Origin of the sequence: Variovorax sp. OK605, from assembly GCF_900115445.1 — a bacterium.
Lineage (GTDB): Bacteria > Pseudomonadota > Gammaproteobacteria > Burkholderiales > Burkholderiaceae_C > Variovorax.
The window spans coordinates 1-56,802 of sequence record NZ_FOWL01000027.1 but is presented as its reverse complement, the minus strand read 5'-3'; the positions used below and the strand labels follow the sequence as shown (position 1 = coordinate 56,802).

At 69.5% G+C, this 56,802-nt stretch carries 51 protein-coding genes (1 of these 51 only partly in view); 37 read left to right on the top strand and 14 right to left on the bottom strand.

Translation table 11 applies throughout. The features are described from left to right. From BM013_RS38205 to BM013_RS38185, 5 genes are all read right to left on the bottom strand, one after another. Positions 1-291 carry the 5' portion of a RidA family protein gene (locus tag BM013_RS38205; protein WP_093135502.1) on the bottom strand. 168 nt of this gene lie to the left of the window's left edge, so the window shows 291 of its 459 coding nt (coding positions 1-291); its start codon is at positions 289-291; the stop codon falls past the left edge of the window. Next, positions 288-1,289, bottom strand: a complete 1,002-nt coding sequence (locus BM013_RS38200; protein ID WP_093135501.1) for a transglutaminase family protein — start codon at positions 1,287-1,289, stop codon at positions 288-290. Before BM013_RS38200 ends, BM013_RS38205 begins: the two co-directional genes overlap by 4 nt. Before the next feature lie 43 nt (positions 1,290-1,332). Beyond that, entirely contained in the window at positions 1,333-2,142 is an 810-nt protein-coding gene (locus BM013_RS38195) for a basic amino acid ABC transporter substrate-binding protein (protein ID WP_093135498.1), read from the bottom strand. Positions 2,143-2,177: 35 nt separating this feature from the next. Continuing rightward, positions 2,178-4,937, bottom strand: a complete 2,760-nt coding sequence (locus tag BM013_RS38190; RefSeq protein WP_093135495.1) for a circularly permuted type 2 ATP-grasp protein — start codon at positions 4,935-4,937, stop codon at positions 2,178-2,180. Positions 4,938-5,000: 63 nt separating this feature from the next. Further along, on the bottom strand, positions 5,001-8,555 hold the full coding sequence (locus BM013_RS38185) for a transglutaminase family protein (RefSeq protein WP_093135493.1): 3,555 nt from the start codon (positions 8,553-8,555) through the stop codon (positions 5,001-5,003). Between the two features lie 198 nt (positions 8,556-8,753). Here BM013_RS38185 and BM013_RS38180 point away from each other — a divergent pair, with 198 nt between their 5' ends. From BM013_RS38180 to BM013_RS41525, 14 genes are all read left to right on the top strand, one after another. Then, positions 8,754-11,114 (top strand): DNA internalization-related competence protein ComEC/Rec2, encoded by a 2,361-nt coding sequence (locus tag BM013_RS38180; RefSeq protein ID WP_093135490.1) that lies wholly within the window; start codon positions 8,754-8,756, stop codon positions 11,112-11,114. A 156-nt stretch (positions 11,115-11,270) separates the two neighbouring features. After that, the gene (locus tag BM013_RS38175) at positions 11,271-12,161 is read left to right on the top strand and encodes an IclR family transcriptional regulator (protein WP_256220196.1); all 891 of its coding nucleotides are present in this window, start codon (positions 11,271-11,273) and stop codon (positions 12,159-12,161) included. 2 nt (positions 12,162-12,163) lie between these two features. Next, positions 12,164-13,318 (top strand): thiolase family protein, encoded by a 1,155-nt coding sequence (locus tag BM013_RS38170; RefSeq protein WP_093135484.1) that lies wholly within the window; start codon positions 12,164-12,166, stop codon positions 13,316-13,318. Then, on the top strand, positions 13,315-13,695 hold the full coding sequence (locus tag BM013_RS38165) for a Zn-ribbon domain-containing OB-fold protein (protein ID WP_093135482.1): 381 nt from the start codon (positions 13,315-13,317) through the stop codon (positions 13,693-13,695). The genes BM013_RS38170 and BM013_RS38165 overlap by 4 nt, the downstream gene beginning before the upstream one ends. 55 nt (positions 13,696-13,750) lie before the next feature. Further along, positions 13,751-14,758, top strand: a complete 1,008-nt coding sequence (locus BM013_RS38160; RefSeq protein ID WP_093135480.1) for a tripartite tricarboxylate transporter substrate binding protein — start codon at positions 13,751-13,753, stop codon at positions 14,756-14,758. Positions 14,759-14,762: 4 nt separating this feature from the next. Beyond that, entirely contained in the window at positions 14,763-15,644 is an 882-nt protein-coding gene (locus BM013_RS38155; RefSeq protein ID WP_093135478.1) for a MaoC/PaaZ C-terminal domain-containing protein, read from the top strand. Between the two features lie 19 nt (positions 15,645-15,663). Continuing rightward, on the top strand, positions 15,664-16,683 hold the full coding sequence (locus tag BM013_RS38150; RefSeq protein ID WP_093135476.1) for a tripartite tricarboxylate transporter substrate binding protein: 1,020 nt from the start codon (positions 15,664-15,666) through the stop codon (positions 16,681-16,683). A gap of 2 nt (positions 16,684-16,685) precedes the next feature. Next, positions 16,686-17,492, top strand: a complete 807-nt coding sequence (locus BM013_RS38145; protein WP_093135473.1) for an oxepin-CoA hydrolase, alternative type — start codon at positions 16,686-16,688, stop codon at positions 17,490-17,492. A 23-nt stretch (positions 17,493-17,515) separates the two neighbouring features. Next, positions 17,516-19,609, top strand: coding sequence for an acetate--CoA ligase family protein (locus tag BM013_RS38140; RefSeq protein WP_093135557.1), 2,094 nt, complete (start codon positions 17,516-17,518; stop codon positions 19,607-19,609). A gap of 236 nt (positions 19,610-19,845) precedes the next feature. Continuing rightward, positions 19,846-20,727, top strand: a complete 882-nt coding sequence (locus BM013_RS38135; RefSeq protein WP_093135471.1) for an oxepin-CoA hydrolase, alternative type — start codon at positions 19,846-19,848, stop codon at positions 20,725-20,727. Positions 20,728-20,851: 124 nt separating this feature from the next. Continuing rightward, positions 20,852-22,351 (top strand): circularly permuted type 2 ATP-grasp protein, encoded by a 1,500-nt coding sequence (locus BM013_RS38130; RefSeq protein ID WP_093135468.1) that lies wholly within the window; start codon positions 20,852-20,854, stop codon positions 22,349-22,351. A gap of 19 nt (positions 22,352-22,370) precedes the next feature. After that, positions 22,371-23,327 (top strand): alpha-E domain-containing protein, encoded by a 957-nt coding sequence (locus BM013_RS38125; protein ID WP_093135465.1) that lies wholly within the window; start codon positions 22,371-22,373, stop codon positions 23,325-23,327. 29 nt (positions 23,328-23,356) lie between these two features. Further along, a complete protein-coding gene (locus tag BM013_RS38120) occupies positions 23,357-23,893 on the top strand; it encodes a prolyl hydroxylase family protein (RefSeq protein ID WP_177225682.1) in 537 nt (178 codons plus the stop codon). Between the two features lie 140 nt (positions 23,894-24,033). Further along, positions 24,034-24,177 carry a hypothetical protein gene (locus BM013_RS41525; RefSeq protein ID WP_177225681.1) on the top strand — a complete coding sequence of 48 codons (144 nt, stop codon included), beginning with the start codon at positions 24,034-24,036 and terminating at the stop codon, positions 24,175-24,177. A gap of 52 nt (positions 24,178-24,229) precedes the next feature. Here BM013_RS41525 and BM013_RS38115 read toward each other — a convergent pair whose 3' ends face one another. Further along, positions 24,230-25,906 (bottom strand): phosphoethanolamine transferase, encoded by a 1,677-nt coding sequence (locus BM013_RS38115; RefSeq protein WP_256221872.1) that lies wholly within the window; start codon positions 25,904-25,906, stop codon positions 24,230-24,232. Between the two features lie 203 nt (positions 25,907-26,109). On the opposite strand from BM013_RS38115, the gene BM013_RS38110 reads away from it, so the two are divergent. Beyond that, positions 26,110-26,568: an SH3 domain-containing protein gene (locus BM013_RS38110; protein WP_093135463.1), complete on the top strand. Its 459-nt coding sequence runs from the start codon at positions 26,110-26,112 to the stop codon at positions 26,566-26,568. Between the two features lie 42 nt (positions 26,569-26,610). Here the strand turns inward: BM013_RS38110 and glpK are convergent, their stop codons facing one another. Continuing rightward, a complete protein-coding gene (gene glpK, locus BM013_RS38105) occupies positions 26,611-28,107 on the bottom strand; it encodes a glycerol kinase GlpK (RefSeq protein ID WP_093135460.1) in 1,497 nt (498 codons plus the stop codon). Between the two features lie 20 nt (positions 28,108-28,127). Beyond that, entirely contained in the window at positions 28,128-28,898 is a 771-nt protein-coding gene (locus BM013_RS38100; protein WP_093135457.1) for a DeoR/GlpR family DNA-binding transcription regulator, read from the bottom strand. A gap of 121 nt (positions 28,899-29,019) precedes the next feature. On the opposite strand from BM013_RS38100, the gene glpD reads away from it, so the two are divergent. From glpD to BM013_RS38060, 8 genes are all read left to right on the top strand, one after another. Next, entirely contained in the window at positions 29,020-30,690 is a 1,671-nt protein-coding gene (gene glpD, locus BM013_RS38095) for a glycerol-3-phosphate dehydrogenase (protein ID WP_093135454.1), read from the top strand. A 146-nt stretch (positions 30,691-30,836) separates the two neighbouring features. Beyond that, positions 30,837-31,913, top strand: a complete 1,077-nt coding sequence (locus tag BM013_RS38090) for an ABC transporter ATP-binding protein (RefSeq protein ID WP_093135452.1) — start codon at positions 30,837-30,839, stop codon at positions 31,911-31,913. 84 nt (positions 31,914-31,997) lie between these two features. Continuing rightward, a complete protein-coding gene (locus tag BM013_RS38085; protein WP_093135449.1) occupies positions 31,998-33,068 on the top strand; it encodes an ABC transporter ATP-binding protein in 1,071 nt (356 codons plus the stop codon). A gap of 172 nt (positions 33,069-33,240) precedes the next feature. Continuing rightward, entirely contained in the window at positions 33,241-34,131 is an 891-nt protein-coding gene (locus BM013_RS38080; RefSeq protein ID WP_093135446.1) for a carbohydrate ABC transporter permease, read from the top strand. A gap of 72 nt (positions 34,132-34,203) precedes the next feature. After that, entirely contained in the window at positions 34,204-35,016 is an 813-nt protein-coding gene (locus tag BM013_RS38075) for a carbohydrate ABC transporter permease (RefSeq protein WP_093135549.1), read from the top strand. Between the two features lie 10 nt (positions 35,017-35,026). After that, the gene (locus BM013_RS38070) at positions 35,027-35,335 is read left to right on the top strand and encodes a DUF2160 domain-containing protein (protein WP_093135444.1); all 309 of its coding nucleotides are present in this window, start codon (positions 35,027-35,029) and stop codon (positions 35,333-35,335) included. 92 nt (positions 35,336-35,427) lie between these two features. Then, on the top strand, positions 35,428-37,158 hold the full coding sequence (locus BM013_RS38065; protein ID WP_093135441.1) for an ABC transporter substrate-binding protein: 1,731 nt from the start codon (positions 35,428-35,430) through the stop codon (positions 37,156-37,158). Positions 37,159-37,292: 134 nt separating this feature from the next. Then, positions 37,293-38,000 carry a hypothetical protein gene (locus tag BM013_RS38060; protein ID WP_093135439.1) on the top strand — a complete coding sequence of 236 codons (708 nt, stop codon included), beginning with the start codon at positions 37,293-37,295 and terminating at the stop codon, positions 37,998-38,000. Positions 38,001-38,021: 21 nt separating this feature from the next. Here BM013_RS38060 and BM013_RS38055 read toward each other — a convergent pair whose 3' ends face one another. Then, complete coding sequence (locus BM013_RS38055) at positions 38,022-38,753, bottom strand: tetratricopeptide repeat protein (RefSeq protein WP_143098475.1); 732 nt, start codon at positions 38,751-38,753, stop codon at positions 38,022-38,024. A 93-nt stretch (positions 38,754-38,846) separates the two neighbouring features. Between BM013_RS38055 and BM013_RS38050 the strand changes: the two genes are divergently transcribed. The 9 genes from BM013_RS38050 (at position 38,847) to BM013_RS38010 (ending at position 46,418) form a co-directional block, all read left to right on the top strand. Beyond that, entirely contained in the window at positions 38,847-39,917 is a 1,071-nt protein-coding gene (locus BM013_RS38050; protein ID WP_093135433.1) for a hypothetical protein, read from the top strand. Continuing rightward, on the top strand, positions 39,907-41,043 hold the full coding sequence (locus BM013_RS38045; RefSeq protein ID WP_093135431.1) for a beta-ketoacyl-ACP synthase III: 1,137 nt from the start codon (positions 39,907-39,909) through the stop codon (positions 41,041-41,043). Before BM013_RS38050 ends, BM013_RS38045 begins: the two co-directional genes overlap by 11 nt. Positions 41,044-41,103: 60 nt before the next feature. Further along, the gene (locus tag BM013_RS38040; RefSeq protein WP_093135428.1) at positions 41,104-41,499 is read left to right on the top strand and encodes a DarG family dialkylresorcinol biosynthesis protein; all 396 of its coding nucleotides are present in this window, start codon (positions 41,104-41,106) and stop codon (positions 41,497-41,499) included. Then, positions 41,496-42,476 carry a BtrH-related acyltransferase DarH gene (locus tag BM013_RS38035; protein ID WP_093135426.1) on the top strand — a complete coding sequence of 327 codons (981 nt, stop codon included), beginning with the start codon at positions 41,496-41,498 and terminating at the stop codon, positions 42,474-42,476. Before BM013_RS38040 ends, BM013_RS38035 begins: the two co-directional genes overlap by 4 nt. After that, positions 42,476-43,384, top strand: a complete 909-nt coding sequence (locus tag BM013_RS38030) for an ABC transporter ATP-binding protein (RefSeq protein ID WP_093135423.1) — start codon at positions 42,476-42,478, stop codon at positions 43,382-43,384. Before BM013_RS38035 ends, BM013_RS38030 begins: the two co-directional genes overlap by 1 nt. A gap of 5 nt (positions 43,385-43,389) precedes the next feature. Beyond that, positions 43,390-44,547 carry an ABC transporter permease gene (locus BM013_RS38025; protein WP_093135421.1) on the top strand — a complete coding sequence of 386 codons (1,158 nt, stop codon included), beginning with the start codon at positions 43,390-43,392 and terminating at the stop codon, positions 44,545-44,547. 65 nt (positions 44,548-44,612) lie between these two features. Beyond that, positions 44,613-44,843 (top strand): acyl carrier protein, encoded by a 231-nt coding sequence (locus tag BM013_RS38020; protein WP_371271183.1) that lies wholly within the window; start codon positions 44,613-44,615, stop codon positions 44,841-44,843. Continuing rightward, the gene (locus BM013_RS38015) at positions 44,840-45,910 is read left to right on the top strand and encodes a beta-ketoacyl synthase N-terminal-like domain-containing protein (protein WP_093135418.1); all 1,071 of its coding nucleotides are present in this window, start codon (positions 44,840-44,842) and stop codon (positions 45,908-45,910) included. The genes BM013_RS38020 and BM013_RS38015 overlap by 4 nt, the downstream gene beginning before the upstream one ends. Positions 45,911-45,914: 4 nt before the next feature. Then, a complete protein-coding gene (locus BM013_RS38010; RefSeq protein WP_093135415.1) occupies positions 45,915-46,418 on the top strand; it encodes a hypothetical protein in 504 nt (167 codons plus the stop codon). A gap of 46 nt (positions 46,419-46,464) precedes the next feature. On the opposite strand, the gene BM013_RS38005 is transcribed toward BM013_RS38010, so the two are convergent. From BM013_RS38005 to BM013_RS37985, 5 genes are read right to left on the bottom strand one after another with little or no spacing between them, the layout of a single operon-like run. Continuing rightward, positions 46,465-47,085: an HD domain-containing protein gene (locus BM013_RS38005; RefSeq protein WP_093135412.1), complete on the bottom strand. Its 621-nt coding sequence runs from the start codon at positions 47,083-47,085 to the stop codon at positions 46,465-46,467. Between the two features lie 5 nt (positions 47,086-47,090). Further along, positions 47,091-48,191: a lytic murein transglycosylase B gene (gene mltB, locus BM013_RS38000; protein ID WP_093135409.1), complete on the bottom strand. Its 1,101-nt coding sequence runs from the start codon at positions 48,189-48,191 to the stop codon at positions 47,091-47,093. Positions 48,192-48,244: 53 nt separating this feature from the next. Continuing rightward, positions 48,245-50,278 (bottom strand): transglutaminase TgpA family protein, encoded by a 2,034-nt coding sequence (locus BM013_RS37995; protein ID WP_093135406.1) that lies wholly within the window; start codon positions 50,276-50,278, stop codon positions 48,245-48,247. Between the two features lie 14 nt (positions 50,279-50,292). Continuing rightward, entirely contained in the window at positions 50,293-51,270 is a 978-nt protein-coding gene (locus BM013_RS37990; protein ID WP_093135404.1) for a DUF58 domain-containing protein, read from the bottom strand. After that, entirely contained in the window at positions 51,267-52,187 is a 921-nt protein-coding gene (locus BM013_RS37985) for an AAA family ATPase (RefSeq protein ID WP_093135401.1), read from the bottom strand. The genes BM013_RS37990 and BM013_RS37985 overlap by 4 nt, the downstream gene beginning before the upstream one ends. Positions 52,188-52,267: 80 nt before the next feature. Here BM013_RS37985 and BM013_RS37980 point away from each other — a divergent pair, with 80 nt between their 5' ends. From BM013_RS37980 to BM013_RS37960, 5 genes are all read left to right on the top strand, one after another. Continuing rightward, on the top strand, positions 52,268-53,221 hold the full coding sequence (locus BM013_RS37980; protein WP_093135399.1) for a histone deacetylase family protein: 954 nt from the start codon (positions 52,268-52,270) through the stop codon (positions 53,219-53,221). Between the two features lie 51 nt (positions 53,222-53,272). Further along, a complete protein-coding gene (locus BM013_RS37975) occupies positions 53,273-54,553 on the top strand; it encodes a mechanosensitive ion channel family protein (RefSeq protein ID WP_093135397.1) in 1,281 nt (426 codons plus the stop codon). Positions 54,554-54,690: 137 nt separating this feature from the next. Next, positions 54,691-55,440, top strand: coding sequence for an electron transfer flavoprotein subunit beta/FixA family protein (locus BM013_RS37970; protein ID WP_093135394.1), 750 nt, complete (start codon positions 54,691-54,693; stop codon positions 55,438-55,440). 2 nt (positions 55,441-55,442) lie between these two features. Next, on the top strand, positions 55,443-56,375 hold the full coding sequence (locus BM013_RS37965) for an electron transfer flavoprotein subunit alpha/FixB family protein (protein WP_093135392.1): 933 nt from the start codon (positions 55,443-55,445) through the stop codon (positions 56,373-56,375). Positions 56,376-56,449: 74 nt separating this feature from the next. Next, positions 56,450-56,802 (top strand): acyl-CoA dehydrogenase N-terminal domain-containing protein (locus BM013_RS37960; protein ID WP_177225679.1); only part of this gene is annotated, 353 nt, incomplete at its 3' end.

Below are 56,802 nucleotides of genomic sequence, written 5' to 3'. Positions count from 1 at the left end.
ATTCACCAGGCTCATCACCTTGACGATGCGCTTGACCTTGTTGAGGTCGCCCACGGCCGCGTGCAGCGTGCCGAGCAGGTCGATGGCGATGGCGCGTGCGGCCTGCTTGCCTTCCTCGGTGCTCAGGTTGGCGCCAAGCTGGCCGGCCCAGACCTTGCCGTCCTTCTTGGCGATGTGGCCCGACAGGAACACGAGGTTGCCGGTCTGCACGAAGGGCACGTAGGCGGCAGCGGGGGCCGAGACGGGGGGCAGGGTGATGCCGAGGCTGGAAAGTTTGTCGTAAACGCTCATGGAGACTCCTTGTCTTGGGAAGGCGATTGTGTCCGGGTTTGCGCAAGGCCCTCGACCACTTCCCCCACTGGCTGCACGGTCACGCCGACGCGCAGCGTGTGCCTTGCGCCGCCATGGAGTACACCGCGCATCGGCGACACGTCGGAGTAGTCGCGCCCGATGGCCAGGGTGACGTAGTCTTCGCCGGGCTGGCGGCCGTTGGTGGGGTCGAAGTCGGCCCAGCCACCCGCGCCGGTGAGGCGGTCGCCCTCGCGTTCGCCGTCGTTCTCGTTGCCGCTCTCGCTCTTTCCGGGCAGGTACACCGACACCCATGCGTGCGAGGCGTCGGCGCCCACCAGCCGGGGCTGGCCGGGCGGCGGCTGCGTGAGCAGGTAGCCGCTCACGTAGCGCGCCGGCAGGCCCATGGTGCGAAAGCACGCGATCATGATGTGGGCGAAGTCCTGGCACACGCCCTTGCGCTGCGCGAGCGCCTCGACGGCGGGGGTGTTGATCTCGGTGCTGTCGGCGTCGTAGGCGAAGTCGGCGTACATGCGCTCGGTGAGGTCCATCGCCACGTCGAAGGCCGGGCGGCCCGGCGCGAAGCTGGCGCGCGCATAGGCCGCGAAGTCGTCGTGGCGCGGCACGTAGGGCGACGGAAAGACGAACTCGGAGGCGGCGTCGAAGGTGGCGTCCTTGCGGAAGCGGAAACGCTCGCGCACGCTCTCCCAGGGCAGCTCGCGCGCCACGGCGGGCGAGAGCACGGGCACCGAGGTCTCGACCACGCTTTCGGCCGTGACCACCAGCCGGTCGTGCGTGGCCTCGAGCGCGAAGAAGGCGCGCGTGTTGCCGTACAGGTCGGCCTGCTCGCTGCGCTGCGCGGGCGGCGGCTCGATGGCGAGCTTGTGGCTCACGAGCCGCTGCGAATCGGTGGCCAGCGGCTTCAGGTGGGCGAGGTGCTGCGCCGTCTCGACCGGCGGCGCGTACTCGTAGCGCGTTTCGTGGGTGACGTGGAGCAGCATGGTGTGGGTGAGGTTGTGCGTTGCCTGCGTTGCCGGCCTCGGGCTACTTCGACTCGCTGCCGAAGTGCGAGGCGTAGATCTTCGCGTAGGTGCCGTCGGCGCGGATGCCTTCGAGGCCCTGGTTGATCTTGGCCAGCAGCTCGCTGTTGCCGCGCTTGACCGCGATGCCGTATTTTTCGACCGGGAAGCCGGCGTCGCTCACGGTCTTGAAGCCGCCGGCGGTGTTGTTGGCCAGGTAGTGCACCACCACGCCGTTGTCGGCCACCACGGCTTCCACGCCGCCGGCTTCGAGTTCCTTGAGCGCGAGCGGCGTCGACTCGAAGCGCTTGATGCTGGTGCTCGACTTGCCGAGCAGCTTGCCCACGACCTCGTCGCCGGTGGTGCCGTTCTGCACGCCGACCTTCAGCGTCTTGATGTCGTTGAACTTGGCCACCGGCGAGTCGCTGCGCACGGCAATCAGCTGCCTGGCGTCGAAGTAGGGCTGCGAGAAGTCCATCGTCTGGCGGCGCTCGTCGGTGACGGTGATGGCCGACACCAGCAGGTCGCGGTCGCCCTGGTCGAGCGCGTTGAAGATGCCCTCCCACGGCGTGTTGACGAACTTGATCTCGAGCCCGGCCTTCTTCGCGACCGCGTTGACCACGTCGATGTCGAAGCCCACGATCTCGCCCTTGTCGTTCTGCGATTCGAAGGGCGTGTAGGCGGCGTCGGTGCCAACCACGAGCACGCGGGCGGGAACCGGCGGCGGTGCGCTGGCGGCGCCGGGCTCCTGCTTGCCGCATCCGGTGAGGGCGGCGGCCGCGCACAAGGCCGAGGCGGCCATGGCGAAGCGGCGGTTGATGGCGATGCCTGACATGGGTATGCCTCCTTGGAGCTGTCGTTGCCTGCGAATCACGCGCCGACGGAGCGCAGCGATTCCGAGGTCAGTGTGAAGTAGCGTGTGCCAATGGCATCGGACACGTGGTAAGCAGCTGTTTCGCAGCTCGCGAGCAGCTCCAGGAGCGCCGGATAGTTGGCGGCGGGCCCCGCGGCGCAGAGGTGCTCGAGCGTCCAGGTGGCCGGATCGGGCAGTTCGTACGACAGCGCCGTGAGCTTGCCCGGCGCGCTGCCGGCCAGCCGCGCGATGCGCCCGCGCAGCGTCTGCGTGACCCAGGCGAGCGAGCGCGGGTTCTCGGCGTCGAGCACCAGCAGGTCGACCATGGTGGCGACGTCGCGGCGCTGCTGGTAGCGCGCGTGGAAGGTGATGGTGCTGTCGAACAGCGCCACCATGGCCTCGAAGCCGCTGACCTCGTGCACGGCGCCGTTCTCGAAGCCGGCCTCGAGCGCGTTCGACAAAAAGCCCAGCCGCTCGATGTGGCGGCCGATGGACAGCAGCCGCCAGGCGTCGTCGCGCGTCATGCGGTCGGTCTGCGCGCCGGTCATGGCGGCCAGCGCGGTGCTGGCGGATTCGAGCGCGCGCAGCGAGGCGCTGGCGGCAAAGCTGCCTTCGCCGGCCTGTTCGGCGGCGCGGCGCAGGAACTCGGTCTCGGCGCGCACGATCTGGTTCCAGTTGTCCTGCGACAGGCGCTCGCGCACGGCGGCCGCGGCCTGGCGGATGCACATGAGGCTGTAGCCCACGCTGCCCCCGCGTTCCACGTCGCCGAGCTCGGCGATCAGCGCGCGTTCGAACACGCGGCGCGACTGTGGCGCGCTCGGCACCTCGGCCGGCACCAGCGCATTGCGCAGCGCCATGCGGTGCAGCCACTCGAGCAGCGGGCGCGACGACTGGTCTTCGCCGCCCAGCAGGTTGAGCGTGAGGCGCGCCAGGCGCACCGCGTTCTCGGCGCGCTCGGTGTAGCGGCCGAGCCAGAACATGTTTTCCGCCGCGCGGCTGGTGACGGGCGCGCGGTGCCGCGCCAGCGAGGCCGGCGTGGCGTGCGGCTGCAGCAGCGTGGTGCGGTCGACTTCGCCGTGGGTCTGCACCCACACGTCGGCGCTGCTGCCGCCGCGCTGCATGGAGGCGATCTGCGCATCGGGGCCCGCGAGCCGGGCCAGCCCGCCGGGCAGCACGCGCCACGACTGCGCGCCGTCGCTCACCGCGAACACGCGCAGCAGCACGGCGCGCGGCGCGATGTGGCCGGGGCCCATGTCGTTGGCCCAGGTGGGCATCTGCGACAGCGGCAGGGAACCCTGCACGGTGTGGACGTCGCCCTCGCGCACGATGCGGCCGGCCCATTCGTCGAGTTCGCGCCGGCCGAGCTGGCTGCCGAGCACGGCGTCGAAGCTGGCGCGGCCGTCGAAGCCCGGGTAGGTGGGCTTGATGGCGCAGTCGCCGAGCTGCGGCAGCACGGTCTCGAGCGCGGCGCGCTCGCCGCACCACCAGGTGGGCAGCGCGGGCAGCTTGAGTTTCTCGCCGATCAGGCGGCGCGCCAGCCCGGGCAGGAAGCCCAACAGCGCGGGCGACTCGAGGAAGGCCGAGCCCGGCATGTTGGCCACCAGCACGTTGCCGGCGCGAATGGCCTGCAGCAGGCCGGGCACGCCGAGCGTGGAGTCGGGGCGCAGCTCCAGCGGGTCGAGGAACTGGTCGTCCAGCCGCTTGATGAGACCGTGTACCGGGCGCAGGCCCTGCAGCGTCTTCAGGTACAGGCGCTGGTCGCGCACGGTGAGGTCGTTGCCCTCGACCAGCGTGATGCCCAGGTAGCGCGCGAGGTACGCGTGCTCGAAATAGGTTTCGTTGTACGGACCGGGCGTGAGCAGGGCGATGTGCGGCGGCACGCCGGCCGGGCACATGCGCTGCAGGCCTTCCATCATGGCGCTGTAGGTGGCGGCCAGGCGCTGCACGTGCAACGCCTCGAAGGCCTGCGGGAACTGGCGCGTGATCGCGAGGCGGTTCTCGAGCAGGTAGCCCAGGCCCGAAGGCGCCTGGGTGCGCTGCGACACCACCCACCAGTTGCCGTCGGGGCCGCGCGCCAGGTCGAAGGCGGCGATGTGCAGCCAGGTGTCGCCCGGCGGCTTCACGCCGTGCAGGGCGCGCAGGTAGCCGGGGTGGCCGCGCACCAGCGCCGGGGGAATCAGGCCTTCGGCCAGCAACTGCTGCGGGCCGTAGACGTCGGCCATCACGCGGTCGAGCACGCGCACGCGCTGCAGCACGCCGGCCTCGATCTGGCTCCAGCTCTCGGGCGAGACGATCAGGGGGAACAGGTCGAGCGACCAGGGCCGCTGCGGGCCGTTGGCGTCGGCGTAGACGTTGTAGGTGACGCCGTTGTCGCGGATCTGCCGCTCCAGGCTGACCGCGCGCCGCGGCAGGTCGTTGAAGCCGCCCGGGCCGAGCTGTTCGAAGAAGGCGTTCCAGGCGGGCGTGAGCGGCGGTTGTTCGCCGGACGGGCCCTGCTGCTGGGATTGAGTCTGGCCTTGCGAGGACTGGGACTGCGATTGGGATTGGGACTGCGACTGGCTGGCCGCGGCCGGCCGTTCCGCCGCCGCGTCGTACAGCAGCGGGGCGGCGGGGGCGGATGCCGCCCCCGGCACGGGCCGCGCAGGCACCGCCGCGGTGGCCTGTCCACGCAGTTCGTCGAAGTGGCCGGGCAACGCGGCCGGGGCGAGCGCCGACGCCAGGGCCGCTGGAAAGTCCAGGGCCTGGGCGTCGAACAGGGATTCGTTCAAGGGTTCCACAGGGGGTGGATTGTCACACCCTCGTCACGGGGTGTCCGCGACGCAAGTGTGCTAAATGGCCCCTTATCGGCGCAGATCGAGCGTGAACGGGAACTCGCGGCTGCCCGGCAACTCGATGGTGGCCGGCGGCGTGCGCATCAGGCCGGGGGTGTGGCCGGTGCGTGCAAAGCGCGAATGGCGGCGGCTTTCGGCCTCGTAGGCGTTCACCGGCAAGGTGTCGTAGTTGCGCCCGCCCGGGTGGGCCACGAAGTACTGGCAGCCGCCCAGCGAACGCTTCATCCAGGTGTCGACCAGGTCGAAGGTCAGCGGTGCATGCGCCTTGATGCTCGGGTGCAGCGCCGAAGGCGGGTTCCAGGCCTTGTAGCGCACGCCGGCCACGAACTCGCCCGTGACGCCGGTGGGCTGCAGCGGCAGCACCTTGCCGTTGACGGTGACGACGTGGCGGCTTTCGTTCAGGCCGGTCACGCGCACCTCGATGCGTTCGAGCGACGAATCGACATAGCGCACCGTGCCGCCAGCCGAGCCTTCCTCGCCCATGACGTGCCACGGCTCCAGCGCGTTGCGCAGCGACAGCTCCACGCCCATGGCCTGCACCTGGCCCACCAGCGGAAAGCGGAACTCGAAATGCGGCGCGAACCAGTCGGCATCGAACGCGAAGCCGGCCTGGCGCATCTCGCTGATGACGTCGTCGAAGTCCATCTTGACGAAGGTCGGCAGCAGGAAGCGGTCGTGCAGCTCGGTGCCCCAGCGGGTCACGGGCGCCTTGTAGGGCTCGTCCCAGAAGCGCGCCACCAGCGCGCGAATCAGCAACTGCTGCGCGATGCTCATGCGCGCATGCGGCGGCATCTCGAAGGCGCGCAGCTCCAGCAGGCCGAGGCGGCCGGTGCTGGAGTCGGGCGAGTACAGCTTGTCGATGCAGAACTCGCTGCGGTGCGTGTTGCCCGACACGTCGATCAGGATGTTGCGCAGCGTGCGGTCGACCAGCCATGCGGGCATGTTCTGGCCGTAGATCTCGCGGTTCTTCGCGATTTCCTGCAGCGCGATTTCCAGTTCGTAGACCTGGTCGTTGCGCGCCTCGTCCACGCGTGGCGCCTGGCTCGTCGGGCCGATGAACATCCCCGAGAACAGATAGCTCAGCGACGGATGGTTGTGCCAGTACAGCAGCAGGCTGGCCAGCAGCTCGGGCCGGCGCAGGAACGGGCTGTCGGCGGGCGTGGCGCCGCCCATCACGAAGTGGTTGCCGCCGCCGGTGCCGGTGTGGCGCCCGTCGGTCATGAACTTCTCGGCCGACAGGCGGGTTTCGAACGCGGCGTTGTAGAGGAACTCGGTGTGCGCGACCAGTTCCTTCCAGTTGTGGGCCGGATGGATGTTGACTTCGATCACGCCCGGGTCGGGCGTGACGGCCAGCATCTTCAGGCGCGGGTCGCGCGGCGGCGGGTAGCCTTCCATCACGATGCGCACGCCCAGGTCGCGCGCGGTGGCTTCGATGGCGGCGACCAGGTCGAGGTAGTCCTCCAGGCGCGCGAGCGGCGGCATGAAGATGTAGAGCACGCCCGAGGCGCTGCCGACCTTCTCGGCGGCCGGGCCGTTGGCGCGGCGCGGGTCGCGCACTTCGACGCACAGCGCGGTGCGCGTGACCCAGTGGGCCGATTCGCCGCGCAACGGCTGGCGCGTGGCCGGGGAGGCGGCATCGGAAGCATCCGATGCACGAGACGCATCGGACGCATCCGACGCCGACGGGTCGGCCGCATTCGCGGCGCTGCCCGGCACCTGCATGCGCAGCGACGCAGGCACCACCGGCGGCGTGCCGAAGGCGTAGGGCACGTCGCCCAGGCCGCCGGCGCCCGCACCGTTCGCGCCGCCCGCGCCCGCACCCACGGCATAGCGCGCGCGGTAGTCCGCCGAGGTCGGCAGCGCGCCGCGCGGCGCGGTCGGGTCGCGTTCGATCAGGTAGGGGTAGTCGCCCTTGCTGGCCCACGGCTGGGAGTCGAGCGGCAGGCGGTAGCCCATGGGCGAGTCGCCCGGAATCAGGTACAGGCGGTCGTCGCGCAGGAACCAGGGGCCGGTCTTCCAGGCCGGGCCTTCGAGCGGCGGCGCGTCGCGGTTCGCATTGCCGGGCTCGATGGGCAGCATGTAGCCGATCACCGCGTCGAGCTTCTGCGTGAACACGCGGCGCAGGCGCACGCGTTCGAGTTCGTCGTCGAGCTTCGATTCGAAGGGGTCGACGTTCACCGGCAGGCGGCGTTCGCGCCAGAGGTAGTAGTAGATGTCCTCGTAGCCAGGCTGCATGTAGCGCTCGGTCAGGCCGAGCTTGTGCGCCAGCAGCGTGGTGAAGCGGCGCGCGTCCTCGCTCGTGTAGTGCGTGGGGAAGCGCTCGTCGGCAAACAGCGCGGGGTCGTGCCACAGCGTCTGGCCGTCGGCGCGCCAGAAGATCGACAGCGCCCAGCGCGGCAGCTGCTCGCCCGGGTACCACTTGCCCTGGCCGAAGTGCAGGAAGCCGCCGTTGCCGTATTCGGCGCGCAGCTTCTGGACCAGCTCGGTGGCGTAGCCGCGCTTGGTGGGGCCGAGCGCGTCGGTGTTCCATTCGGCCGCGTCGCGGTCGCTGGTGGCCACGTAGGTCGGTTCGCCGCCCATGGTGAGGCGCACGTCGCCGGCCTTCAGGCGCGCGTCGACCGCGTCGCCCAGGGCCAGCACTTCGGCCCATTGCTCTTCGGTGTAGGGCTTGGTGACGCGCGGCGATTCGTAGATGCGCGTGACCTTCATCTCGTGGCCGAACTCGACCTCGGCTTCGTCCATCACGCCTTCGATGGGCGCCGCGCTCGAGGGCGTGGGCGTGCAGGCGAGCGGAATGTGGCCTTCGCCGGCCATCAGGCCCGAGGTGGCATCCAGGCCGATCCAGCCGGCGCCCGGCAGGAACACCTCGCACCAGGCGTGCAGGTCGGTGAAGTCGACCGTGGTGCCGCTGGGGCCGTCGAGCGATTTCACGTCGGGCGTGAGCTGGATCAGGTAGCCCGAGACGAAGCGCGCGGCCAGCCCCATGTGGCGCAGCAGCTGCACCAGCAGCCAGCCCGAGTCGCGGCAGGAGCCGCTGCCGTTGGTGAGCGTTTCTTCCGGCGTCTGCACGCCGGGCTCCATGCGGATCAGGTAGTTGACGTCCTTCTGGACCTGCTGGTTGAGGCCGACCAGGAAGTCGATGGTGCGCTGCTCCTTGCGGTCGACCTTGTCGAGGTAAGCCTCCACCAGCGGCGTGACCGGGTCGGCCACGAGGTAGGGCGCGAGCTCTTCGGCCTGCGAGGCGGTGTACTTGAACGGAAAGTTCTCGGCCTGCGGCTCGAGGAAGAAGTCGAAGGGGTTGTAGACCGCCATCTCGACCACCAGGTCGACCGTGACCTTGAACTCGCGCGTCTTCTCGGGGAACACCAGCCGCGCCTGGTAGTTGGCGAACGGGTCCTGCATCCAGTTGACGAAGTGCTCGGCCGGCTCGACCCGCAGCGAGTACGAGATGACGTTGCTGCGGCAATGCGGCGCGGGCCGCAAGCGCACGACCTGTGGGCCCAGCTGCACCAGGCGGTCGTACTTGTAATGGGTGACGTGGTGGAGAGCGGCGTGAATGGACATGCGTTTTTGTGTGCAGTACTGCGAGATTGCATCGAAAAGATGTCTCTGATGAGACGCATACTAGCCCAGATGCCAAGCAATTAACGCGCCACTGAGCGTGACTTGGGGGAGGGTTTGCATCATGGGTCTCGAGGTCCTTTGTTGACGCCGTTGCGCGCGTCCGGCGGTGCCGTGGGGGGCGCGGGGGCCTTCGCTGCGATGGGTGGTTCGCTGTTGGGAGCGGCCTTGCAATTGCAGCAATCGGTGTTGTGGCCGGCCTGGACCTGTGCCTTGTTGTTGCTCGTGGCCGCCGTGGGGCTGGCATGGCCGCGACGACTGTCACGGCGGTGGATGGCCATGGCGTTCGTGTGCGGCGCCCTGGCCGGCGCGGGGCTCGCGGGGTGGCGCGCCACGGCCTATGTGCAGGGTGCGCTGCAGCCCGCGCTCGAAGGGCGCAGCGTGCAGGTCACCGGCGTGGTGGCCGAGATGCCGCAGCACAACGAATCCGGCGCGCGGTTCCGCCTGGATGTCGAATCGGCCCGATGGACCGACCCCGCGGAACAGGAAAACGGTACCGATGGCGCACCGCCGGTCGTGCCCGACCGCGTCGCGCTCGGCTGGTATGCCGAAGACCTGGTCACCATCGCGCACGCCGGCGAGCGCTGGCGCTTCACCGTGCGGCTCAAGGCGCCGCATGGCAACCGCAACCCGCATGGCTTCGACAGCGAACTGTGGATGTGGGAGCAGGGCCTGCATGCCAGCGGCTACGTGCGCACCGGCGCACGCGACGCGCCTCCCGCCTTGCTCGCCACGACATGGCTGCACCCCGTCGAGCGCGCGCGGGAAGCCGTGCGCGACGCCGTGTTCCAGCGCGTGCCCGACCGCAACCAGGCCGGCGTGATCGCCGCGCTGGTCACCGGCGACCAGGGTGCCATCGACCGCGCCGGCTGGGACGTGTTCCGCGCCACGGGTGTCGCCCACCTGATGTCGATATCCGGTCTGCACATCACGATGTTCGCCTGGCTCGCCACCCACGTCGTCGGGTGGCTCTGGCGGCGCAGCACGCGGCTCATGCTGCGCGTGCCCGCGCAACAGGCCGCGCTGGCCGGCGGCGTGCTGCTGGCCGCGCTCTACGCGCTCTTCAGCGGCTGGGGCGTGCCCTCGCAGCGCACGGTATGGATGCTCGCGGCGGTCGCCTTGCTGCGCCTCACCGGCCGGCGCTGGCCGTGGCCGCACGTGTGGCTGCTGACCGCGGCCGTGGTGGTGGCGGCCGACCCGTGGGCGCTGATGCAGGCCGGGTTCTGGCTCAGCTTCGTGGCGGTGGGCGTGCTGTTCGCCACCGATGCCTCCGTGCCGGGCGAGAAGAGGTCGGGCCTGTCCGGCGCATCGTGGCGCCTCTGGCAGTTCTTTCGCGAGCAATGGGTCATCACGCTTGCCATCACGCCGTTGAGCCTGCTGCTGTTCCAGCAGGTCTCGCTCGTGGGCCTGCTGGCCAATGCCGTCGCCATTCCGTGGGTCACGCTGGTCATCACGCCGCTGGCCATGCTCGGGGTGGCGGTGGCGCCGCTGTGGGACCTGGCCGCGCGCGCCGTGCAGTGGCTGACGGTGCTGCTGCAATGGCTGGCGGCCTGGCCGTACGCCACGCTGTCGATGGCCGCGCCGCCCTGGTGGATGGCGGCTTCCGGCGTGGCGGGTGGCGCGCTGCTCGCCATGCGGCTGCCGTGGTCGGTGCGCGGGCTCGGCGTGCCGCTGCTGTTGCCGGTGCTGCTGTGGCAGCCGCCGCGGCCCGCGGTGGGCGAGTTCGAACTGCTCGGGGCCGACATCGGGCAGGGCAATGCCGTGCTGGTGCGCACCGCTTCGCACAGCCTGCTGTACGACACCGGCCCGCGCTACAACCTCGAGAGCGACGCCGGCCACCGCGTGCTGGTGCCGCTGCTGCGTGCCCTCGGCGAGCGGCTCGACCTGCTGGTGCTGAGCCACCGCGACACCGACCACACCGGCGGTGCGCCCGCCGTGCTCGCGATGCAGCCGCAGGCCGCGCTGCTGAGCTCCATCGAGGCCACGCACCCGCTGCAGGCCGTGCGTCCGGCGCGGCGCTGCGAAGCGGGGCAGCGCTGGAGCTGGGACGGCGTGCACTTCGAGGTGCTCCACCCGTTCGATGCCGACTACCGCAACCTCACCAAGCCCAACGCGGTGTCGTGCGTGCTGCGCATCGGCAACGGCCGCGCGACGGCGCTGCTGGCCGGCGACATCGAGCGGCTGCAGGAGGCCGCGCTGGTCGCGCGCGTGCCCGGCGCGCTGCGCGCCGACCTGCTGCTGGTGCCTCACCACGGCAGCAAGACCTCGTCGGGCGACGCCTTCCTCGATGCGGTCGGCCCGCGCATTGCGCTGGTTCAGGCCGGCTATCGCAACCGCTTCGGTCATCCCACGGCCGAGGTGCTGGCGCGTTATGCGGCGCGCGGCGTGCGGGTGGCCGACAGCCCGCGCTGCGGCGCCGCGCACTGGCGCAGCACCGCACCCGGCGAACTGGGCTGCGAGCGCGAGCGCCACGCGCGCTACTGGCAGCACCGCGTGCCCTGAAGCACGCCGCGATGCCCGGCCCGGGGTTCCGGGTTTTCCCTTGAAAAGTTTCGCTGGCGGCAACTTTATTGCGTTTGCTTGACCCGGGCCTGCGCCAGTTCTCCAATGGCGCTGCAATCACGGTTCCGAAGATTGAAACAACGAAGAGACAAGCCGATGACCGCCCGACCTCGTTCCGTTGCCTCCGTGCTGACCCACAGCGCCACCGAGCCGACCTCGTCGGTCGAGCGGGCCTGCCGCATCCTGCGGGCGCTCTCCGACCCCGGCGTCACGCGCCTCACCGACATCGCCCTGGCCACCGGCCTCGACAAGACCACCGTGCTGCGGGTGGTCGAGGTGCTGATGCGCGACGGCTTCGTGGTGCGCGACGCGCAGACCAAGCACTACAGCCTGGGCGCCGAGCTGCTGGTGCTCGGCGCGGCGGCGCTGGCGCGCTTCGACCCGCGGCCGCTGGTGCGCCCCAGCCTGCTGCGCCTCACGGGCACCTTCGAAGACAGCGTGATCCTCTCGATTCCGAGCGGCATCGAGTCGCTGTGCGTCGATGTGGAAGAGGGCCGCTTCCCGATCCGTGCCAACTACCTTTCCGTGGGCAGCCGCCGCCCGCTGGGCGCGGGTGCCGGCAGCCTCGCGCTGCTCGCGTGGATGCCCGACGCCGAGCGGCAGGCCGCATTGGCCGTGATCGCGCCGCAGCTGCAGCAGCGCTACCCGCGCATCACCATCGACTTGCTCGAGACCCGTGCGCGCGAAGCCCGCGAGCGCGGCTACGCGGTGCTGCTCGACGTGGTGGTCGAGCGCATGGGCGGCATTGCCGCGCCCATCCTCGGCGCCGACGGCCGCCCCGTAGCCGCCATCAGCATCGCCGCGCTCAACGACCGCATCACCTCGCGCGAGGCCGAACTGGCCAAGGCGCTCAAGCGCGAGTGCGCCACCTGCGAGGTGCTGTGGAGCGGTGCCGCGCACCAGAGCGCACTGGCCACGCGGACCACGCGGACCACGCGGACCACGCGCACGACTGCCGCCGGTGGCCGCCGCAGCCCGGTGCACTGAGCATGAGCCTGCCAACCGCTCACCTCGTCGGCGCCGGCAACACCGCCTTCGGCCGCCATGAAGGCCAGGGCGCGCTCGACCTCATGGCCGGCGCCGCGCAGCAGGCGCTCGACTCGGCCGGCCTGCGCCGCGCCGACATCGACGGCGTGCTCTGCGGCTACGCGACCACGCTGCCACACCTGATGATCTCCACGCTCTTCTGCGAGCGCTTTTCGCTGCGGCCGGCCTGCGCGCACAGCCTGCAGCTCGGCGGCGCCACCGGCGGCGCCATGCTGATGCTGGCGCGCGACCTGGTGCGCGCCGGGCGTTGCCGCAACGTGCTGGTGGTGGCCGGCGAGAACCGGCTCAGCGGCCAGTCGCGCGACAGCGCCATCCAGACCCTGGCGCAGGTGGGCGACGCCGACTTCGAGGTGCCCAACGGCGCCTCGGTGCCGGCCTACTACGGCCTGCTGGCCTCGCGCTACCTGCACGAGACCGGCACGCGAGAGGCCGACCTGGCCGAGCTTGCCGTGCTGATGCGCGCCAACGCGGCAGGCCACCCCGACGCGCACCTGCGGGCGCCGATCTCGGTGAGCGACGTGCTCGCCTCCAAGCCCATTGCCGCGCCGCTCAAGCTGCTCGACTGCTGCCCCATCTCCGACGGCGCCATGGCGCTGGTGGTGTCGTCGTCTTCGCGCGGGGAGGCGGGCGTGGCGATGGCCGGCGCCGGCCAGGCGCACCGCCACCAGCACCTGAGCGCGATGGCCGACGTCATGCAGTGCGGCGCGGCCGAAGCCGCGCAGCGCGCCTTCGCCGAGGCCGGGCTGGGCGTGGACGACATCGACTGCCTGGGCATCTACGACTCGTTCACCATCACCCTGGCCATGCTGCTCGAGGAGATCGGCTTCGCGCCGCGCGGCGGCGCCGCGCAGCGCGTGCGCAACGGCGACTTCCGCCCCGACGGCCCGTTGCCGCTCAACACGCACGGCGGCCTGCTGTCCTTCGGCCACTGCGGCGTGGCGGGCGGCATGGCGCACACGGTCGAAGCCTTCCGCCAGATGACGGGGCAGGCCGGCAGCCGGCAGCTGCGGCGTCCGCGCCATGCGTTCGTGCACGCGGACGGCGGCGTGATGTCCTCGCACGTGAGCCTGGTGCTGTCGAACGGAGCTGCCGCATGAACGCGCTTGCCGCCCCTTTCGTCGAAGGCCTCGCGCGGCACGAGCTGCGCTACCAGCGGTGCACCGGCTGCGGCCATGCGCAGACGTTGGCGCGCTACGCCTGCGCCGCCTGCGGCAGCACGCGGCTCGAATGGAAAGCCGCTGCCGGCATGGCCACCGTGCACGCGGTCACCGTGGTGGCACGCGCGCCTTCCGACGAGTTCCGCGCGCTCGCGCCGTACACGCTGGTGCTGGTCACGCTCGACGAAGGCCCGCGCCTCATGGCCCATGCCGCGCCCGGCGTGCGCATCGGCGAGCGCGTGTCGGCGGGGTTCTTCGCGCACGCGGGCCATGTGCTGGTGCGCTTCACGCCAGAGGCCGAGCCGGCGCCGGACTGAGCGGCCACCGCGCGCGCCCGAAACGACATCACAACCACAAGCAGGAGACAACCGCATGCATTCGTTCCGATCCTTCGTCCGGCGGCAGTTGCTGGGTGCTCTGGGCGGGCTGGGCGGGCTGGGCGCCGCCCTGTGCCTCGCCGCCGCGCCCCTGGCCCATGCGCAGGGCTACCCGAGCAAGCCCGTCAAGCTGGTGGTGCCGTACCCGCCGGGCGGGCCGACCGACATCGTGGCGCGCGTGGTGGCGCAGAAGCTGTCGGAGCAGACCGGCCAGCAGTTCATCGTCGACAACCGCCCCGGCGCGGGCGGCAACACCGGCGCCGAGCTGGTGGCGCGCAGCGCGCCCGACGGCTACACGCTGCTGATCGCCACCACCGCGCATGCGATCAACCCCTCGCTCTTCAAGAACCTGGGCTACAAGCTCACCAAGGACCTGGCGCCGGTGTCGCTGCTCACCAGCGGCCCGCTGGTGATCGTCGCCAACCCCGCGCTGCCCGCGAAGAATGTGGCCGAGCTCATCGCGCTGGCCAAGGCCAGGCCGGGGCAGCTGAACTTCGCCTCGTCGGGCAACGGCCAGTCGACGCACCTCGCGGCCGAGCTGTTCGCCTCGATGGCGGGCGTGAAGATGACGCACATCCCCTACAAGGGCAGCGCGCCGGCGCTCACCGACGTCATGGGCGGGCAGGCGCAGCTGATGTTCGACACCATGCTCTCGGCCATGCCGCACGTGAAGGGCGGCAAGCTCAAGGCGCTGGCCGTCACCAGCAGCAAGCGGTCGCCCGCCGCGCCCGACCTGCCGACCGTGGCCGAGTCGGGCCTGCCGGGCTACGAGGCCATCGCCTGGAACGGCCTGCTCGCGCCCGCCGGCACGCCGCCCGAAGCCATCGCGCGGCTCAGTGCCGAGCTGAAGAAGGCGCTCGCCTTGCCCGAGGTGAAGGACAAGTTCGAGGCACAGGGCTTCGCCGCCGCCTGGAACACGCCCGAGGCCTTCGGCGGCTTCATGAATGCCGAGGTCGAGAAGTGGGCGCAGGTGGTGAAGGTGTCGGGCGCGACGGTGGACTGAGCCGATGATCGATCCCGCACGCCTGAAGGCCTGGGCCTTCGCCGACATCTCCCACAGCTACACGGCCGACGACAGCATGCGCTACGCGCTCGCGCTGGGCCTGGGCCGCGACCCGACCGACGCGGCGCAGCTGAAGTTCGTCGACGACACCGCTACCGGCATGCCGCAGGCCCTGCCCACGCTGGCCGTGGTGCTGGGCTTTCCGGGCTCCTGGATGCAGGACCCGGCCACCGGCATCGACTTTGCGCAGATCGTGCACGGCGAAGAGAAAGTGGTGTGGCACCGCCCGCTGCCGGCGGCGGGCACGGTGGTGGCGCGCCACCGCGTGACGCGCGTCGTCGACAAGGGGCCGGGCCGCGGCGCCACCGTCACCTACGACAAGGAGCTGTTCGACGCCGCGAGCGGCCAGGCGTTGGCCACGGTGACGCACACCACCTTCGCGCGCGGCAACGGCGGCTTCGCCACCGAGGCCGCGCCGGGCGACGCCGCGCCTGAGGCGCCGGCGCCCGTGCCGCAGCGTGCGCCCGACATCGTGGTCGACATTCCGACGCTGCCGCAGCAGGCCTTGCTCTACCGCCTGTGCGCCGACCGCAACCCGCTGCATTCCGACCCCGGCACGGCGCGCGCCGCGGGCTTCGAGCGGCCGATTCTTCATGGCCTGTGCACCTGGGGCATGGCCGGGCACGCGGTGCTGGCGCATGCCTGCGGCAACGAGCCCGCGCGGCTTCGCAGCCTGTTCGCGCGCTTTTCCGCGCCGGTGTTCCCGGGCGAGACCCTGCGCATCGAGATGCACCGCGAAGGGCCGCACGACCTGCATTTCAGGGCCCGCGTGCCCGCGCGCGACCGCACCGTGCTCGACCACGGCCATGCGCGCATCGACGCCTGATTCAACCGAGGACAAGACCATGAAAAAGCTCGACATCGAAGATCGCGGCACCGGCGTCACGCGCCGCCATTGCCTGCTGGTGGCAGGCGCGGCCGCCGCCGGCCCGCTGGCGTTGCCCGCCTTCGGGCAGCAGCCCTACCCGAACCACCCGGTTCGCTTCGTGGTGCCGTTTCCGGCCGGCGGCCCGGTCGACACCACCGGGCGCGCGGTGGCGCAGAAGCTGTCCGAGCTCTGGGGGCAGCAGGCCATCGTCGACAACCGCGCGGGCGCGGGCGGCATCGTCGGCGCGGAGAACGTCGCGCGCTCGCCGGCCGACGGCTACAACGTGCTGGTGTGCAGCATCCACCACTCGGTGTTGCCGAGCCTGAGGCCCAAGCTCTCCTACGACATCGAGCGCGACTTCGTGCCGCTGAGCTTCGGCGCGATGTTCCCGGTGGTGCTGGTGGCGCACCCGTCGGTGCCCGCGCGCACCGTGGCCGAACTCATTGCGCTCGACAGGAAGTCGCCCGGCAAGCTGAGCTTCGGCTCGGCCGGCAACGGCGGCGGCACCCACCTGGCGGGCGAGCTCTTCAACATGCAGGCCGGCACCAGGCTGCTGCACGTGCCCTACAAGGGCAGCGCGCCCGCCATGAGCGACCTGCTCGGCGGCCAGGTGCAGCTGATGTTCGCCGACGCGCCCACCGCGCTGCCGCAGATCAAGGGCGGCAAGGTGCGCGCCATCGCGGTGGCGAGCGTGCGCCGCTCGGTGCTGCTGCCCGACGTGCCGACGGTGGCCGAGTCGGGCGTGCCGGGGCTGTCGGGCTACGAGGCCTATTCGTGGGCGGCTTTCATGGCGCCGGCCGGCACGCCGAAGGACATCGTGCACAAGCTCAGTGCCGACATCGCCCGCGCGCTGAACGACCCGCAGGTCAAGCAGCGGCTGTTCGAGGTCGGCGCCGAGGCCGCGCCGGGCACGCCCGAGGCCTTTGCGAAGACGCTGCACACCGAGATCGCCAAGTGGACCCAGGTGGTGCGCACCGCCAACATCCAGGTGGACTGAGCATGAGCACAGGCATGCAGGAACCACCCGTCGCCGCGCGCCTGCTGTCGCGGCGCGAAGGCGCCGTGCTGGTGCTGACGCTGAGCAACCCGGCCGCGCGCAACGCGATGCACCCGTTGCTCTACCGCACCGCCACCGCCTTGCTGCGCGAGGCAGCGAACGACAGGACGGTTCGCGCCATCGTGCTGACCGGCGAGGGCGGGCACTTCTGCGGCGGCGGCGACGTCAAGCGGCTGGCCGACCAGCGCCAGCGTCCGCGCGAGGAGCAGCTCGGCCACCTCGATGCGCTGCACGACTGGGTGATGGCCATGCACGACGCGCCGCAGCCGGTGATTGCCGCGGTCGAAGGCGCGGCGGCCGGCGGCGGCTTCTCGGTCTGCCTGGGCTGCGACCTCATCGTGGCGGCCGAGGACGCGAAGTTCGTCATGTCGTATGTGAGGCTGGCGCTGTCGCCCGACGGCGGCGGCAGCGATTCGCTGGCCCGCGCGCTGCCGCCGCAGGCCGCGCTGGAGCTGCTGCTCGAAGGCGGCGTGTGCAGCGCGGGCCGGCTGCAAGGCTGGGGCGTGGTGAACCGCGTCGTGCCGCACGGCGAGGCCTTTGCCACTGCGCTGGCCTGGGCGCAGCAACTGGCCGCCGGCCCCTTCGATGCGCAGGCGCGCATCAAGCAGCTGGTGCATGCCGCGCGCGGGCGCTCGCGCCGCGCGCAACTCGACGCGGAGCGCGATGCCTTCGTGGAGAGCCTCTACAGCGACGAATGCGGCGCGGGGCTCGAGGCCTTCCTGTCCGCGCGCGGCCGCGCCAGAACCTGATGAACCGATCGATGAAAGTGCCCATGTCCGACCTGCTCGAATCCGCCCTCGACCCGCAATCCGTCGCCGTGATCGGCGCGTCCGAGAACATCCACAAGATCGGCGGCCGGCCGATCTACTACATGCAGAAGCACGGCTTTGCCGGGCGCATCTACCCGATCAACCCGGCGCGCGAGGAGGTGCAGGGCCTCAAGAGCTACGCCTCGCTGGCCGCCTTGCCCGAGGCGCCCGACCTGGCGCTGGTGATCGTGGGCGGCGAGAAGGCCGTGGCCGCGGTGGACGACTGCGCGGCGCGCGGCGTGAAGTCGGCGGTGGTGATTGCCTCGGGCTTCGGCGAGGCGGGCGAGGAGGGGCGCGAGGTGCAGAAGGCCATGGCCGAGCGCGCGCGCGCCGCCGGCATGCGCCTGTACGGCCCCAACACGCAAGGCCTGGCCAACTTCGGCAACGGCGCCATCGCGGGCTTCTCGACCATGTTCGTCGAGGTGCCGCCGGCCGACGGCCCCATCGGCGTGGTGAGCCAGAGCGGCGGCATGAGCGCCATGGCCTACGGCCTGCTGCGCGGGCGCGGCCTGGGCGTGCGCCACGTGCACGCCACGGGCAACGAGGCCGACGTGACGGTGTCCGACCTGGCCTGGGCCGTGGCGCACGACCCCGACGTGAAGCTGCTGCTGCTGTACCTGGAGAACATCGCCAACCCCGAGATGCTGGCCCGCACGGCCGCCTATGCACGCGAGCGCGACCTGCCGATCATCGCGGTGAAGGCAGGGCGCTGCGCGAGCGGTCAGAAGGCGGCGTCGTCGCACACCGGCTCGCTGGCCAACGAAGACCGCGCGGTCGACGCCTTCCTGCGCCACCACGGCATCTGGCGGGTGCGCGACCCGCACGCGCAGGCGCTGGCGGCCGAGGCCTACCTGAAGGGCTGGCGGCCCGAGGGGCGGCGGCTGGTGGTCATCAGCAACTCGGGCGCGAGCTGCGTGATGGGCGCGGACGCGTCGGAAGAGTTCAAGCTGCCGCTGGCGGAACTCTCGCCCGCCACGCGGCGCGACGTGGCCGCGCGGCTGCCGGGCTTCGCGACGGCGACCAACCCGATCGACATCACCGCCGCGCTGCTGTCCAACAGCGGCCTGTTCGGCGACGTGCTGCCCGCCGTGGCGCAGGACCCGGCGGCCGACCTGTTCTTCATCAACATCCCGGTGGCTGGCGCGGGCTACGACGTCGAGGCCTTCGCGAACGACACCGCGAAGTTCGAGGCCGCAACGGGCAAGCCGGTGGTGGTGGCCGCCTGGCAGGCGAGCGTGGCCGCGCCGTTCAAGGCCCGCGGCATCCCGACCTTCGGCAACGAGACCGAGGCGCTGGGCGTGCTGGCGCAACTGGCGTCGCACACGGCGCTGATGCGCGAGTCGCACGCGGCCTGGCCCGAAGAGGCGGCGCCCGCGCTGCCGCGGGGCAGCGGCCGTTTCCTGAACGAGGCCGAGAGCCTTGCGCTGCTGGCCGCGCGCGGCGTGCCGGTGGTGGCGCACCGGCTGTGCCGCACGGCGGCGCAGGCGCGCGATGCCTGGGGTGCGGTGGCCGAGGCGGGTGCCCCGGCGGTGGTGAAAGCCTGCTCGGCCGACGTGCCGCACAAGTCGGAACACGGCCTGGTGGCGCTGCGGGTCGGCAGCGCCGACGAGGCGGCGGCGCTGTTCGACGCGCAATGGGCCAAGCTGGCCGAACTGGGCGCGGCGCGCGAGGGCGTGCTGGTGGCGGCCATGCACAAGGGGCGGCACGAGTTCATGGTCGGCGCGCGGCTGGATCCGGTGTTCGGCCCGGTCGTGGTGGTCGGCGACGGCGGCACCAACGTCGAGGCGATGCAGGACGTGGCGGTGCTGCTGCCGCCCTTCGACGCGGCCGAGGTGAAGGCCGCGCTGAGCACGCTGCGCATCGCGCCGCTGCTCGGCGGCGTGCGCGGCGAGCCGCCGCTGGACGTGCAGGCGCTGTCCGAGGTGGTCGTGGCGGTGGGCCGGCTCATTGCGGCGGCGGGCGGCCGGATCGCCTCGATCGACGTGAACCCGGTCATGGTCGGGGCGGTGGGCGAGGGGGCGATGGTGGTGGACGCGCTGGTCGAACGCGCCGGCTGAACGCGCGCCGGGAGGCGTCGCGGACGGCGAAAGCCGGGCGCCGAACCCTTAAATCTGTGAAGTAGTTGGCAAATTGCGGGCTGAAACCTAAGCCGGGGTCGTGCCGTTCTGAATCCGATGCGTTGAGTAGTTTCGTATTCATTTCCGAAAGGAAACACCATGCGCCACTGCTTCACGCCCCATCTCGCCTTGTCTTCGCTGCCCTCGCTGTTCTCGCTGCCCTTGGGGGTGTCGTCATGAACGCCGACGCGCTGCCCGCGCGCGACGGGGTCGGGCCGGGCCCCGAAGCGTTCGCCGAGGGCGCCGAGCCCATCGAACCCGCCGGTGCCCACCTGCGCACGCACCGCGAAGGCGCCGTGCTGGTGCTGACGATCAGCAACCCGCGCTCGCGCAACGCGCTCAACCCGTCCATCTACCGCGCCGCCGCCCAGGCCGTGCGGGCGACCGCGGGTTTTCGCACCGTGCGCGCCATCGTGCTGCGCGGCGACGGCGCCCACTTTTCCGGCGGCGGCGACCTCAAGCGGCTGGCGCGGCAGCGCAAGTTTCCGGAGGCGGAGCAGCGCGGCCACATCGACGCGCTGCACGAGTGGGTCATGGCCCTGCAGGAAGCGCCCCAGCCGGTGATTGCCGCGGTCGAGGGTGCGGCCATGGGCGGTGGTTTCTCGGTGTGCCTGGCGTGCGACCTGATCGTGGCGGCCGAGGACGCGCGCTTTGCGATGTCCTACGTCAACATGGGCCTGTCGCCCGAAGCGGGCGGCACCGATTCGCTGGCGCGGGCCTTGCCGCCGCAGGCCGCGCTCGAGATGCTGCTCGACGGCACGCCGGTGAGCGCCGAGCGCCTGCATGGCTGGGGCGTGGTCAACAAGGTGGTGCCTGCCGGCAGCGCCTACAACGCGGCGCTCGGCTGGGCGCAGGAACTGGCGCGCGGGCCGTTCGAGGCGCAGGCGCGCATCAAGGCGCTGGTGCACGGCGCGCGCGGCCGGGCGCGGCGCGAGCAGCTGGACGCCGAACGTGAATCCTTCCTGACCAGCCTGTACGGCGACGAGGCCGGCGACCGCATCCGCCGGTTCCTGGCGCCGCGCAGGGGCGCGGTGGCCGGCGACGGCACCCTGCAGTGATTCGGCGGCAGCGCACGCCGGGAACACGAAAAAAAAGACCCTCGACCGTTTCCTTGGGCTTCGCATCAGGGCTTTCACTGGCCTCGAACTTGCTAAGCTATGGCTCAAGGAGATTGGTCGTTCCATGCACAAATTCGACGAGATGTATGAGCAGTTGCCCTACTCGGGGGCTGCGATCCGACAGCACTACAAGCGCTACGACCAATGGCTCGCGAAGCAACCCGGTGAGGTGATGCGTTCGCGGCGCGAAGAGGCGGAAATGATCTTCCGCCGGGTCGGCATCACCTTCGCGGTGTACGGCGCGAAGGACGAGGACGGCTCCGGCACCGAGCGGCTCATCCCGTTTGACCTGCTGCCCCGCATCATTCCCGCCCACGAGTGGGCCAGCATGGAGAAGGGGCTCGTGCAGCGCGTCACGGCGCTCAACCGCTTCCTCTACGACGTCTACCACGACCAGGAAATCATCAAGGCCGGCATCATCCCGGCCGAGCAGATCCTGAACAACGCCCAGTTCCGTCCCGAGATGATGGGCGTGAACGTGCCGCACAACGTGTACTCGAACATCTCGGGCATCGACATCGTGCGCGCCCCCGATGCCGACGGCAACGGCGAGTACTACGTGCTCGAGGACAACCTGCGCGTGCCCAGCGGCGTGAGCTACATGCTGGAGAACCGCAAGATGATGATGCGGCTCTTCCCCGAGCTGTTCAACCAGAACCGCATCGCGCCGGTCGCGCACTACCCCGACCTGCTGCTCGAGACCCTGCGCGCCAGCGCGCCGCCGGCCACGGCCGAGCCCACGGTGGTGGTGCTCACGCCCGGCATGTACAACAGCGCCTACTTCGAGCACGCCTTCCTGGCCCAGCAGATGGGCGTGGAACTGGTCGAGGGCCAGGACCTGCTGATCAAGGACGACTTCGTCTACATGCGCACCACGCGCGGCCCCAAGCGCGTGGACGTCATCTACCGCCGCGTGGACGACGACTTTCTCGACCCCGAGGTGTTCCGCCCCACGTCCACGCTGGGCACGGCAGGCCTCATGCGCGCCTACCGCGCGGGCAACGTCGTGATCTGCAATGCCGTGGGCACCGGCGTGGCCGACGACAAGTCGATCTACCCGTACGTGCCGAAGATGATCGAGTTCTACCTCGGCGAGAAGCCGATCCTGAAGAACGTGCCTACCTACATGTGCCGCAACAAGGACGAGCTGCAGTACACGCTGGACAACATGAAGGACCTGGTCGTGAAGGAGGTGCACGGCGCCGGCGGCTACGGCATGCTGATCGGCCCGGCCGCCACGCAGGCCGAGATCGAGGACTTCAAGAAGGCCGTGATCGCCAAGCCCGACGGCTACATCGCCCAGCCCACGCTGAGCCTGTCGACCTCGCCCACCTTCGTGGACGCCGGCATCGCGCCGCGCCACATCGACCTGCGCCCCTTCGTGCTCTCGGGCAGCGAAGTGCAGATGGTGCCCGGCGGCCTCACGCGCGTGGCGCTGAAGGAAGGTTCGCTGGTGGTCAATTCGTCGCAGGGCGGCGGCACCAAGGACACCTGGATCCTCGAAGCCGATCGCGCGCCGAAGCCCAAGGCGGCCACGCAGTCGCAAAGCCAATCGTCCACGTAGGAATGTAGGAGCCCACACGATGCTGTCCCGCACCGCCGACCATCTCTACTGGATGTCCCGCTACACCGAGCGCGCCGAGAACACGGCGCGCATGCTCGATGTGAACTACCAGACCTCGCTGCTGCCGCAGTCCGCCGAAGTCGCCAAGTACGGCTGGCAGGGCGTGCTGTCCATCAGCGAACTGCTGCCCCTGTACAACCAGAAGTACGACCAGATCGCGCCCAAGGAAGTGATGGAGTTCATGGTCAAGGACGAGAGCAATGCCTCGTCGATCGTGTCCTGCCTGAAGGCCGCGCGCGAGAACGCCCGCGCGGTGCGCGGCGCGCTCACCACCGAGGCCTGGGAAACGCAGAACACCACCTGGCTCGAAGTGAACCGCATGCTGCGCTCGGGCGACTTCGAGCGCGACCCGGGCCAGTTCTTCGAGTGGGTCAAGTTCCGCTCGCACCTGTCGCGCGGCGTCACGCTGGGCACGATGCTGCAGGACGAGGCTTTCTACTTCTCGCGCCTGGGCACGTTCCTCGAACGCGCCGACAACACGGCGCGGCTGGTCGACGTGAAATTCCACGCGCTGAACAGCGAGTTCTTCGGTGCCGCCACCGAGGAAGACCAGGAGTACGACTTCTATCACTGGAGCGCGATCCTGCGCAGCGTCTCGGCCTTCGAGGTGTACCGCAAGGTGTACCGCGACGTGATCAAGCCCGAGCGCGTGGCCGAGCTGCTGATTCTTCGCGCCGACATGCCGCGCTCGCTGCATGCGAGCCTGGTCGAGGTGGTCAACAACCTCGCGAAGGTGCAGAACGAGCAGAGCGCCGAAACGCAACGCCGCGCCGGCAAGCTGCTGGCCGACCTGCAGTACGCGCGCGTCGACGAGATCCTGGCGACGGGCTTGCACGCCTACCTCACGCAGTTCCTCGACCGCGTGAACGAGCTGGGCGGGCGCATCAGCCAGGACTTCCTGGTTCCCACGCACTGACGACCGCTGCGAAAGAGGGCAGCGCACGCATGCGGCTGGTTGCCCATTCGCCGCGCGCGTTTTCCATCGAGGGCTTGGTCGAGCCCGAGGAGTGCGAGCAGCTCATCGCATTGGCCGAGCGCGAAGGTTTCGCGTCGGCCGGCGTGCGCACCGCCGATGGCCCGAAGGCGATGCCGCCGATCCGCAACAACGAACGCGCAATGCTGCCGTCGCCCTCCTGGGTCGAGCTGCTGTGGCAGCGCCTGCAAGGCGTGGCGCTGCCCGAGGTCGGCGGGCAGACGCCCAAGGGCCTGCCCAGGGACCTGCGCTTCTACAGGTACGCGCCCGGCCAGCGCTTCAAGATGCACAAGGACGGACCCTGGCATGAAGACGGGCTCACGAGCCGGCTCACGCTGCTGGTCTACCTGAACGACGGCTTCACCGGCGGCGACACCGACTTCCGCGAGTTCCGCGTGAAGCCTGAGCCCGGCGCGGCGCTGCTCTTCATTCACGACACGTGGCATGAAGGCGCGGCGGTCGAGTCGGGCACCAAGTACGTCTTGCGCTCCGATGTGCTGTACGGGTAGCGATCCCGCATCGCAGCCACGGGTGTGCGCATGCTGCTGGCATCAAGAAAAATCAATCATGAGTCACGATCTTTCGTTGAGAGCGAGCACGGCGCTTGGCTTGTCGATTGCGCAGCGATTTCTTGGCGGCTGCACTCTGAGTGACGAAGACCGATCTTGCGCTGGTACTGAGCAGCGAAGATCAGTTGCGTATCGCCAGAATGCAAGATCATCTGTCGACTCTCACCGAAAAAGAGCGTGGGAAATTCGGCGTCTGGATAAGAAGAGCCGACGTCGCGACTTGAGGTGCCGCGCTGAACGCATCACGCTGCCACAGCTGTTGACGCAGCGCCGGAGCTAGCGCGTGAACGACTCCACCGCCACCGGAATCCGCGGCGCCTGCCAGCGGTAGCTGCTCCCCAGCACGTCGCGCTCGGCCTGCTGGCCGTTCCACTGGATGTGGAGCAGGTTCATCAGCGTCCACCCGGTCCAGTCCGCGCGAAACGGTTGCTGCGCGGCCTCGGCGGGCAGCGGCTCGCGGTTGCGCCACACGACGGCGGGAATGCGGTAGCCCGATGCCGTCGCCGGGCTGTGGCCGGCACGGTCGCTCACGTGGCCCACTTCCTGTCCGTGGTCGGACAGGTACATCCATGCCCGGTACTCACCGGGCTTGCCGGGCTTGCCGGGCTTGCCGGGATCGCCGGGGGCGCGCGTCTGCTGCAGCAGCTCCGACACCACGAAGTCGTGGTACAGCAGCGCGGCGTCGTACTCCTGGCGGAAGCGGCGCACCCAGGCGGAGCGGCCTTCCTTCACGAGGCCGCTCTCGACCGCGTCGACGTCGTCGTCGAAGGGGTTGGCATTGGCTGGAAAGCGCAGGCTGTAGTGCGGGTGCGCGCCCATCAGGTGGACCACGATCAGCTTGCGCTCGGTGCCGGTGTCGGCCAGCGCTTCCTGCACGCAGTCGAGGATCTCGCCGTCGAGCGAGGCGCTGGCGCGCCCGGGCGTGCGGTTCACCATGTCGACCACGTCGGCGAAGCGTGCGTGCTGCTGCTCGATGGCCAGGTCGTCGTGGTTGCTGATCCACCAGACCTTGTAGCCCGCGGCGCGTGCCAGGGCCAGCACGTGCGGCGGGTCGTCGCCCTCGGGCAAACCGAAGTGGAACATGTTGCGCAGCGCGGGCAGGGTGCTGGCGTCCACCGACCAGGCGTTCTTCAGCACCGTCATCTGCTCGCCGGCCTGCGCCTTGTGCGCCTGCAGGCGCGGCGTGGTCGCTCGGCCGTAGCCGTACAGGCCCATGTTGTCGCGGTTGATGCTGTCGGTGATGACCAGCACCACGGTCGACGGCCCGGCCTGCGTGATGACGGGCGCGATGCCTTCGGCCTGCGCCATCAGCCGGTCGCGCTGCTTCTGCTGGTCGGCCCAGGCGGCCTGCAGCGTGTGAAGCGAGTCGACCCACTGCGTCCAGAAGATCGCCGGATGCAGCCGGCGCCACGGCTTGCTCGCGTAGGCCACGCAGGACAGCAGCAGCGCCAGCGCGACCAGTGCAGTGATCCCGCGTGAAGGACGTGCCGAAGCGGCGGACGCCACCGCGCCGCGCCTTGCGAACATGCCCACCAGCACGCCGGCCGCCACCAGCACGGCGCACCACACGACCGCCGAGCGCCAGTGCATCCAGAGGTATTCGCCGCCCTCGCGCGCATTGGTGTTGGCGGCGGCGCCCAGCACCATCGCGCCGTCGGGCGCGGCCTGGTAGGTGTCGAGCAGGTAGGCGCGCACCGCGGCGTCGAGCGCGAAGCCCATGACCCAGAGCCAGACGAACACCGTGCGCAACTGCCGCATGCGCGCGCTGTGCAGCGGCCACAGCAGCCACAGCACGGCCGGCAGGGCCAGCACCGCGAGCTGCGCGATGCGGCGGCCGTCGTGGCCCAGCGCGATGAGCGCGAGCAGCGTGGCGCCGACCACGCCGCAGGCCAGCCACGCGCGGCGATGGGATGCGGGGCGCGGCGGGGAGTCGGGAGAAGAAAGGGCGGTCAAGCGGTTGGCGCAGCGGAGCGCCAGAGCAGTCGGGGCGGGCGGATTCTGCCCCCGGCCCCGCGCCGCGAACCCCAGTGCCCCGATGCCCGCGAGGTGCATTCAGGGATATCCCCGAAGGAACTTATTCGGCCTTGCGCGCCCAGACGGGCTCGCCCGGCCTCGCCGGACATTTTTCAAGCCTCAAGAAAAGGAACCTTCGCTCCATGGTCAGATTCAGCCGATTGCCCGCCCTGCTGCTCGCCTTCGCTCTTTCATGGATGGCCCTGCCGTCCGCATCCGCCGCCCAACAGATGGTCAGCGTCGCCGTCAAGACGCTGAACATGCGCACCGGCCCCGGCCCGCGCCACGAGACGCACTGGACCGTCAGCAAGGGCTACCCCTTCAAGGTGATCGGCAGGAAGGGCGACTGGCTGCACGTGAGCGACTTCGAAGGCGACAAGGCCTGGGTGTTCCGCCCCATGACCAGCAAGACGCCGCACCGCGTGGTGAAGGCCCGGGTGGCCAACCTGCGCCGCGCGCCGGGCACGCGCAGCCCCATCGTGAAGAAGGCCGGCTACGGCGACGTGCTGCGCACGCTGGAGCAGCACGGCGACTGGCTGAAGGTGCGGCACGAAAGCGGCACCACGGGGTGGGTGTCGAAGCGCCTCACCTGGGGCTGGTAGGCGCAAGCAAGGCCGTAGTCGTGACCGTGGCCGTGGCCGCGGTCAGGTCGCCGTGGCCTGGCGCACGGCGCGCTCCCAGCGCGCCATCGATTCCTCGGCCTGCGCGCGGCCCATGGTCGGCAGGAAGCGGCGCTCGACCTTCCACAGCTTCGACAGCTCGCGCGCGTCGCTGTAGAAGCCGGTAGACAGGCCCGCGAGGTAGGCGGCACCCAGCGCCGTGGTCTCGACGACCTCGGGCCGCACCACCGGAATGCCCAGCAGGTCGGCCTGGAACTGCATCAGCAGGTCGTTCACGCTCGCGCCGCCGTCCACGCGCAGTTCGGCCACGGGCTTGCCGCCCGCGGCCACCGCGTCGCGGCTCATGGCCTGCAGCAGCGCGGCACTCTGGTACGCGATGCTTTCGAGCGCGGCGCGCGCGATGTGCGCGACCGTGGTGCCGCGCGTGAGGCCGGTGATCGTGCCGCGCGCGTCGGCGTCCCAGTAGGGCGCGCCCAGGCCGGTGAAGGCCGGCACCATCATCACGCCGCCCGCGTCGGGCACGCTTTCGGCCAGCGACTGCACTTCGGCGCTGCCCTTGATGGCCTTGAGGCCGTCGCGCAGCCACTGCACCACGGCGCCGCCGACGAACACGCTGCCTTCCATCGCGTACTGCGGCTGCGCGCTCGTCTGCGCAGCGCTGGTCACGAGCAGGCCGTTCTGCGAGGGCTGGAACGCGCCGCCCGTGTGCATCAGCAGGAAGCAGCCGGTGCCGTAAGTGTTCTTGGCCATGCCGGCCTCGAAGCAGGCCTGGCCGAAGAGGGCGCTCTGCTGGTCGCCGGCCACGCCGCCGATCGGCAGCGCGCGGCCCAGCAGCGCCTCGTCGGTGTCGGCGAAGTGCGAGCTCGACGGCTGCACCGCCGGCATCAGCGCGGCGGGAATGTCCAGCGCCTTCAGCAGCTCGGCGTCCCAGGCGTTGTCGTGCACGTTGAAGAGCATGGTGCGCGAGGCGTTGCTCACGTCGCTCACGTGCACCTTGCCGCCGGTGAGCTGCCACATGAGCCAGCTGTCGACGGTGCCGAAGGCCAGTTCGCCGCGCTCGGCCTGCGCGCGTGCGCCAGGCACGTTGTCGAGCAGCCAGCGCAGCTTGGTGCCGGAAAAATACGCGTCGATCACCAGCCCGGTCTTCTCGCGGATGGTGTCGGTCATGCCGTCCTCGCGCAGCTTCGCGCACAGCGGCTCGGCGCGCCTGTCCTGCCAGACGATGGCGTGGTGCACCGGCTGGCCGGTCTTGCGGTTCCACAGCACGGTGGTCTCGCGCTGGTTGGTGATGCCGATGGCGTGGATGTCGGCGGGCTTCAGCTTCGCCTTCGCGAGCACGTCGCGCGCGGTGGCCAGCTGGCTCTGCCAGATTTCCATCGGATCGTGCTCGACCCAGCCGGGCTGCGGGTAGATCTGCGTGAGTTCCTTCTGCGCGATGGCGACGATGCGGCCTTCGCGGTCGAACACGATGCTGCGCGAGCTGGAGGTGCCCTGGTCCAAGGCGAGCAGGTAGGTCGTCATTCGGTCGTTGTCCCTTCGGGTCAGTTGTCGCGCGCGATTTCCAGGCGCACCTGGGCGCTTTCCAGCAGCTCGGGGAACGGGGCCGGCGGCTCGGCGTCGGTGAAGAACCGGTCGATCTGCGACAGCGTGCCCAGCTGGATCATCGCGGGCCGGTTGAACTTGCTCGCGTCGGCCGCCAGCCACACCTCGCGCGCCTGCGCGATGATGGTCTGCGCCACCTTCACCTCGCGCAGGTCGAAGTCGCGCAGCGAGCCGTCGGCCTCGATGCTCGACACGCCGATGAGCGCGATGTCGACCTTGAACTGGCGGATGAAGTCGATGGTGGCTTCGCCCACGATGGCGCGGTCGCGCGCGCGCACCGAGCCGCCCGCCACGATCACCTCGCAGGCGGTGTTGCCGCTCAGGATGGTGGCCACGTTCAGGTTGTTGGTGATCACGCGCAGGCCGGTGTGGCGCATCAGCGCCTTGGCGATGGCCTCTGTTGTGGTGCCGATGTTCAGGATCAGCGAACAGTCGTTGGGCACCAGTTCGGCCACCCGGCGGGCGATGCGCGCCTTGCCGTCGGCATGCAGGGTTTCGCGCTGCTGGTAGCCGATGTTCTCGGTGGTCGAGCTGGGCACCCGCACGCCGCCGTGGAAACGCGTGAGCAACCCCTCGTCGGCCAGCCGCTGCACGTCGCGCCGGACGGTCTGCAGGGTCACGCCGAGCATTTCGGCCAGTTGTTCGACGGTGACGGAGCCGCGCGTACGCACGGTGTCCAGGAGGTTGATCTGGCGCGGATTGGAGTTCACAGGGGCGTCGCGAGGGGCAGTAAGACTGCAGGCAAGGTTACCGTGCGTGTCACTTTAAAACGAAAGAAAACGAATCAACTAAGGGAAAACTCGGGGGAAAATCGCGCTCAAAGGAACCTAAATGAAAAATCCCGAAAATACAATGGCCGCCGTTGGTGACCCAAGTCATGGATCCATGGAAGCCCTTCCGGTGAGCGATTCTTCCCTCAATTCGTCTGCTTCGCCTGCGTCCGCGCCCGGTCCGGCCGCCGATTGCGACGTGCTGATCGTCGGCGGCGGCATCAACGGCTGCGGCATCGCACGCGACCTCGCGGGCCGCGGCTGGCGCGTGGTGCTGTGCGAGAAGGACGACCTGGCTTCGCACACCTCCTCTTCTTCCACCAAGCTGATCCACGGCGGGCTGCGCTACCTCGAGTATTACGAGTTCTCCCTGGTACGCAAGGCGCTGCAGGAGCGCGAGGTGCTGCTCAAGAGCGCGCCGCACATCATGTGGCCGCTGCGCTTCGTGATGCCGCACGACCCCTCGATGCGCCCGGCCTGGATGATCCGCATAGGCCTGTTCATGTACGACCACCTCGCCAGGCGCGAGGTGCTGCCCCCTTCGCGCAGCGTCGACCTGCGCCGCCACGCGGCCGGCAAGCCGCTGAAGGACCAGTACAAGCGCGGCTTCGTCTACTCCGACGGCTGGGTCGACGACGCACGGCTGGTGGTGCTGAACGCGCTCGACGCACGGGCGCGCGGCGCCGAGGTGCTCACGCGCACGCGCTGCGTGCACGCCCAGCGCGGCGCCGACGGCTGGACCGCCACGCTGCAGGGGGCCGACGGCGCCCAGCGCACGCTGCGCGCCCGCGCGGTGGTCAATGCCGCGGGCCCATGGGCCGAATCCTTCCTGCGCGGCGTGGCGCAGTCGGCCAAGGGCGAGGCGCTGGCCACCAAGAGCCTGCGGCTGGTCAAGGGCAGCCATATCGTGGTGCCGCGCCTGTTCGAGCACGACCACGCCTACATCTTCCAGAACCCCGACAAGCGGATCATCTTCGCCATTCCCTACCAGGACGAGTTCACGCTGATCGGCACCACCGACATCGAGCTCACCGGCGACGACCCGGGCGCCGCGCGCATCGCGCAGGAAGAAATCGACTACCTCTGCACGCAGGCCAGCCGCTACTTCGAGAAGCCCATCGTGCCGGCCGACGTGGTGTGGACCTACTCGGGCGTGCGCCCGCTGCTGGACGACGCCTCGGGCGACCCGTCGGCCGTCACGCGCGACTACCTGCTCGAGTCGAACACCACGGCCGCGCCGCTGCTGTCGGTGTGGGGCGGCAAGATCACCACCTTCCGCAAGCTGGCCGAGGACGCGGCCGACGAGGTCGGCAAGATGCTGGGCCAGTCGAACGCGCAGCGCCCGGCCTGGACCGACGGCGCCTTCATGGCGGGCGGCGACCTGTCGGGCTGGATCGGCGCCGCCCGCCGCCCCGACGACGACTTCGAGCGCTTCGTGTCGGCCGTGCAGGCCAGGCACCCCTGGCTCTACGGCCAGCTGGCGCGCCGCCTGGCGCGGGCCTACGGCGCGCGCATTGCCGACGTGCTGGGCGACGCGAAATCCTTCGCGGACCTGGGTGCCGAGGTGGCGCCCGGCCTGTTCGAGCGTGAGTTGCATTTCCTGCGGGACCACGAGTGGGCCATGAGTGCGGACGACGTACTCTGGCGGCGGTCCAAGCTGGGGTTGCACTACACGCCCGGGCAACGCGAGCAGGTGGCGGCATGGCTGAGCAGCCATGCGAAAGCCGCCTGAACAGAGGGCAGGGGCGCAGGAGCGCAGTGGCGCGACGATGACCGGCTGAAGAAGCCCCATCGCGAGCAACAGAGAGCGATAGTGAGCGACAGAGAGAGCAAGTGAACAGCGGCTGAACCAAGACCCGAAACGGGCGAAGGGGACACATGCAACTGACTCTGGAGCGCGTGACCAAGAAGGTCGGCGCGCAAACCTGGCTCTACGAGCAGAGCATCGCGCCGCGCAGCGGTGCGGTCACCGTGCTGCTCGGCGCCACGCAGGCTGGCAAGACCAGCCTGATGCGCCTGATGGCGGGGCTCGACACGCCCACCACCGGCAAGGTGCTGGTCGACGGCAAGGACGTCACGGGCATGCCGGTGCGCGAGCGCAACGTCGCCATGGTGTACCAGCAGTTCATCAACTATCCGTCGCTGAAGGTGGCGGACAACATCGCCTCGCCGCTCAAGCTGCGCGGCGAGACGAACATCGACGCGCGGGTGAAGGCGCTGGCCGACAAGCTGCACATCGGCATGTTCCTCGACCGCTATCCGCAGGAGTTGTCGGGTGGCCAGCAGCAGCGCGTGGCGCTGGCGCGCGCGCTGGCCAAGAACGCGCCGCTGATGCTGCTCGACGAGCCGCTCGTGAACCTCGACTACAAGCTGCGCGAGGGCTTGCGCGAGGAGCTGACGCAGCTCTTCGCCACCGGCGACTCGACCGTGATCTACGCGACCACCGAGCCCGGCGAGGCCTTGCTGCTCGGCGGCTACACGGCGGTGATGGACGCGGGCGAGTTGCTGCAGTACGGCCCGACCGCCGAGGTGTTCCACGCACCGCAGTCGCTGCGCGTGGCGCGCGCCTTCAGCGATCCGCCGATGAACCTGCTGCCCGGCACGGCCACCGCCGGCCAGGTGCAGCTGGCCGGCGGCCCCGCGCTGGCGCTGGCCCTGCCGCAAGGCGCGGCCGGCGCGGTCACGGTCGGCCTGCGCGCGAGCGCGTTGAACGTCAACGACGGTGCGGGCGACGTCGCCTTGCCCGGCAAGGTGGAGCTGGCCGAGATCTCGGGATCCGACACCTTCGTGCACGTCGACACCGCGGTCGGCGAGCTGGTGGCGCAGCTCACCGGCGTGCACCGCTTCGAGCTGGGCGCCCCGATCACGCTGTACTTCAGCGCCGCGCAAGCCTATGTGTTCGATGCCGGCGAAAAGCTGGCGCTGGCGCCCGCCTGGCGCAAAGGAAACATATGAGCCCCCACGTTCATCACCGCGTGTATCCGCTGCCCCCCAAGGGGGCGCAGACCCCCCTTGGGGCGGCCCGGCGGGAGGTCTGACATGGCCCGCATCGACCTCGACCTCGCGCACGCCTACCGTCCCAACCCCACGCAGGACAGCGACTATGCGCTGCTGCCCTTGCAGATGAGCTTTCGCGACGGCGGCGCCTATGCCTTGCTCGGCCCGTCGGGCTGCGGCAAGACGACCATGCTCAACATCATCTCGGGCCTGCTGGTGCCTTCGCAGGGCACGGTGAAGTTCGACGGGCGCGACATGACGCGCGCCACGCCGCAGGAGCGCAACATCGCGCAGGTGTTCCAGTTCCCGGTGATCTACGACACCATGACGGTGGCCGAGAACCTCGCGTTCCCGCTGCGCAACCGCAAGGTGCCCGAAGCCCAGATCAGGAAGCGCGTGGGCGAGATCGCCGAGATGCTCGACATGAGCGGGCAACTCAACCAGCGCGCCGCCGGCCTGGCGGCCGACGCCAAGCAGAAGATATCCCTGGGCCGCGGCCTGGTGCGCAGCGACGTGTCGGCGGTGCTGTTCGACGAGCCGCTCACCGTGATCGACCCGCACCTGAAGTGGCAGCTGCGCCGCAAGCTCAAGCAGATCCACCGCGAGCTGAAGCTCACGCTGATCTACGTCACGCACGACCAGGTCGAGGCGCTCACCTTCGCCGAAGAGGTGGTGGTCATGACGCGCGGCAAGGCGGTGCAGGTCGGCAGTGCCGAGGCGCTGTTCGAGCGGCCGGCCCATACCTTCGTCGGCCATTTCATCGGCTCGCCGGGCATGAACTTTCTTGCAGCGCAAAACACCGACGGCACGCTAGAGGTGGCCGGCACGCCGCTGGTGCCCACGCGCGAACTGCCGCAGGGGCCGCTGAAGATCGGCATTCGCCCCGAGTACCTGCGGCTGTCGAGCGCGGGCGCGAGCGGGGCGGTGCCGGCGGTGGTCAGGCAGGTGCAGGACGTGGGCACGCACCTGATGCTGGGCGTGGAGGCCGGCGGCAGCGTGCTGAAGGTGCGCCTGCATTCGGACGACCCGCCGCCGGCCGTGGGCGACACGGTCTGGGTGCGCGTGCTGGACGCGCACACCTGCTACTACAAGGACGAGGAGCTGGTCGCATGAACAACCTCATCTCGTTCGACCCCGCTGCCTTGTGTTGCTCCCTCCGCTCCCGGGGGAGGACGGGGGGTGGGGCCAGCGGCGCATCCACCGGGCGCTCTGCCCGCCCCCGTTCCGGCCTTCCCCCAGCGGGGGAAGGAGCCCTGCAGGCACTTCGCGGGAACGGAGCCAAGCCATGAACGCCACCAACAAGCCCATCAACCAGAAGGCCTGGTGGCTCGTGCTGCCGGTGCTGCTGTGCGTCGCGTTCTCGGCCATCGTGCCGCTCATGACGGTGGTCAACTACTCGGTGCAGGACATCATCTCGCCCGAGCGCCGCGTCTTCGTGGGCACCGAGTGGTTCGCCGCCGTGATGCGCGACGACGAACTGCACGAGGCGCTGTTGCGCCAGCTCGGCTTCTCGCTGTCGGTGCTGCTGGTGGAGATTCCGCTGGGCATCGCGCTGGCGCTGTCGATGCCGGCCAAGGGCTGGAAGTCGTCCGCGGTGCTGGTGGTGGTGGCGCTGTCGCTGCTCATCCCGTGGAACGTGGTGGGCACCATCTGGCAGATCTACGGACGCACCGACATCGGCCTGTTCGGCCACGCGCTGGAGGCCATGGGCATCTCGTACAACTACACGGGCAGCGCCACCGACGCCTGGCTCACGGTGCTGGTGATGGACGTGTGGCACTGGACGCCGCTGGTCGCCTTGCTCTGCTATGCCGGCCTGCGCTCGATTCCCGACGCCTACTACCAGGCCGCGCGCATCGACGGCGCCAGCAAGTTCGCGGTGTTCCGCTACATCCAGCTGCCCAAGATGCGCGGCGTGCTCATGATCGCGGTGCTGCTGCGTTTCATGGACAGCTTCATGATCTACACCGAGCCCTTCGTGCTCACCGGCGGCGGGCCGGGCAATGCCACCACCTTCCTGAGCCAGTACCTCACGCAGAAGGCCGTGGGGCAGTTCGACCTGGGGCCGGCGGCGGCGTTCTCGCTGATCTACTTCCTCATCATCCTGCTGTTGTGCTTCGTGCTCTACAACTGGATGCAGCGGGTGGGCACGCAGGAAGCGGAGGTGGAGAAATGAATCCGTCGCCGAGCCGCCTCGAGGCGGATGCGCCCCCGCGGGGGAACGGCGCGCAGCGCCAAGGGGGTCGACATGTCTGACAAGCGGTTCCACAAGCGCAGCATCTTCCTGCTGCTGTACATCCTGTTCGCGCTGTTGCCCATCTACTGGATGATCAACATGAGCTTCAAGACGAACGAGGAGATCCTGTCGAGCTTCTCGTTCTTCCCGCAGCACTTCACGTGGGCGAACTACGTGCGCATCTTCACCGACGAGTCGTGGTACTCGGGCTACATCAACAGCCTGATCTACGTGGCGATCAACACGGTCATTTCGCTCACCGTGGCGCTGCCCGCCGCCTATGCGTTCTCGCGCTACTCGTTCCTCGGCGACAAGCATGTGTTCTTCTGGCTGCTGACCAACCGCATGACGCCGCCCGCGGTGTTCCTGCTGCCGTTCTTCCAGCTCTACACCACCGTCGGCCTGATGGACACGCACCTGGGCGTGGCGCTGGCGCACCTGCTGTTCAACGTGCCGCTGGCGGTGTGGATCCTGGAAGGCTTCATGAGCGGCATTCCGCGCGAGATCGACGAGACGGCCTACATCGACGGCTACTCGTTCCCGCGCTTCTTCGTGCGCATCTTCCTGCCCCTCATCAAGGCCGGCGTGGGCGTGGCGGCGTTCTTCTGCTTCATGTTCAGCTGGGTCGAGCTGCTGCTGGCGCGCACCCTCACCAGCGTGAACGCCAAGCCCATCGTGGCGACCATGACGCGCACCGTGAGCGCCTCGGGCATGGACTGGGCCACGCTGGCCGCGGCCGGCGTGCTCACCATCGTGCCGGGCGCCATCGTGATCTGGTTCGTGCGCCACTACATCGCGAAGGGTTTCGCGATGGGCCGTGTCTAAGGAGAGCTGCATGTTCAACTGGATGGTCTGGACCACACCGGTGGCCGTGTTCTTCATCTGCATCGCGCTCATGCTGGTCGGCATGACGGTGTGGGAGTTCAAGTCGCCCACCACCTTGCGGCGCGGCTGGCTGCCCATCGAAACCACGCGCGGCGACCGTCTCTTCATCGGCCTGCTCTCGGCCGCGTACATCAACCTGGCCTTCGTCGGCCTGGCCGGCAAGTTCCAGGAGTGGATGAGCCTGGAGGCCGAGCCGTCGATCTGGATCAGCTTCGTGATTTCGATGCTCGTTCTCGCGCTCGTCATGCGCAAGGGCTGAGCCCATCGGGTTTTCGACGGACGTCCGGCTCTCCGCCTCCCCGGAGCCGCGACCAGACAGACCGGGGAAGTACCAACCGAGGAGACACAGTCATGAAGATGCGCTATACGGCACTGGCAATGGCGGCGGCGATGTTCGCCACGCACGGCGCTTGGGCTGGCGAGGCCGAAGCCAAAAAATGGATCGACAGTGAATTCCAGCCGTCCACCTTGTCGAAGGACAAGCAGATGGAGGAAATGAAGTGGTTCATCGACGCCGCCAAGAAGCTGCAAGGCAAGGGTGTCAAGGAAATCTCGGTCGTGTCGGAAACACTGACCGTGCACGAGTACGAATCGAAGACGCTGGCCAAGGCCTTCGAGGAAATCACCGGCATCAAGGTCAAGCACGACATCATCCAGGAGGGTGACGTGGTCGAGAAGCTGCAGACCTCGATGCAGTCGGGCAAGTCGATCTACGACGGCTGGATCAACGACTCCGACCACATCGGCACCCACTACCGCTACGGCACGGCCCTGGCGCTGACCGACCAGATGAGCGGCGCCTGGAAGGACTACACCAACCCGGGGCTCGACCTGAAGGACTTCATCGGCACCAGCTTCACCACGGCGCCCGACAAGAAGCTGTACCAGCTGCCCGACCAGCAGTTCGCCAACCTGTACTGGTTTCGCGCCGACCTGTTCGCGCGCAAGGACCTGCAGGACAAGTTCAAGGCCAAGTACGGCTACGACCTGGGCGTGCCGATCAACTGGTCGGCCTACGAGGACATCGCCGCCTTCTTCAGCGAAGACGTGAAGACCATCGACGGCAAGCCGATCTACGGCCACATGGACTACGGCAAGAAGGACCCGTCGCTGGGTTGGCGCTTCACCGACGCCTGGCTGTCGATGGCCGGCGCGGCCGACAAGGGCATTCCCAACGGCCTGCCGATCGACGAGTGGGGCATTCGCGTGGCCGACGACAAGTGCACGCCGGTGGGCGCGGCCGTGTCGCGCGGCGGCGCGACCAACTCGCCGGCCGCGGTCTATGCGCTGACCAAGTACATCGACTGGATGAAGAAGTACGCGCCCAAGGAAGCCATGGGCATGACCTTCGGCGAATCGGGTCCGGTGCCTGCGCAGGGGCAGATCGCGCAGCAGGTGTTCTGGTACACGGCCTTCACGGCGGACATGATCAAGCAGGGCCTGCCCGTGGTGAACGCCGACGGCACGCCGAAGTGGCGCATGGCGCCCGGCCCGCACGGTCCCTACTGGAAGGACGGCATGCAGAACGGCTACCAGGACGTGGGTTCCTGGACCTTCCTGAAGTCCAACGACCCCGACCGCGCGACCGCGGCATGGCTCTACGCGCAGTTCGTGACCTCGAAGACCACGTCGCTGAAGAAGTCGATCGTCGGGCTCACCTTCATCCGCGACAGCGACATCCGCTCCGACTACTTCACCAAGAACGCGGCCAAGTACGGCGGCCTGATCGAGTTCTACCGCAGCCCCGCGCGCGTGGCGTGGACGCCGACCGGCAACAACGTGCCCGACTACCCGAAGCTCGCGCAGCTCTGGTGGAAGAACGTGGCCGTGGCCGTGACGGGCGAGAAGACGCCACAGGCCGCCATGGACAACCTGGCCAACGAGATGGACGACGTGATGGGCCGCCTGCAGCGCGCGGGCATGGCCAACTGCCCGCCCAAGCTCAATGCCAAGGGCGACCCGAACAAGTGGCTGAGCAGCGACCAGGCACCGTGGAAGAAGCTGGCCAACGAGAAGCCCAAGGGCGAGACGGTGGCCTACGACAAGCTGCTGACCGCCTGGAAGGAAGGCCGCGTCAGGTAAGGCATTGCTCTCCCCCCCGCTGGGGGAGGGCCGGGGTGGGGCACGACGGCTTCTGGAAAAACGCGGCGCCTCATGAGGCCTGCCCCATCCCAGCCTTCCCCCAAGGGGGAAGGAGCAAAGACAATGGGCGGGCCATGAACATCCAATTCCGCTGCGACCCCGCGCTGTTCGACCTGCTGCCGCGCCCGGTGCCGGCAAAGGCCATGCTGCCCGACTGGCTGCGCCAGATGGCGCCCCGGACGCCGTCGGCGGTGCACCAGCGCAGCATCCGCACCGTCAAGCAGTGCCCGCCGTTCGTCGATGCCATGGCGCACGGCTTCATGGTGCTGCTGCCGTGCGACGTGCGCGTGGCGGCGGGGCAGTTCAGCTGGGACTGGCCGTTGCCCGCGCTGTCGGTGCCCGGGCATCCGCGCGCGCCGCTGAGCTTTCATGTGCCCGAGCAGCTCGCGGGCTCGCCTCTGGCGCACGGCGCACAGTCGGCCGTCAAGTTCAACAGCTTCTGGACGGTCGCGCTCGATGAAGGGTGGTCGCTGATGGCGGTCCACCCGGTGAATCGCGACGACCTGCCGTTCCGGCTCGTCACGGGGCTGGTCGATGCCGACCGGTTCAACGAGGTCGGCATCAACTTTCCCGCGGTCTGGACCGACCCCGGCTTCGACGGCGTGCTGCCGCGCGGCACGCCCGTGGCGCAGTGCTACCCCGTGCCGCGCGAGCCGCTAGCGCTGCAGTGCGAACCCATGTCCGGGGCGCAGGTGGAGGGCTACGCGCAGCTCGCCGAGAAGATCATGGCCGGGCCCGGCGTCTACCGGAAGGCCTTTCGCAGCAAGCGCGGCGCGGGGTGACGTTCACGCCGTTCACGCCGTTCAGGCCGGCGCAGTGCGCAGCACTGCGCGCAGGTCGTCGAGGTTCAGCCAGAGGCGTCCGGTGGGCGCGGTCGACAGCGCGTGGGCGATGCGCCCGAAGGTGCTCTCGTGCAGGCGGTAGGCGCGGCCATAGGCGCGCAGGGCTTCGTCCATGCGGCCGGCCTCCTGCAGCACGATGCCCAGGTTGACCTCGACTTCTGCGCGCGGCGGCGACACGCGAAGCACCTGGCGCAGCGCGTCGGCCGCGCCGTCGAACTCGCCCAGGTCCTGCAGCACGAGCGCCAGGTCGAACCAGACAGCGCCGTGCGCGGGCGCCAGGGCCGCGGCCTGGCGCAGCGCGCGCGCCGCGCCGGCCCCGTTGCCGGCGGCCTTGAGCGTGAGGCCCAGCGCGTGCAGCGGTTCTTCACGCCCGGGCATCAGCGCCGCGGCGCGCTCGTGATGCCGAAGGGCCTGCGCGAAATCGCCGGCGGCCCTTGCCACGTCGCCCGCCAGCAGCAGCGAGGGGCCGTGGCCGGGGCGCAGCGCGAGGCTTTCGGCAATGGAGGCGCCGGCGTCTGTGAACGCTCCGTCGGCCAGCTGCAGGCGCGCCAGCAGCTGCAGCACGGCGGGGTGGGGCGGGTGCAGGGTGCGGGCGTGTTCGCAGAGTTGCCGCGCATGCGACGCCTGTCCCGCATTGACGAGGCGGATCGCGAGCTCCAGGAGCTGTTCGACGGAGGCGGGCGGAGCTTGCATGGCGGACATGGACGGGGTCGGCGGCGCGGTGCGTCGAATGTAGCGCGCAGGACGCGCATTAGTTGCCATCGACCGTCTGATTAGCGCGACGGCATGACCAATGGCAGATGCTTTCGGCACGGGCTTCGCTTACATTCGACGGCCTTCGAAACGCCGACCCCCGTGACCTCCAGCTCCCCCAGCCCCTCCGCCCCTGCCGCCGCCCCTCGAAACGTCGTCAAGCGCGTCCTGGTTCTCCGCTACTCGCAGTCCGGCCAGCTCGACGAGGTCGCCGAACAGATCGTCGCGCCGCTGCGCGCGGATCCGGCCATACAGGTCCATGAGGAAGTGCTGCGTCCGCTGGCGCCATACCCGTTTCCCTGGCCGTTCCTCGCGTTCTTCGACGCCTTCCCTGAATCGGCCCACATGAAGCCGCAGCCCCTGGCGCCGCTGTCGCTCACGGGCGAGGAAGACTTCGACCTCGTCATCCTGCCGTACCAGGTGTGGTTTCTCGCGCCGTCGCAGCCGGTGGCCGCTTTCCTGAAGCACCCGGTGGCGGCTCGCCTGCTCGAGGGCAAGCCGGTGGTCACCGTCATTGCGTGCCGCAACATGTGGCTGCTCGCGCACGAAAAGCTCAAGGGCATGCTCGCCGACGTGGGCGCGCGGCTCATCGACAACGTGGTGCTGACCGACCCCGGCCCCACGCTGGCCACCTTCTTCACCACGCCGGCCTGGCTGATCTGGGGCCGCAAGCGCGGTTTCTGGGGCATGCCCGACGCGGGGCTGAGCACCGAACAGATCCGCGGTACCGGCCGCTTCGGCCGCGCCCTTCGCGACGCGCTGGGCAAGAACCTGGAGCGCGGCACGCAGCCCCTGCTGGCCGGGCTGGGCGCGGTGCGCGCCGACGCGAAACTGCTCGTCAGCGAGAAGGCCGGCACGCGCAGCTTCTACCTCTGGGGCAAGCTGATCATGGCGGCCGGCGGGCCCGGCGCGTGGCAGCGCAAGCCGCTGCTGCTGCTGTACGTGCTGTTCCTGATCGCGCTGATCGTCACGGTGGTGCCGGTGAGCCTGACGCTGCAGGCGATCCTGCGGCCGTTGTTCAGAGGGTGGCTGACTAAAATGACCGCCCAATTCGAGTGCCCGTCGGGCTCCGCCACCGACCGCACCCCGCTTTATGACGACTGATGTCTTCCTGACCCGCACCGCCGCCTTTCTGCCCTTCTCCCCGGTCAGCAATGACGACATCGAAGAAGTCCTCGGCCGCATCGGCGGCAAGGCGTCCCGCGCGCGGCGGCTGATCCTGCGCAGCAACGGCATCCACTTGCGCCACTACGCCATCGACCGCGCCACCGGCGCGCTGGCCATGAGCAACGCGCAGCTCACCGCGTCGGCCATCCGCGCGCTGGGCGACGACGTGGGCCCGGTCGACTGCCTGGTGACCGGCACCTCGCTGCCCGACCAGCTCATGCCCAACCACGCAGTGATGGTGCACGGCGAACTCGGTTGGCCGCGCCTGGAGGTGGTGGCCTGCGCGGGCATCTGCCTGGCCGGCACCACGGCGCTGAAGCACGCATGGCTGTCGGTGCGCGCGGGCGATGCGCGCCGCGCGGTGGCCACGGGCTCGGAGCTGGCTTCGGCCGTGATGCGCGGCTCGCGCTTCGAAGCCGAGCTCGAGCACAAGCTCGAAGCACTCGAGGCCCGGCCCGAATTGGCCTTCGAGAAAGACTTCCTGCGCTGGATGCTGTCCGACGGCGCCGGCGCGGTGCTGCTGGAGCGCGAGCCGCGCGGCCCGCTGTCGCTGCGCGTGGAGTGGATCGACCTGTCTTCCGCGGCGCACGAGCTGCCGGTGTGCATGTACGCCGGCGCCGAGAAGAACGCCGAAGGCGGGCTCGACGGCTGGGGGCGCAAGTCGCCCGAAGACTGGCAGCGCGAGTCGACCTTTGCCGTGAAGCAGGACGTGCGCCTGCTCAACGAGAACATCGTGCGCGCCACGCTGGGCGAACCGCTGGCCGCCATCATCGAGCGGCGCGGGCTGAAGTCGGCGGACATCGACTGGTTTTTGCCGCACCTTTCTTCTCGCTACTTCGTCGAGCCGGTGAGCCAGTGCCTCGAGTCGCTGGGGTTGCACATTCCGCGCGAGCGCTGGTTCAGCAACCTCGCGAGCAAGGGCAACACGGGCTCGGCGTCGCCGTACATCATGCTCGACGAGCTGTTCCGCTCGGGCCGTATCAAGCCGGGGCAGAAGCTGCTGATGTTCGTGCCCGAAAGCGGCCGCTTCTCCAGCGGCTTCATCTACCTGGAAGCGGTATGAGCCCGACGCCGCTTCGCGTATCGCTGCCCGCCCGCGGGGCGGCCCGGCCGGAGACCTGACATGGACCTCGACGCAGTTCCGCAGGAGGGCAATGCGACCCTCGACGGCCATTCGAAGCTGATGTACGCGCGCGACGCGCAGGGCCGTGTCGTCACGACCACCTCGCGCGGCTGGGAGGCCGAAGAAATCGTCACCAGCCATGCGGTCGACGTGCTGGTCGAACAGGCGCAGGCCGCCAAGGACCGCGTGAAGGCGGGGCTTGCCTCGCCGCTGGCGTACTGGATGTACGCGCGCCGCATGGACGTGGCGCTGCTCTCGCAGACCAGCGGCTTCTGGCAATGGCGCGTGCGCCGCCACCTGCAGCCGCGCCACTTCGCCGCGCTGTCGCCGGCCCAGCTCGCGCGCTACGGCGACGCGCTGGGCTTGTCCGTTTCCACCTTGCAGGGCTTGCCGTGAACTTCCAACACCAACAGGCGGCTCACTGCGAAAGCGGCGTCATCTCCAGCCTCATGCGCCACCACGGCGCGCCGATGAGCGAGAGCATGGCGCTCGGCCTGTCGTCGGCCATTTCGTTCGCGTACCTGCCTTTCATCAAGCTGTCTGGCCTGCCCCTCATTTCGTACCGCATGCCGCCCAAGGCCATCATCAAGGGCCTGCTGGCGCCGATGGCCGCGCGCTTTCGCTTCGAGACCTTCCGCAGCCCCGAGGCGGGGCAAGAGCGGCTCGACGCCCTGCTGGCCGACGGCCAGCTGGTGGGGCTGCAGACCTCGGTGTACTGGCTGCCGTACTTTCCGCCGAACATGCGCTTCCATTTCAACGCGCACAACCTGCTGGTGTACGGCAAGGACGGCGACGACTACCTGATCAGCGACCCGGTGTTCGAGGAGCCCGTGCGCTGCGCGAGCGGCGACCTGGCGCGCGCGCGCTTCGCCAAGGGCGTGCTGGCGCCGAAGGGGCTCATGTACTACCCGCAGGCCATCGAGCGCAAGGCGGTCGATGCGGCCTCGGTCACCAAGGCCATCCGCAAGACGGTGCGCAACATGCTGGCACCCATTCCCATCGTCGGCGTGCGCGGCATGCGCACGCTGGCCAAGCGCATGCAGAAGCTCTCGCCCGCCGACCCGCGCAGCGTCGACTTCATCGGCCACGTGGTGCGCATGCAGGAAGAAATCGGCACCGGCGGCGCGGGCTTCCGCTTCATCTACGCCGGGTTCCTGCAGGAGGCGGCGCAACTGCTCGACAAGCCGCAGCTGCAGCAGATGTCCGAGCGGCTCATTGCCATCGGTGACGGCTGGCGTGCCTTTGCACTCAAGGCGGCGCGCATGGTGAAGGGCCGCGAGGCGGTCGACCCTGCCGCGCTGGCCGTGAAGCTGCGCGAGCAGGCGCAGCAGGAAGAAAACTTCTTCCGCGACCTCAAGGCCGCCGTCGCCTGATGCTGGAGCTGCACAAGCTCGGCTACCGCTACCCGCACGCTGAAACATCCGCGCTGGCCGATGTGTCGCTCGCGGTGCCGCGCGGCTGCGTGCTGGGCCTGCTCGGGCCGAACGGCGCGGGCAAGACCACGCTGATCTCGCACCTGTCGGGCGCGCTCGCCGTGCAATCGGGCGAGATCCGCATCGACGGGCAGCCGCTGCGGCAGGTGCGCGCGAAGGCGCCCACGCGCATTGCCGTGGCGCCGCAGGAGCATGCGTTCTATCCGATGCTCACCGTGGCCGAGAACCTCGCCTGCTTCGCCGCGGCGGGCGGGCTCACGGGCGCGCGCAAGAAGCAGCGCATCGAAAGCTGCACGCAGTTCGCGCAGCTGGAGCAGTTCGCGGGCGTGCGCGCCGAGCGGCTGTCGGGCGGCCTCAAGCGCCGGCTCAACCTGGCGATCGCGTTGCTGCCCGAACCCGAGCTGATGCTGTTCGACGAGCCCACCGTGGGTGTCGACCCGCAGTCGCGCGCGTTCATCCTCGACGCCATCAAGAGCCTCGCGCAGCAGGGCGCGGCGGTGATCTACGCCTCGCACTACATGGAAGAGATCGAGGCCATTGCCGACCGCGTGGCCATCCTCGACCGCGGCCATGTGCTGCGCGAAGGCTCGCTCGACGAGCTGCTGTCGAAGAGCGCGATGCTGCTCACGCTGGCGGCCGACGGGCTCGACGCCGAGATGCTCTCGCGCTTCGGCACGGTGGAGCAGGGCGGCGTGCACTGGCGCGTGCACCTGGACACCGGCAGCGGCCCCGGCCCCGTGCTGGCCGCGCTCGAAGCCGCGGGCATCGTGGTGCGCCACGCCGAGTTCGGCCGCCACGACCTCGAGCAGCTCTTCATGGCGCTCACCCACCGCTCGCTGCGCGACTGAAACCCATGCTCCTCGCGCTCATCAAGAAGGAACTGCTCGCGCTCGTGCGCGACATGCACGGCCTGGCGGCGCTGTTCCTGATGCCGATGGTTTTCATCGTGCTGATGTCGCTCACGCTGAAGGACATCTACCGCCCGCCGCTGGCCGAGCTGGCCTATGCAATCGACATGCGCGACACCGCCACGCCCGCCCGGTGGCTGCAGCAGTTGTGGCAGCGCAACCATGGCGCGCCGCAACCGCTGGGCGCCGACTGGCAAGCGCGGTTGCGCAACGGTTCGCTGAAGTACGTGATCGTGCTGGAGCCGGGCCTGTCGGACGAGCTGGAGTCGGCCGCGCTGTCGACGCAGTCGCGCATCCAGCTGCTTACCGAGCCGGGCATCGACGCCAACCTGTTCAACGCGCTGCGCGCCGAACTGGTCGGTGCGTCGGGCGAGCTCAAGGCGCGGCTCGCGCTCGCGGTGCCAGGCACGGCCAGCCCCGCGCCGGACGCGTCGATCCAGGCGATGGTGCGCGCCGAGCGCTTCTCCACCGCCGGCCCGCGGCCGACCTCGGTGCAGCAGAACGTGCCGGCCTGGCTGGTGTTCGGCATGTTCTTCGTGGTGGCCTCGCTGTCCAGCCTGTTCGTGCAGGAGCGCAGCTCGGGCGCCTTGGGCCGGCTGCAGAGCCTGGGCGTGTCGCGCACCATGCTGCTGGCGTCGAAGGCGCTGCCGTACCTTGGCGTGAACGCGCTGCAGGCCGCGCTGATGCTGGCGGCCGGCATCTGGTTCATGCCGCTGATCGGCGGCGATGCGTTGTCGCTCGCGGGCATCCATTGGGGCGCGCTGCTGCTGTCGCTCGCGGCCGTGAGCCTGGCGGCGGTGAGCCTGTCGCTCGCGCTGGCCTGCCTGGTGCGCAGCCATGCGCAGGCCGCCACCATCGGGCCGATGGTCAACGTGCTGATGGCGGCGGCGGGCGGCATCATGGTGCCCAAGTTCGTGATGCCGGGCTTCATGCAACGGCTGGTCGAGGTCTCGCCGATGAACTGGGGGCTCGAGGCCTTGCTGACCGTGCTGCTGCGCGGCGGCGGCGTGGCCGATGCGCTGCCGCAGATCGGCCGGCTGGTCTTGTTCGCGGCACTGATGTTCCTCCTGGCCGTTTTTCTGTTTCGCAGGCGCCTGCCTTGAGCGAAGTGAACCAAGTGAACAAATTGAGCACGGTCACCCCTGAATTCATTGCCAGCCTGAAAGCCATGGTGCTCGAAGCGGTCGAGAAGGAGGCGCCCGCTGGCGGCCTCGGCGACGACGAGCCGCTGTTCGGCCCCGAGGCCCGGCTCGACCTCGACTCGCTCGACGCCCTGCAGGTGTCGATGACGATCCAGCAGCGCTTCGGCCTGCGCATGCCCGACAGCAAGGAAACGCGGCGCGCGCTGACCTCCGTCGCGCACCTGGCGGAGCACCTGGCGGCCGCCGGCAAGGCATGACGGGCGTCTTCCTGGCCGGCACGGGCCTGGCCTGCGTGCTGGGAGACGATATGCCGTCGGCGCTGGCATCGTTGCAGCGCGGCGGCGTGGCGCCCACGCCGGTCGAGGTTGCGGGCGGGGTGCGCTGGCCGGTCTACAAGCTGGCCGCACAGGACGGCGACTGGACGCAGCGCCTGCGCGCCACCGTTCGCCGCGTGGTCGCGCAGACCGGCGACTGGGGCGCGCGCACCGCACCGCTGTTCGTCGCGTCGTCCTCGCTGGACATCGGTTTCATGGAGCGCGAGAAGCACGACCTGCGGCTCGGCGGCGACTTGCAGGACTTTGCCGGCATCGTGGCCACGGAGCTCGACTGGCAGGGGCCGGTGTTCACCGTGTCCACCGCCTGCACCTCGGCGCTCAATGCGCTTCTGGCGGCCGCGGACCTGGTTCGCGGCGGCGAGACACCCGAGGCGCTGGTGATCGGCGCCGAGCTGGACAACCGCTTCACCGTGGCCGGCTTCGGCGCGATGCAACTGCTCGCGCCCGACAGCGCGCAGCCCTTCGGCGCGCAGCGCAAGGGCCTGGTGCTCGGCGAAGCGGTGGCGGCGCTGCGGCTGCGTTCGCAGCCCGCGCGCTGGCAGCTCCTGGGCGGCTCGAACGTGGTCGACGGGCGCAACCCGTCGGGCACCGAGGCCAGCGCGGTGCTCGCCATGTGCCACGAGGCATTGGCGCGCAGCGGGCTGCGGCCCGGCGACATCGATCTCATCAAGGTGCAGGCCGCGGGCAGTCCGGTCAACGATGCCATCGAGGCCGACGCGCTCAAGCAGGTGTTCGCGCCGCTGCCGCCGCTGGTGTCGCTGAAGTCGGCGATCGGACACACGCTGGGCGCCGCCGGCGCGGCGGAGCTGGCCTTGCTGGTCGGCTGCATCGAAAGCGGTGCGTGGCCGCCGGTGGACTATCCGCTCGATGATTTGCTCGGCATCGCGCTGGTCACGCAGGCGCCGCGCGCGTTGCGGCACGTGCTGCTCAACGTGGTCGGCTTCGGCGGCGGGCATGCCTCGCTCGTGTTGAAGGACTGCGAGGCATGAACCCATGAACGCGCAAGCTCTTCAAGGTTGGCGCACCGTCGCTCACTTCGCCGCGCATCCGCCGCCCGCCGACTGGCGCGACGACCTGGCGCGCCGCATCGGCCGGCGTCCGCGCCGCGTGGGCGTGTGGACCGAACTGGCGATGTACGGTGCGCGCTGCTGCCTCGACGCCGCGGGCGAGCCTGCCTTGCCCGCGGGTGCCCGCATCCGCGTGGCGAGCCGCCGCGGTGCATGGGGCGCGACGCATGCGGGCCTGGCGCAGCTCGACGCGGGCCTGCCGATGCCGTTCACCTTCATGCAGAGCCAGCCGGCGCTGATGCTGGCCGAGGTGGGGCGCTGCCTCGACTGGCAGGGCGATGCGAGCTTCATGCTGTGCCGCGATCCGCAGCGCCTGCTGCAGTTGGCGACGCTGGGCGCGGCACCCGAAGGCCTGTTGTTCGGTGTGGTCGAGGAAGAGCGCGACGACGAACCGCCGTGCACCGAGTGGTGGCGGCTGGTGGCGGCCTGAGCAGGCTTGAACAGGCCTGATCAGGCCTGATCAGGCCGGGGCTGGCTCAGCCCGCGATCGAACGCCGAAGGTTGAGGCGCGCCCGTTCCTCGAGCTGGGCATGCATGCGCGGGGTCGCGTAGATCGCCTGGCGGTCCAGGAAGCGCTGCAGGATCGCGCGCCGGCGCGGCAGGCGCACAGCGTCGGGAACGAAGGCGTACTCCGCGCCCACCTGGCGTTCGTATTCGTCGAAGCGCGCGCGTTCGGCGCCGAGGATCGACAGGTCGATGTCGATCAGCAGTTCGGCGTCACGGCCTTCGGGCACGGCGTCGTGGCACGTGGCCATGACCAGCGCGTGCACCCGTTCGGCTGCTGCCTCATTCGCACCCGCCGCCCGCAGGGCCTGCCTTGCCCAGTCGGCGCTGCGCGCCTCGTTGTCGTGCGCGTGCACGTCGTAGACCGCGTCATGGAACCACAGCGCGAGCGCCACTTCACCGGGGTGTTCGGCCAGGGCCTGCTCGCGCTCGAACCACGCGAGGCATTCGCCCAGGTGCTGCATCGTGTGGTAGTGGCGCTGCGGCTCGGCGTAGCGGCGCTGAAGCTCGTCGCACAACGCAGCGTCGGGTGCGGCGACACCCAGCGCGTGCCAGGCCGCATTCCAGTTCGCGTGCAATGCCTCGGGCGTCATGGCGCCTATTGCTCCATCGCCGCCTTGACCTCCTGCCCGAGGTCGAGCACGGACATGGCGTAGTAGCTGCTCCAGTTGTAGCGCGTGATCACGTAGAAGTTGCGCGTGCCGGCCACGTAGGTGGGCGGCGCGTCGGCACCGTTCTGCAGCTCGATCAGCGCGAACAGCCCCTTGTGCCGGATGCCTTCGCCTTCGGGCACCGCGCCGGCCGCCACGAAGCTGTCGGCGCTGAAGGTCGGCAGGATGTCGGGTGCGAGCAGCACGGCCTTCTGCAGCCGTGCCTCGTCGAAGTGCACCGGGTAGATGGCCGGCGTGCCGGGCCGCCAGCCGAAGGACTTGAAGTAGTTGGCGACCGAGCCGATCACGTCGGTCGGGTTGTTCACGAGGTCGATGCGGCCGTCGCCGTCGAAGTCGACCGCGTACTTGGCCATGCTGCTGGGCATGAACTGCGGCATGCCCATGGCGCCCGCGTAGCTGCCCAGCGGCGTGAGCGGGTCGTCGGCGGTGCGGCTCTCGGTGCTCAGGAAGCTCTCGAGCTCGCCGCGGAAGAAGGCCTTGCGCTCGGCGGCGCGCGGATGGCCGTCGGGAAAGTCGAAGGACAACGTGGCCAGCGCGTCGATCACGCGGAAGTTGCCCATGTTGCGTCCGTAGATGGTCTCCACGCCGATGATGCCGACGATGATTTCCGGCGGCACGCCGTACACCTGCTCGGCACGCGCGAGCGTGTCGGCGTTGGCGCGCCAGAAGCGCACGCCGGCTGCGATGCGCACCGGGTCGATGAAGCGGCTGCGGTAGGTCTGCCAGTTCTTCACCGTGCCCACCGGGCCGGGCAGCATGAGGCGCGGCACGTTCGGCAGGAAGCGTGCGCTGCCGATGGTGGCGCGCACCCAGTCGCGGTCGAGGCCGCGGCGCTCGGCGACTTCGTCGGCGAACTGCATCGCGTCCTCGCGCGTGGCGTAGGGCGTGCTGCCGCGCACCGGGTTCACGGCCGCGCCACGGCCATTGGAGGACTTCTGGGCTACAGCGCCCGTGGACCCTGCGCAGCAGGCGACGAGAAGTGCGGCTGCCGCAGCGGCGCGCGACGGCGTGGGGAGGAAAAATCGCATGGGTTGATTGTGACGTCCGTGTGCGCGGCGCCTCTTCAGGGACACATGTGGTTTCAGCCGCGCGGGTTCGCGGCGGGCCAGGCGAGGCGGCGGAACTCCGAACGCAGGGTGGAAAGCGATGCCGGCGTGGCCGGCGCGTAACGCTGCGCCTCGAGCTTCAGCAGCCAGTCGCGCACGCCCTGCGCCGACGGGCCGAAGCGGGCGTCGGCGGCCTGCGCCATCTGGCGCGGCGGCGCGGTCTCGGGCAGCTGCAGGCCGGCCTTGGCGAGCCGCGCGCGCGCCTGGCCTAGCAGGCGCAGCCACGGGTCGTGGCGGCTGCGCTCCCACAAGGTCCAGCCCGCGCCCGCCAGGCTCGCGCCCACCAGCAGGTAGAGCAGCACGTAGGCCAGGTCTTCGAGGCTGGGTGCCTCGAAGCCGATGTTCTTCAGCAGGTTGAGCTGGCGGCTCTGCGTGTAGTTGAGCACCCACTGGTTCCAGCCGTTGTTCACGGCCTCCCAGGCGGCGCGGATGTTCTGCGCGAGCGTGGGGCTCATGGCGCCGATGGCGCCGGCGAACAGGCCCGGTTGCGGCACGAGCCGCTGCAGCTGGCCGACGCGGCCGGGAGCGACCGAGGCGGTCGGGTCGACGCGCGTCCAGCCCGTGCCTTCCTGCCAGACCTCGGCCCATGCATGGGCGTCGCTCTGGCGCACCACCCAGTAGTTGTCGAGGCTGTTGAACTCGCCGCCCTGGTAGCCCGTCACGATGCGCGACGGGACGCCGAGGTTGCGCATCAGCACCACGAAGGCCGAGGCGATGTGCTCGCAGAAGCCTTCCTTGCGGTCGAACCAGAACTCGTCGGCGGTGTTGTCGCCGTAGAGGCCGGGCTCCAGCGTGTAGGTGTAGCCACCGGTGCGCAGGCGGCGCTGCACGGCCTGCACGAAGGCCTGCGTGTCGGCCTGCGGGTCCAGGTGGGCCAATGCCGGGTCGGCGCGCATCTCGGCGGCGAGCGCGGCGGTGCGCGGGTTGGTGCCGGGCGGCAGCGCCAGGTAGGCCTGCAGCTGGCCGCCCACGCGCTTGAGCGGACCGCTCAGGAATTGCGTGTAGCTCTCGGCGCGGTAGCGCACCAGGTCGTTGATGGGCCGGTTCGCGAACCATTGCAGGTCGGGCGTGCCCGTCACCTCGAAGCCGGGCGCCTCGGGGGCCTTCTGCGCCGCGTCGAGCGTCAGCAGCCAGGGGCGGTTGCTGGCTTCGAGCGTGACCTCGTAGCGCACGGGTTCGCCGCTTACCCGCAGGTTGGGAGACCACTGTCCGCCGCGTCCCCAGCCCGGCAGCGCCGTCCACTCGCGTCCGTCGAACTGCGCGAGCACCGGGCCGCGGAAGTACAGCTGGCTCTGCGGCGGCGGGCGGTCGTTCTCGAACTTGATGCGCGCGGCAATGCTGTCGTCCAGCGCCAGCTCGGCGATGGTGCCCACGCGCATGGTGCTCGACAGCCCGGTGCGGCCCGCCATCGCGTCGCTCGGCGTGCCCCACAGCGGCGCAAAACGCGGGAACAGCAGGAAAAGCGCCAGCATGATCGGCGCGCCCGCCAGCGCCATCCAGCCAGCGGTGCGGGCGGCCTGCATCAGCGGCGGACGGCCCACCGGCATGTGCGCGTTGACCAGCGCCGTCAGCAGGCCCAGCAGCGCCAGCAGCATGGTGAACGCGGTCACCAGCGACTGCGAATAGAAGAAGTTCGTGAGCATCGCGAAGAAGCCCAGGAAGAAGATCACGAAGGCATCGCGCCGCGCGCGCAGCTCCAGCGTCTTGAGCGCGAGCAGGATCACGACCAGCGTCACGCCCGCGTCGCGGCCCAGCAGCGTGCGGTGCGTGGCGTAGGTGGCACCCAGCGTCATGGCCAGCAGCGCAACCCGCCACCACCTGCTGGGCAGCGGGCGCGCCTGCACCGCGAGCGAGGCGCGCCACAGCAGCACCATGGCCGTGATGGCGCTGCACCACCAGGGCAGGTTCTCGACCTGCGGCAGCACGATCAGGGCGATGACCGTGAGCAGGAAGAGCGTGTCGCGCGCGTCCCGGGGCAGGGCCGCCAGCTGGGTCATGAGCTTGTTCATCGGTCAGGCTTTCTTCAGCACAGGGCCAGTGCCTCGAGGCACGCCCGCTTGTGCGCTTCGCCTTGCGACGGTTTCAGGGTGCGGCCCGCCACCCGCACGCCGTAGTCCACGCCCAGCCGGTCGGCCATCAGCACCCAGGCGCACAGGCGCGAGATGCGGGCTTCGGTGTCGGGCAGGCCGGCGGCCTGCGCGTCGAGCCAGAGCTCCTCGCGCTGGGTCTGTTGCGTGTCGCGGCTCACCAGGTCTTCGGAGCCCGCGGCCTGCGCCCGCGCGGCTTTCTTCCAGACCACCAGCTTCAGCGGATCGCCGCGCCGGTAGGCGCGCACGCCGTCGTACTCGCCGGCGTTGTGCGCGCGCAAGGCGGCCGACAGGGCGGCCGGTCCCGACAGGGGCTCGCCGGGCGGCAGCGGTGGCGGATGCGCTTCGGGCGTGGGGTAGACCAGCATCTGGGCGGCCGGGCGCCAGACGGTCCACACGCGGAAGGTGCCGAGCGGAAAGCGCGTCTCGGCCGTCAGCGGCGGCACCGGGTGCAGGCCGCGGCGCTCGGGCTGGAAGGCGATCTCGACAGTGGAAGTGCCTTCGGCCGGCACGTCGGTCCAGGCCCATTGGCCGCTGCCGCGCACGGCCATGCCGATGCCGTAGCGCACGCTGCGCCGCGTGTTGTGCAGCACCACGCGAAACACCGCCGCGGCGCCCGCGTACTGCGCCTCGGGCGCCACCATGTGCATGGCCAGGCCGCGCAGCGTGCCGTGGCACACATGCATGCCCACGGCCACGCTGCCCGCCAGCAGGAAAGTCAGCAGGTACCCGAGGTTGAGCTGGTAGTTGATCGACGCGACCAGCAGCACCAGCAGCGTTGCGCCCAGCAGCCACCCGGCCTTCGTGGGCACGATGTAGACGTTGCGCTGCGTGAGCTCCAGCGTGTCCGACGGCGCACGGCGCGACAGGAACCAGCCGTCGATGCGCGAGCGCAAGGCGCCGACAGGGCTCACGGCAAGGGCACCGCGGCGATCATCGCGCGCACCTGCTCGACCGCGCCCCGGCCCGCGTCGCCCACGGGCGTGAGCCGGTGCGCAATCGTTTGCGGCAGCACGGCCTGCACGTCGTCGGGCGCGACGTAGTTGCGGTTGGCCAGCAGCGCCTGCGCCTTGGCGGCGCGCAGCACGGCAATGCCGGCGCGCGGCGACAGGCCCTGGAGGAACCAGCGGCCCGAGCGGGTGGCGGCGATCAGGTCCTGCACGTAGTTGAGCAGCGCGTCCGCCGCATGCACCTGCTGCACGCGCTGCTGCAGCGCGGTGAGTTCGCCCGCGGTCAGCAGGGCGGGCAGGGTGGCCAGCATCTCGCGGCGGTCGGCGCTCGCGAGCAACTGGCGCTCGGCGGCGCGGTCGGGGTAGCCGAGCGAGATGCGCATCAGGAAGCGGTCGAGCTGCGACTCGGGCAGCGCGAAGGTGCCGAGCTGGTCCTGCGGGTTCTGCGTGGCGATCACGAAGAAGGGGTTGGGCAGCGGGCGGGTCTCGCCTTCGACGGTGACCTGCTTTTCTTCCATCGCCTCGAGCAGCGCGCTCTGGGTCTTGGGGCTGGCGCGGTTGATCTCGTCGGCCAGCAGCACCTGCGCAAAGATGGGCCCGGGGTGGAACACGAAGGCCTGCTGCGCGCGGTCGTAGATGGCCACGCCCGAGAGGTCGCCGGGCATCAGGTCGGCGGTGAACTGCACGCGCGAGAACTGCAGCCCGAAGGTGTGCGACAGCGCGTGCGCCAGGGTGGTCTTGCCGACCCCTGGCACGTCCTCGATCAGCAGGTGCCCGCCCGCCAGCAGGCAGGCCACGCAGTCGCGCACCTGGGCCTCTTTGCCCACGATCACCGTGTTAAGCTGACTTAACAAAGTGGCTAGCTTTGCAGCAACGTCCATATTTGTATCCATATGCAAACGATACCGTAAGACCTGCCGGCCCCATGCGGCATGAGGTCTAGACGTGGCGACAGAGACACATGGGCAAGACAGGCTACTTCACACACCGCGACTTCTGGAAGCACGACATGGGCGAGGGGCATCCCGAGTGCCCCGGGCGACTGGATGCCATCGAAGACCGTCTGCTGCTGACCGGCGTGGGTGACGCACTGGAACACCGGGAAGTGCCGCTGGCCACCTTGGCGCAGATCACCCGGGCGCACAGCGAGGCGCATGTCGAGCACCTCGAGTCGCTGCACCAGCGCCTGGTGGCCGACGAGCCCGCAGGCGGCCCCGACCACGCGCAGGTCGACCCCGACACCGTGCTCACCCGCTTCACCCTGCTGGCCGCGCGCCGCGCCGCCGGCGCCGCGATTGCCGCGACCGACGCGGTGGCGGCCGGCGAGCTCGAGAACGCCTTCTGCTCGGTGCGCCCGCCGGGCCACCACGCCTGCCGCGATCAGGCGATGGGCTTCTGCTTCTTCAACAACGTGGCCATCGCCGCGCGCCATGCCATCGACGTGCACGGCCTGGAGCGCGTGGCCATCGTCGACTTCGACGTGCACCACGGCAACGGCACCGAGAACATCCTGTCGAACGACCCGCGCGTGCTGATGGTCGGGTTCTTCCAGCACCCGTTCTACCCGTACAGCGGCACCGAGCACCCGGCGGCGAACATGCTCAACATGCCCATTCCGGCCTACACCCGGGGCATGGACGTGCGGGAGATGATCGAGGCGGTGTGGATGCCGCGGCTGGAGGAGTTCAAGCCGCAGATGGTCTTCATCAGCGCCGGCTTCGACGCGCACCGCGAAGACGAGCTGGGGCAGCTCGGCCTCAACGAGAACGACTTCGCCTGGATCACGGGCCGCGTACACGATGTTGCGAAGCGCCATGCGAAGGGCCGTATCGTCTCCATGCTCGAAGGCGGTTACAACCTCGACGCCCTGGCACGCAGCGTGGAAGCGCACATCCGCGTGCTGGCGGACCTCTAGATTTCGCTCGGCCGGCGCATGCGTGCGCCGTGCCTGCCTTTTTCCCAAGAGATGAATTTCAACGACTTCACCCAACGCCTGGCCCATGTCGATGCGCGCGGCCTCGGCATCGAACTGGTCGCGCTGGTGGCTTGCGTGGCCGCGGCCTGGGCCCTGTGCAAATGGTTCGGGCGCGACCAGCCCAAGGACTCCATCTGGTTCGGCGAGCGCACCTTCGACGGTGTGCTGTTCCCGCTGCTGGCACTGGTGCTCACCGAGGTTGCCCGGCGCGTGGTGATCGACTTCCAGACCGTGCTGGTGCTGCGCATCGCGGTGTCGGTGTTCGTGTCGCTGGCGGTGATCCGGTTGTTCGCGCGGGTGCTGCGCGCGGTGTTCCCCGCGTCCAATCTCGTGCGGCTGCTCGAGCGCACCATCTCCTGGCTGGCCTGGATCGCGGCCGTGCTCTGGATCGTCGGCCTGCTGCCGCCGGTGCTGGCCGAGCTCGACGAGATCACGCTGGCCTTCGGCAAGACGCGCGTGAGCCTGCAGACGATCTTCCAGGGCGTGCTGTCGGCGGGGCTTGTGCTGGTCATCGCGCTGTGGATCGCGTCGACCATCGAGAAGCGCATCCTGCGCGAGGCCGTCACCGACCTGTCGATGCGCAAGGTGGCGTCGAACGCGGTGCGCGCCTTCTTGCTGCTGGTCGGCCTGTTGTTCGCGCTGTCGGCGGTCGGGGTGGACCTGACGGCGCTGTCGGTGCTGGGCGGCGCGCTGGGCGTGGGCCTGGGTTTCGGCCTGCAGAAGCTGGCGGCCAACTATGTGAGCGGCTTCGTGATCCTGCTCGAGCGCTCGATCCGCATCGGCGACAACGTGAAGGTCGACACCTTCGAAGGCCGCATCACCGACATCAAGACGCGCTACACGCTCATCCGCGCGGGCAACGGGCGCGAGGCCATCGTGCCGAACGAGTCGCTCATCACCAGCCGGGTGGAAAACCTGTCGCTGGCAGATCGCAAGTTCAACATCACGACCACCATCGTGGTCGGCTACGAGAGCGACGTGGCGCAGGTGCAGGGCATTCTTTGCGAGGCGGCCAAGGCCCAGCCGCGTGTGATGACCGATCCGGCGCCGGTCGCGTTCCTCATGAACTTCGCGCCCGACGGGCTGGAGTTCACCCTGAACTTCTGGGTGGCCGACCCCGACAAGGGCAAGGACAACCTGCGCTCGGCCATCAACATCGCCATCCTCGACGGGCTGCGCGGTGCGGGCATTGACATTCCCTATCCGCAGCGCGTTGTGCGTGTGGAGTCTTTACCGCCTGGCATCGCGCAGGCGCCCGACGCTGTTTTATAATCGTGAAAAAGCACGATCGTTCTTTTTATGGGCGCCAGGTGCCCCGCGGGAAGAATGCAGAGGCTCCGAAGGTCGCGTCCTAGAATGACCGGTTGCCCTCAAAAGCCCCCTTTTTGCAATCCAATGGAGTCAAGTCAATGAAGGTTCTTGTACCTGTCAAACGGGTCGTCGACTACAACGTGAAGGTGCGCGTGAAGAGCGACGGCACCGGGGTGGACATTGCCAACGTGAAGATGAGCATGAACCCCTTCGACGAGATCGCGGTCGAAGAGGCTGTGCGGCTGAAGGAAAAGGGCGTGGTCACGGAAGTGATCGCGGTTTCCTGCGGCGATGCGAAGTGCCAGGAAACGCTGCGCACCGCGATGGCCATCGGTGCGGATCGCGGCATCCTGGTCGAGACGACCGAAGAGCTGCAGCCCCTGGCGGTCGCCAAGCTGCTCAAGGCGCTGGTCGACAAGGAACAGCCCTCGCTGATCATCCTGGGCAAGCAAGCCATCGACGACGACGCCAACCAGACCGGCCAGATGCTGGCTGCATTGGCCGACCTGCCCCAGGCCACTTTCGCCTCCAAGGTCGAAGTCGCTGGCGACAAGGTCACCGTCTCTCGCGAAGTCGACGGCGGCATGGAAACACTGAGCCTCACGCTGCCGGCCGTCATCACGACCGACCTGCGCCTGAACGAGCCGCGCTACGTCACCTTGCCCAACATCATGAAGGCCAAGAAGAAGCAGCTGGATGTCTTCAAGCCTGAAGACCTGGGCGTGGATGTGAAGCCCCGCCTGAAGACGCTGAAAGTCGCTGAACCACCCAAGCGCGGTGCCGGCATCAAGGTGCCTGACGTTGCAGCGCTGGTGGACAAACTGAAGAACGAAGCGAAGGTGATCTGAACATGACCGCACTTGTTATTGCCGAACACGACCACGCCAGCATCAAGCCGGCGACCCTGAACACCGTGACTGCTGCACTGGCGTGCGGTGGTGAAGTGCACGTTCTTGTCGCAGGCGCCAATGCAGCAGAAGCCGCCAAGGCCGCTGCCCAGATCGCAGGCGTGACCAAGGTCATCGCAGCCGACAGCCCGAGCCTCGCAGAAAACCTCGCGGAGAACGTCGCAGCCCAAGTGCTGGCGATTGCCGGCAACTACAGCCACATCCTGTTCCCGTCCACCGCCAACGGCAAGAACGTCGCCCCGCGCGTGGCCGCCAAGCTGGACGTGGCCCAGATCAGCGACATCACCAAGGTCGACAGCCCCGACACGTTCGAGCGCCCGATCTACGCCGGCAACGCGATTGCCACGGTGCAGAGCAGTGACGCCACCAAGGTCATCACCGTTCGCACGACCGGCTTCGACGCCGCGGCAGCCACCGGTGGCAGCGCAACGGTCGAAACCGCTGAAGGCGTCGCAGACAGCGGCAAGAGCGCCTTCGTCGGCCGCGAAGTCACGAAGAGCGAACGCCCTGAACTGACCGCCGCCAAGATCATCGTTTCCGGTGGCCGAGCCTTGGGCAGCGCAGAGAAGTTCCAGGAAGTCATGGCCCCGCTGGCCGACAAGCTCAACGCAGGCCTCGGTGCCAGCCGCGCAGCCGTCGACGCGGGCTACGCACCGAACGACTGGCAAGTCGGCCAGACCGGCAAGATCGTCGCCCCCCAGCTGTACATCGCAGCAGGCATCTCCGGCGCGATCCAGCACTTGGCCGGCATGAAGGACTCGAAGGTCATCGTGGCGATCAACAAGGACGAAGAAGCGCCGATCTTCAGCGTGGCCGACTACGGCCTCGTCGCCGACCTGTTCGTGGCCGTGCCCGAACTGGTGAAAGCGCTCTGACCGCACCGACGCAATGAGCCAGAGGGCATCGTTCGCGATGCCCTTTTCGTATCCGCTGTATCTGGAGACAAGACATGAGCTACACCGCCCCCCTCAAGGACATGCTGTTCGACATCGAGCACCTGGCCAACATCGGCGAGATCGCCAAGCTGCCGGGCTTCGAAGACGCCGGCCTTGAAACGGCACAGGCCGTGCTCGAGGAATGCGCGCGTTTCAACCAGGACGTGGTGGCGCCGCTGAACGTGGCGGGCGACCGCGATCCTTCGTCCTTCAAGGGCGGCGTGGTGACCACCACGGCCGGCTTCAAGGAAGCTTTTGCGCAGTACGTGTCGGGCGGCTGGCAGGGCCTGCAGCATCCGGCGGACTTCGGCGGCCAGGGCCTGCCCAAGACCATCGGCGCGGCCTGCGGCGAGATGCTCAACTCGGC

Bases quoted from the DNA above. Each gene is read 5' to 3' on its own strand.
- BM013_RS38200 (WP_093135501.1), bottom strand. From the start codon at position 1,289: ATGCTGCTCCACGTCACCCACGAAACGCGCTACGAGTACGCGCCGCCG.
- BM013_RS38195 (WP_093135498.1), bottom strand. From the start codon at position 2,142: ATGTCAGGCATCGCCATCAACCGCCGCTTCGCCATGGCCGCCTCGGCC.
- BM013_RS38185 (WP_093135493.1), bottom strand. From the start codon at position 8,555: ATGTCCATTCACGCCGCTCTCCACCACGTCACCCATTACAAGTACGAC.
- BM013_RS38180 (WP_093135490.1), top strand. From the start codon at position 8,754: ATGGGTGGTTCGCTGTTGGGAGCGGCCTTGCAATTGCAGCAATCGGTG.
- BM013_RS38175 (WP_256220196.1), top strand. From the start codon at position 11,271: ATGACCGCCCGACCTCGTTCCGTTGCCTCCGTGCTGACCCACAGCGCC.
- BM013_RS38170 (WP_093135484.1), top strand. From the start codon at position 12,164: ATGAGCCTGCCAACCGCTCACCTCGTCGGCGCCGGCAACACCGCCTTC.
- BM013_RS38165 (WP_093135482.1), top strand. From the start codon at position 13,315: ATGAACGCGCTTGCCGCCCCTTTCGTCGAAGGCCTCGCGCGGCACGAG.
- BM013_RS38160 (WP_093135480.1), top strand. From the start codon at position 13,751: ATGCATTCGTTCCGATCCTTCGTCCGGCGGCAGTTGCTGGGTGCTCTG.
- BM013_RS38155 (WP_093135478.1), top strand. From the start codon at position 14,763: ATGATCGATCCCGCACGCCTGAAGGCCTGGGCCTTCGCCGACATCTCC.
- BM013_RS38150 (WP_093135476.1), top strand. From the start codon at position 15,664: ATGAAAAAGCTCGACATCGAAGATCGCGGCACCGGCGTCACGCGCCGC.
- BM013_RS38145 (WP_093135473.1), top strand. From the start codon at position 16,686: ATGAGCACAGGCATGCAGGAACCACCCGTCGCCGCGCGCCTGCTGTCG.
- BM013_RS38140 (WP_093135557.1), top strand. From the start codon at position 17,516: ATGTCCGACCTGCTCGAATCCGCCCTCGACCCGCAATCCGTCGCCGTG.
- BM013_RS38135 (WP_093135471.1), top strand. From the start codon at position 19,846: ATGAACGCCGACGCGCTGCCCGCGCGCGACGGGGTCGGGCCGGGCCCC.
- BM013_RS38130 (WP_093135468.1), top strand. From the start codon at position 20,852: ATGCACAAATTCGACGAGATGTATGAGCAGTTGCCCTACTCGGGGGCT.
- BM013_RS38125 (WP_093135465.1), top strand. From the start codon at position 22,371: ATGCTGTCCCGCACCGCCGACCATCTCTACTGGATGTCCCGCTACACC.
- BM013_RS38120 (WP_177225682.1), top strand. From the start codon at position 23,357: ATGCGGCTGGTTGCCCATTCGCCGCGCGCGTTTTCCATCGAGGGCTTG.
- BM013_RS38110 (WP_093135463.1), top strand. From the start codon at position 26,110: ATGGTCAGATTCAGCCGATTGCCCGCCCTGCTGCTCGCCTTCGCTCTT.
- glpK (WP_093135460.1), bottom strand. From the start codon at position 28,107: ATGACGACCTACCTGCTCGCCTTGGACCAGGGCACCTCCAGCTCGCGC.
- glpD (WP_093135454.1), top strand. From the start codon at position 29,020: ATGAAAAATCCCGAAAATACAATGGCCGCCGTTGGTGACCCAAGTCAT.
- BM013_RS38090 (WP_093135452.1), top strand. From the start codon at position 30,837: ATGCAACTGACTCTGGAGCGCGTGACCAAGAAGGTCGGCGCGCAAACC.
- BM013_RS38085 (WP_093135449.1), top strand. From the start codon at position 31,998: ATGGCCCGCATCGACCTCGACCTCGCGCACGCCTACCGTCCCAACCCC.
- BM013_RS38080 (WP_093135446.1), top strand. From the start codon at position 33,241: ATGAACGCCACCAACAAGCCCATCAACCAGAAGGCCTGGTGGCTCGTG.
- BM013_RS38075 (WP_093135549.1), top strand. From the start codon at position 34,204: ATGTCTGACAAGCGGTTCCACAAGCGCAGCATCTTCCTGCTGCTGTAC.
- BM013_RS38070 (WP_093135444.1), top strand. From the start codon at position 35,027: ATGTTCAACTGGATGGTCTGGACCACACCGGTGGCCGTGTTCTTCATC.
- BM013_RS38065 (WP_093135441.1), top strand. From the start codon at position 35,428: ATGAAGATGCGCTATACGGCACTGGCAATGGCGGCGGCGATGTTCGCC.
- BM013_RS38060 (WP_093135439.1), top strand. From the start codon at position 37,293: ATGAACATCCAATTCCGCTGCGACCCCGCGCTGTTCGACCTGCTGCCG.
- BM013_RS38055 (WP_143098475.1), bottom strand. From the start codon at position 38,753: ATGCAAGCTCCGCCCGCCTCCGTCGAACAGCTCCTGGAGCTCGCGATC.
- BM013_RS38050 (WP_093135433.1), top strand. From the start codon at position 38,847: ATGACCAATGGCAGATGCTTTCGGCACGGGCTTCGCTTACATTCGACG.
- BM013_RS38045 (WP_093135431.1), top strand. From the start codon at position 39,907: ATGACGACTGATGTCTTCCTGACCCGCACCGCCGCCTTTCTGCCCTTC.
- BM013_RS38040 (WP_093135428.1), top strand. From the start codon at position 41,104: ATGGACCTCGACGCAGTTCCGCAGGAGGGCAATGCGACCCTCGACGGC.
- BM013_RS38030 (WP_093135423.1), top strand. From the start codon at position 42,476: ATGCTGGAGCTGCACAAGCTCGGCTACCGCTACCCGCACGCTGAAACA.
- BM013_RS38025 (WP_093135421.1), top strand. From the start codon at position 43,390: ATGCTCCTCGCGCTCATCAAGAAGGAACTGCTCGCGCTCGTGCGCGAC.
- BM013_RS38020 (WP_371271183.1), top strand. From the start codon at position 44,613: ATGGTGCTCGAAGCGGTCGAGAAGGAGGCGCCCGCTGGCGGCCTCGGC.
- BM013_RS38015 (WP_093135418.1), top strand. From the start codon at position 44,840: ATGACGGGCGTCTTCCTGGCCGGCACGGGCCTGGCCTGCGTGCTGGGA.
- BM013_RS38010 (WP_093135415.1), top strand. From the start codon at position 45,915: ATGAACGCGCAAGCTCTTCAAGGTTGGCGCACCGTCGCTCACTTCGCC.
- BM013_RS38005 (WP_093135412.1), bottom strand. From the start codon at position 47,085: ATGACGCCCGAGGCATTGCACGCGAACTGGAATGCGGCCTGGCACGCG.
- mltB (WP_093135409.1), bottom strand. From the start codon at position 48,191: ATGCGATTTTTCCTCCCCACGCCGTCGCGCGCCGCTGCGGCAGCCGCA.
- BM013_RS37995 (WP_093135406.1), bottom strand. From the start codon at position 50,278: ATGAACAAGCTCATGACCCAGCTGGCGGCCCTGCCCCGGGACGCGCGC.
- BM013_RS37985 (WP_093135401.1), bottom strand. From the start codon at position 52,187: ATGGACGTTGCTGCAAAGCTAGCCACTTTGTTAAGTCAGCTTAACACG.
- BM013_RS37980 (WP_093135399.1), top strand. From the start codon at position 52,268: ATGGGCAAGACAGGCTACTTCACACACCGCGACTTCTGGAAGCACGAC.
- BM013_RS37975 (WP_093135397.1), top strand. From the start codon at position 53,273: ATGAATTTCAACGACTTCACCCAACGCCTGGCCCATGTCGATGCGCGC.
- BM013_RS37970 (WP_093135394.1), top strand. From the start codon at position 54,691: ATGAAGGTTCTTGTACCTGTCAAACGGGTCGTCGACTACAACGTGAAG.
- BM013_RS37965 (WP_093135392.1), top strand. From the start codon at position 55,443: ATGACCGCACTTGTTATTGCCGAACACGACCACGCCAGCATCAAGCCG.